We start from the raw sequence: 56589 nt of genomic DNA on the forward strand, positions 1-56589 counted from the left end.
AGGCACTCATCAGTCCGACCCAAGCGAGAGGCGGTTATCCTCGCTCGGCTTCGACTCGACGACGTGCGTCCGCACGTTTTTCCCCATGACGAGACCAGCCACGGTGTTGCGCGATCCGAGTATCTTCAGGCCCAGATCTGCAGATCCGTCTATTGTTCCACCGTCCACCGAGCTGTCATCGTTCAGCTCGATTCCGGTGCCGCTGGCGAGGGTGACCGTCGGCTCGACGATGGCCGCAGGCCCCTTGCAAAGGATTCCGACTTGCCCCTTGTGCAGTCCTTTAACCTTCACCTGGTCGATCGAGGTCGCGACTCGAACCACTGAGCTGACGAACACGCCGGGTCCGTCGCAGCCCTGGATCGACCCGCCGACCACTCTCGCGTTGTCGGAGCGGACCTGCACACCGCCTCCGCCTCCCGTGACCCGAGGGACGATTGTGATGCCCCAACCCAGACGATGCGTGTCGACCGACTTGTTGCTGCAGTCATGAGCGTCCGGGGAGAAATAGCAGTTCTCCGGCTCGCCGGCATAGCCGACACCGACGATCAGCCCTCCGGCGTTGGTCGTGACCGCATGCCTGACGCGCGAGATCGTGCCCTGCACTCGTGCGTCACGGGTCGACCCGGTCACGTTGACCCCGTAGCCGAAGTGGCTGGTGCCGTCGTCGAGCAGATCGGACACAGTGCAGTCCACGACTCCGCCGAGACAGTGGCTGAGAGTGATGCCGGCAGCTCCGCTGTCGCTGACCGTGATGCCCGTGATGCTCGGATGCTCGGCCGCGAAGTAGTGAATCAGTGGCGAGAACATTCCGCTCGGGTCCTCGCTCAGTATCTGGCCGGTGCCGGAAATCTCCAGAACTGGGGCAAGCTCGATAAGCGAAGTGCGCGGCGAACGGGTGATGGATCGCGGGAGGGGCGAGTCCACCTCGATCTCCGATTCGCCGAGATCCACCGCCATCACCTGGCGGAGGTACCCGTAGCGGTCTGGCGAACCGGCGACCACGTCGGCGCCGGAGACCAGGAGATACTCGCCCACGGTGTAGGCGCTGGCCGCGCGCACCGGCAGGCGTGTCGTTCCGCTGGGCATCGTCTTGCCGGTCATCTCGCGAAACGTGATGGTACCGGCTCGGGTCAATGCCGGATGGTTTCCCCGGACGCGCAGGACGCTGCCGGGCGCGAGGATCAGTTGCCCCACGTTAGGCGGGACGATGATCTCGCTACCCAGCACGTAGGTACCGCGGAGGACGACCTGGGCGCCGGCGGACGCGAGCAGAGCCTGAATCGCGGAGGACGCATCCGTGTCGGTGCCGTCAAGGTCGGAAAAGGAGAGCGCCTTGCCGAGCGGACGGGTGTGCTCCCGAAAATCACGGTGCAGGCCGAGTGCCAGACCGACAGCCGCCGAGGCTACGCCCGCGACGCCCACTGCGGTGGCAGCGAGGAACGACCTCCGGGTGGTCGGGCGTTCTTCGTGCGGTGCGCCGCCAGGCGAGGCCGGCTCCGACGTCGGACCGGAAGTCAAGTCGTTGAGGCCGCCTCTGCCCGCCGAGGGCCCGTCCCCGTGGTCAGCAGCCCCCGTAAGGTCTCGAGGGCGGCGCGCTCCTCGCCCGCCTTCTCGGCCTTGAGGGCAACCGTCCTATCAGCAAGACCGCTGCTGTCGTCGATCGCGCATCGTGCAGCTGAGCGGATGCTATCCACAGTGCCGTCCATGTACACCACCGCGTCGCCGAAGTAACCGCTGAGGGTGCGGGTGGAGGCGGTGATTAGCGGCCGCCCGGCACCGAGCGCCTCGTAACCCGCCCGCTGCATCGTGTATTCGCGGTCAGTGAGCGCGGCCACGGCTGTGCTGTAGCGGAGGAGCCGCTGGAAGTCGTCGTTCGTCACGTAGCCCGTGAATCGGATATTCGGCGAGGCCCCCTGACGCACTGCTTCCGGCGCTTTCCCGGTGAGCACCCAGGTGATGCCGGGTTCGGCCGCGGCTGCTTCGAGCAGGGCTTCAACCGGCTCGTCGTTGGCGTACGCGAGGGGCACCAGGATGTAACCCTGCCCGAGCACGGGTGCCAGCGTCGGATCATCGGGAGCGTCCCCTAGTCCTTCGGGCAGGCTCGGTAGGAGGTCGTGCATGACTACGACACGCGTGCCGCGCGCCTCGACCTGCTCGGCCAGAGCCTCGTTCGTGACAATTGCGAATCCCCGTTTCCGCAGCATCCGGAGCATCGGGCCGCTCGCCCAGCGCCATTTCGGGTTCTCCAGCGCGCCCGTGTGTAGATCGCCGACGAGCTGGGCCCGCCGCCCCTGGCGCACCGAGAGCACGGCGAGGAGCGCGACGATCGGTGGCTGCATGACGATGATGCTGGACGGTGCGCGGGTGCGCACCAGGGACCGGGTCTCGTTCCACTGCCGCAGGTAGCGCCGGAGTACGTTGCCGCTGCCGCCATCGAGGAACACTGCTTCGATGCCGAGCGCCTCGGCGAGATCGGCGCTGCGGCCGTGGTGGCGGATCCAGCTGATGAACATCGTTGCCTTCCGGATAAAAGGTCAAAGAACTCTGATCGCGGCGGCGCGCGTCAGCGTATCGGAGTCAATCTCGTCGACCTCGGCAGACACCGCCAGCCCTCGGCTCGCCACCTCTCGGGTGATCTGCAGCTGGTGGTCGTCGACGTGCTCTTTATGGCTCTTACGACGAGGCACCACGAGGGTCGGCCGCCGCAGGTCGAGGAGTCCCATGATCGTGCCCACCCCCGCATGGGTGACCACCAGATCGCTCTCGTTCGCCTCGCGCACGAACTCAGCCGAGGACATCTCGGTGTGCACCTCGCCCGGCAGATCGTCGCGCGGGGTCGAGCCGAGCTGCCAGACGAACTCCGTGCTGGCCGGCGCGACGGCGACCAATCGGTCCACCAGCCGGTCGAAACGGTAGGGATGGATCGTGCCGAGGGTCACGAACACCTTCCTCGGAAAGTTCGACGGGGCCCAGGAATCGTCGCGTGCGTAGGTGTCGAGCACCGAGAACTCCTGCTTCCAGCGCCTGGAATCGTACCCCGGATGTTGGGCGTAGCGCTCGATCCGAGGGAAGCGCTGAAGGATGCGACCGGTGAGCGACGGGCCGTCGAAGCGGGACACGCTTTCGATGTACACCGTACGAAGACCCCGTCGCTGCGCCGGAAGGTGCGACGCCAGTGCGATGGCCGCGCCCGTGCTCACGACAGCGTCGAACCGCTCCTCCGCCATGATCGACCGGAAGGTGCGCATCCCCTTCGCAACGCCGGCGTAGTCACGCGGGGAGATATAGGGGATGAAGCGGTGGCGCTCGTCGCTCAGGAGCGACGTGCTCTGTGGCTTTTCAAAAGTCACCCAGAGCGAGTCCGAGGCCGGTTCGATCCGCTGAGACAGTCGATGCAGCTGCGACAGATGGCCGCCCGTGGACGCCACGAGGAGGAGTTTCTGCCCCTTCAGGCTCTCCAGAATCAAAGACAAGCGTTCTCCTCGACTGCATGCACCACGTGCACGGGGGCGGAAATCGGGTCGGGTCCCATTGTGGCGCAGAATCGCCAGGCTGCTCGACAACTGCTAGAAATGGTTCTGGCAGCACAGCGCGGTGGTCAGACGACATCCCATCAGTAGGAGTAACACTCATGAAGATCTCTGTTGTCGGCTGCGGCTACCTGGGCGCGGTCCACGCGGCTGCCATGGCCGAGCTCGGTCACGACGTCATCGGCATCGATGTGGACCAGGCCAAGATCGATGCGCTCGCCGCGGGCAAGGCGCCGTTCTTCGAGCCGGGGCTGCCCGAAATCCTGACGTCGGCCAGCGCGTCTGGACGCCTCGCATTCTCGATCGACACGTCGGCGGCGAAAGACGCGACAGTGCACTTCATCGCGGTGGGAACCCCGCAGAAGCCGGGCTCGCACAGCGCTGACATGACGTACGTCGATGCCGCTGTCGATGCCCTGTTGCCGTTCCTCAAGCCTGGCGACCTCGTCGTGGGCAAGTCGACCGTGCCTGTGGGCACGGCCGCTCGTCTGGCCGAGAAGGTGCGCACCGCCGAGCCCAAGGCCGACCTCGCGTGGAATCCCGAGTTCCTGCGCGAGGGCTTCGCCGTGAAGGACACGATCTCCCCCGACCGACTGGTCTACGGGGTGTCGCCCGATCCGGAAGCGGGTGCTGCCGCCAAGGCTGTGCTCGACGAGGTCTACGCCAAGGCCCTCAGCGAGGACACCCCTCTCGTCGTCACCGATTACGCGACCGCCGAACTGGTCAAGATCTCGGCCAACGCGTTTCTCGCGACCAAGATCTCTTTCATCAACGCAATCGCCGAGATCGCTGATGTCACCGGCGCAAACGTCACCGAGCTGGCGGATGCGATCGGCTACGACGCCCGCATCGGCCGGCGCTTCCTGAACGCCGGCATCGGCTTCGGCGGCGGATGCCTCCCGAAGGACATCCGTGCGTTCGGTGCTCGGGCTGAGGAGCTCGGCCGCGGTGAGTCGCTGGCTTTCCTGAAGGAGGTCGACGCCATCAACCTGCGCCGCCGCCAGTACGTCGTCGATCTCGTGGTCGACATGCTCGGAGGACAGGCCTTCGAGAAGAAGGTCGCCGTGCTGGGACTGGCGTTCAAGCCCGACTCGGACGACATCCGCGACTCGCCCGCGCTCGACATCGCCGTGCAGCTGAATGGGCTCGGTGCCGTCGTGTCGGCCACGGATCCGCATGCAATCTCCAATGCGAGGGCTAAGCATCCGCAGCTTCACTACGTCGAGGACGCGCGCGAGGCGGTCAAGGACGCCGAGATCGTGCTGCTCCTGACGGAGTGGAACGAGTACCGCGAGCTGGTTCCTGCGGACCTCGAGGGCCTCGTCGCGGGCAAGAAGATCGTCGACGGACGCAACGTGCTGACCTCGGCCACCTGGGCCGACGCCGGCTGGGAGTACCGCGCGATGGGCCGCCCGTAAAGTTCACCCGTTCTTGATTCGCCCGAGTGTGCTCGGGTTGTATACAAGGAGCGTAAACTCGATCAGGTGAGCACAAAGAACGTGGATGTCGTCCTGATCGGTGGTGGCATCATGAGTGCCACCCTCGGAGTCATGCTGAAGCGCCTTCAGCCCGATTGGTCGATCCTCGTGTTCGAACGGCTCAGCGATGTCGCGCTCGAGAGCTCGAACCCATGGAACAATGCGGGAACCGGTCACGCGGCCTTGGCAGAGTTGAACTACATGCCCGAGGGGCCTGACGGGTCGCTCGAGACCTCGCGCGCCGTGAACATCAATGAGCAGTTCCAGGTGAGTCGGCAGTTCTGGTCCTCCCTCGTGGCGGACGGTGTGCTCGACGAGCCGAACAGCTTCATCAACCCGACTCCGCACATGACCTTCGTGCGCGGCGCCGACAACGTCGACTACCTCCGCCGACGGTGGGAGCTGCTGAAGGACGAGCCGCTGTTCGCCGGCATCGAGTTCAGCGACGACCCTGCGGTCATCTACGGCTGGGCGCCCTTGCTCCTTCGCGACCGCGAGAAGGGCGAGAAGATCGCCGCTACCCGCGTCGTCGGCGGAACGGATGTCGATTTCGGTTCGCTCACCCACCAGCTCTTCGACTACCTGCAGCGCAACGGCGCTGAGCTCCGGCTCGAGACCGAGGTCAAAAAGCTCAAGAAGCAGAAGAACGGCTCCTGGGACATCTCGGTGCGCGAACTCGTCGGGACGACTCCGTACACCGTGAACGCGAAGTTCGTCTTCGTGGGGGCGGGCGGGCACGCGCTTCCATTGCTGCAGAAGTCGGGCATACCGGAGATCAAGGGCTTCGGTGGGTTCCCGATCAGCGGGATGTTCTTCCGCACCGACAACCAGGCCATCGTCTCCCAGCACGACGCCAAGGTCTACGGAAAGGCTGCGGTGGGCGCCCCGCCGATGTCGGTGCCCCACCTCGACACCAGAGTGGTCGACGGCCAGTCGTCGCTCCTGTTCGGCCCTTACGCCGGCTTCAGCCCGAAGTTCCTCAAGACCGGTTCGTGGCTCGACCTTCCGGCCTCGATCCGGCTGCACAACCTGGGCCCGATGCTCGCCGTCGCTCGTGACAACTTCGACCTCATGAAGTACTTGATCGGCGAGCTGCTTGCCAGCAAGAAGAAGCGCCTTGCCGCGCTGCGCGAGTTCATGCCAACCGCCGCCGAGAAGGACTGGTATCTCATCACGGCCGGCCAGCGAGTGCAGGTGATGAAGAAGGACGCAAAGCGCGGGGGAGTATTGCAGTTCGGCACCGAAGTGATCACCGCCGCCGACGGTTCCATCTCCGGTCTCCTCGGCGCCTCGCCCGGAGCTTCGACCGCCGTGCCGATCATGATCGATCTCGTCAAGAAGTGCTTCCCCGAGCAGTACCCGACCTGGGAGAAGAGCTTGGCGAAGATGATCCCGTCCTTCGGCACGAAGCTCAACGCGAACCGCAAGGCGACCGAGAAGGAACTCGCGGCGACGGGCGAGGCGCTCGAGCTCTCCCGCTGACATTCGTCGTTCACTCAGGTCTACAGACGTGGTCGCCGGTATCCTGTCTCAGTGACCGACGAGACCCCTGCACGCCGATCCTCCCGAACTGTCGCTGAGCGACCCCGTCGGCGACGCCGCCGTCACCGCCGCTGGCCTTGGGTCGTCGGCGGGATCTTCCTCCTCCTCGTAATTGTCGCCGGTGGCGCGGTCTGGGTCGGCATGAGCGCGTTCACCGTGAAGAACGAGCTCGAGGCCGCTCGGCCGCTGCTGTCATCGGTCAAGGACAAGGTGCTTGACGGGAAGGCCTCCACCGCCCAGGCAGACGTCGACGAGTTGGCTGAGCACGCCACCAAGGCGCGCGAAGCGTCCTCCGGTCCCGCTTGGTGGATCGCCGAGCAGCTGCCGACCGTCGGAGCGAACCTCGTCGCCGTGCGCACCATCGCCGACAGTGTCTCCGACGTCGTCGACAACGCCGTAGTACCCGCGGTCGCCCTCGGAGACACCCTCTCCCCCGCAGTGTTCAAGCCGGTCGATGGAGCGGTCAACCTCGCCGCGATCAACTCCGTCGCACCCGTGCTGGACTCGGCCGGCACGGCGTTGACCGGCGCCAGCCAGAAGATCTCCGCACTCGACACCTCCTCTCTCATCGGTCCCGTGAAGAACGCAGTGACGGAAATCGACGAGCTGGTAGGCGAGGTGGAGCCGGCAATCGCCACGGCCAAGTCGCTCGCTCCTGTACTGCCCGATTTGCTCGGCGCGAACGGCCCCCGCAACTACCTGCTGGTCTTCGAGAACTCCGCCGAGGTGCGACCGCTGGGCGGCATTGCCGGAGCGCAGATCCTCGTGACAGCCGACCAGGGCAAAGTCGGCATCACACGCCAGACCACCGGGCGCGACTTCAAGTTCGAGTCGGAGCAGTTCGCCAACAGCCACGTCTCCGCCGAGGCGCGAGAACTCTATCTGCCACCGTTTGGTGTGCAGAGCCAGAACAACACTCTGACTCCGCGCGTGGAGGTCGCGGCCGATCTGACCCGCTCGATGTGGGCGAGCCAACTCGGAGTGACGCCCGATACCGTGATCTTCGTCGACCCGATCGCTCTGAGCTACGTCCTCGGGGCCACAGGCCCGATCGACCTGCCCGACGGCACGCAGCTGACCGCGGAGAACTCCAACGACGTGCTACTGAATCAGGTGTATCAGACCTACTCCGAGGACGCGGATGCCCAAGACGCTTACTTCGCGGCAGCCGCCTCAATGACGTTCGGCTCGATCATGAATGGGAACGTCGACATCGCGAAGTTCGTGGACGCGGTGCAGAAGTCGGGCGCCGAGCAGCGGATGCTCGCATCGAGTATCGATGAGACGGTGCAGAAGCTCGTGACCGACGCGGGGCTTCAGGGCCGCATGCCCGAGCAGAGCGACGACGCACACGAGCTCGGTGTCTACTACAGCGATTACCTCGGCTCGAAGATGGACTACTACCTCCGCTCGACGATCCAGGTCGGGCAGCAGACGTGCGCCGCCGGCAACAGGGTAGTGCGCGTGCAGATCGCGGCCACGAACATCCTCGACCCAGCGTCAGTACCCGGCTTGTCGACATTTATCACCGGCGCAGGCGGCAACGGCTTCCGCATCCCGCTCGGCGACCTGCGCGTCTTCACCTACGTCTACGCCCCGCCCGGGTCGACGATCGCGTCGATCACCGGCAGCACCGACCAGACGCCGGCCCTCACCGGGGCCGACGAAGACTACCCGGTCGCGCGCGGCGTGATCCAGGCTGCCCCGGGGGAGACCCAGACCGCGACGATCGACATCGACGTGACCGACCTGCCGGAGAAGCGAATCGACACCCTGGTAGGCCCGATGCTCGCCCAGCCTGAGGTCTCGGAGCTTGCCTTCACTTGCTGAGACCGGGCTCCGAGCCCAGATAAATCCGTCCCCGCCCGCGGCATTACGTCGCCTATCGACGGTCGTCAGCATGCCATGATCAACATGCCGATGTGTATCGTGCCGCGGCAGGGGTAAGACGGTGGGGGCCACGATGCATGATCAACGGATGGTATCTGGGCGGGGCAAGGGTGCTATCGGTCGTCTCGTGATGGCCTTGGTTGTAGCCCTGGCACTAGTTTGTGTGATTCCCGGCGCGTCCGCGTCGGCGTCACCGGCAGGGGTCTCGGAGACCGAGGCCGCCGGCGCTGCGACTCCGGTGAGCGGCACGATCACCAGAGCCCTCCCGCTGGAGGGAGATCTCGCGCAATTCCAAGTAGGTTTCATCGCCCTCGATGAGCGGAACCCAGAGACGAATACGGTACTAGCCCGCGTCACGAACCCCGACGACAACGGCCGCTACTCGTTGCAGCTGCCGCCTGGGCGCTACCAGGTCTACGTCAGCCCGCCCTCTGAGAACAACCTCACCACCTATGACACACAGGTGTGGCAGGGGCTGCGCGACCGGTTCTTCGACCCCGAGTACCCGCTCGACGCCGTTCTGTCCGGCGCGCGCATCCTGATCGTGCAGCCGGACGCCCCGGTGTCGCTCGATTTGAGTATTGACCACGCGTCGGCCTTCACCTTCACCCCGAGTCCGACGGTGAGCGGGTCGCCCGCCGTCGGCGCGACCTTGACGGCGACGGTTCCAACCTGGACACCAGCCGCGACCGGCCGCGCTCTGGAGTGGCGCCGGGAAGGGGTGCCGATCACCGGCGCGACGGCGAGCACCTACACGCTCACGGCCGAGGACGAGGGCCAGCGCGTCACCGCCGTCGCACTGGGCGTAGACCCCGCCGGGCAGGTGACCGCAGCGACGTCGCCGCCCGTGACGGTCGAGAAGACGCTGTTCGGGCCTGTCCCTGAGATCCAGGGCACCCCAGCTGTTGGCGGTGTGCTGACGTCGGTGGTCGGGTCGTGGTCCCCCGAACCAGTTGAGCTGACGTATCGGTGGACACGCAGCGGTGCCCCGATCCAGGGCGCAACGGGTTCGTCGTACACAGTGGCGGCGGCCGACGCTTCGACGAGCGTGACCGTGGTGGTCACAGGGCGTAAGTCGGGTTATCCCGACAAGGTGTTGGAAGCGGCGGCTGTGGAGATCGCTCCGCTCGGCCCTGATGTGCAGCGGGTTGCGGGGCCGGATCGGTTTGCGGGTTCGGCTTTGGTGTCTCAGAAGGTTGCGCCGATGACGGCGCCGCTTGTGTATTTGGCGAGTGGTGAGGGTTTCGCGGATGCGTTGAGTGGGTCGGCGATCGCGGCTCAGCGGTCGGCGCCCTTGCTGTTGTCGACGGCGGCGTCGATTCCGCAAGTGGTGGCGGATGAGATCGTGCGTTTGAGGCCGTCGAACATTGTGGTGCTTGGTGGTGAGGCGGCGTTGCGACCGTCGGTGGTGGCGCAGCTGAAGGCACTCCGGCCGGGTGCGACGATCACGCGGATCGGGGGAGCGGATCGGTATGAGATGTCGCGGAACCTGATCGCGCATCCGCAGTTCGGCGCGAAGACGTCGACGGCGGTGTATGTGGCGACGGGCCGGAACTTCGCCGACGCGTTGAGCGCGAGCCCGGCGGCTGCGGCGCGGAACGTGCCGTTGCTGCTTGTGGACGGGTCGAAGCAGAAGCTCACGGTGGCGGAGACGCAGTTGCTGACGTCGCGGGGTGTGAAGTCGGTGACGATCTTCGGCGGCTATGCGGCCGTAACGAGGGAGCTTGGGCTGGAACTGCGCGCGCGCGCCGACGGCTACACCCGGGTGACGGGTGCTGACCGGTTCGAGGTCTCGCTTGCGATCGCGCAGGAATTCTTCACCAAGCACGGAGACACTGTCTATGTCGCGACGGGTGCGAACTATCCGGACGCGCTCTCGGGTGGTGTGCTGGCGGGGATCACGAATGGTCCGGTGTTCCTGGCGCAGCAGAACTGCATCGACGCGGGGTTCCTGACCGCGGTGCGGGACTTGAAGCCTAAGCACATCGTGATCCTCGGCGGCCCCGCGGTCATCGGCTTCGACGAGTACCCCTTCCCCACCTGCCCTGAGGGCTGACCAGGCCGCTGACGGCTATTGCGGGTCATCGCCCATCGCGACTGCCAGGCGCTGGGCAATGATCGGAGCCGCCGTGGTGACGTAAGTGTTGGTGAGATGGTGCCGATCGCGGTAGACGGTGACGTTCCCGATCACCATGGGACACATCTGATCGCGGCAGTAGAGGTCGCCGACGTCGATAAGCCCCGCTCGTGGCTCCATCTCCGCGGCAGCTGTGGTGGTGTCGAACTGCCTCATCGCCTGATCGAAGCCGACGAGGCAGTCGGTCCCCTCGACGGCCTCACGAGGATGCTCGATCACGCAATCCGTCATGTTCTCGGGAAGGAGGGGATTGTCGATGATACCGATTACGCGGGTGCCCTGGTCCACGGCGCGAGTCCAGGCTGCGGCGCGGGCTGAGGAGAGGGCCAAGTTCTCGGCCTCGGTGAACTCATCGGGCCGGCTTCTCCCGGTCGTGATGATGGTGTCGTATCCACCGGCTTCGAGAGCATCCTGAAGTGCCGTTCGACAGGCGACGTACTCTGGCTCGAACTCGGGAGTTGCCCAGATGCAGTTGCGGCCCACGTAGGTGTCGATCGTCCAGTTGTGTTGATCGGCGACCGAGGCGAGGCCGGCGACCAGCATGGCGGCGTGGGAGTCACCCGTGATGGCCACACGGGTCGCATCCGGGCGGGTCGAGCCATACGTGCAAGTCTCGACGATCTCGCTGCCTGGCACGTCGTTGTAGCAGTCGTAGGCGATGCCGTTGTCGGTCTTCAACGCGGCGATGCTCGGGTAGAGATTCTCCCCGAGAGCCTGGCGCCCGCAAGTCGGGTCGACCATCGCGGCAGCGCCCAGACACGGGGGAACGTCGTGCAGCACCTGCTCGACCGCCTGCTTTCCGTCGGCCGTCTGCGCGCGTGCCGAGAGGAACCCGCCAGCGGGGACCACCAACGCTATCGCCATGGCGCCCACAGTGATCAGTGCGGTGAATCGAGGGCGTCTCGAGGTCAGCATCGGCAGCGAGCGTCCCGGCTCCTCGACATAGCGCTTCGTCACCGCTGCGAGCACGATCGAGATGACGAGGAGCAGCCACAGGCCCGGCTGGGAGACCTGTTCTCGGAGCACGTACGGTGCTAAAACGATCAAAGGCCAGTGCCACAGATAGAGGGAGTAGGAGATGTCGCCGGTGTATTGGATGGGCCGGAACCGGGCTATCTGGGCGAGAGACCACCTCTCGGGCGTGACGCCGGCCCAGATCACCGCCGCGGTCGAGAGCACGGGGAGTAGAGCCGTGTAGCCCGGGAAGGGAGTCGACGCCGTGTAGGTCAGCGACGTGGCGACGATTCCGGCCATCCCCGCCCAGCCGAGCACCGCTCGGAGGCGGACCGGTGGCGCCACGGCGATTAGGGCCAGGAGCCCGCCGAGTCCGAACTCCCACGCGCGAGTGGGCGTAACGAAGTAGGCCTGTGCGGGATCGGAGATTGTCAGGACGATGGAGTAGCCGAGGGAGGCCAGGGTGATCCCACCGAGCAGCACCGCGATCACGGATTTCCGGTCAAGCCGCTTCCTTGCGATCCAGATCCCGAGGAGGATCACGAGCGGCCAGAGAACGTAGAACTGCTCCTCGACCGACAGCGACCAGTAGTGCTGAACCGGCGAGGCGTTGTTCTCTGCCGCGAGGTAGTCGATCGAGTCGCCGGCGAGCTGCCAGTTCAGAACGTAGAGCACGGCCCCGGCCATCTGACTGAACCAGTCCCGCCAGAAGGTCACGGGCACGACCGCCCACGTCGCGACGGCCGATACGAGTACAACGAGCAGCGAGGCCGGTAGCAGACGCCGCGCCCGGCGTGCCCAAAACCGTCCCAGGTCCACCCGGCCGGTCCGAATCGCGTCCTTCAGGAGATGTGAAGTGATCAAGAAGCCGGAGATTACGAAGAAGACGTCGACGCCCGCATATCCGCCGGGCAGTGCCTCGGGCCACAGGTGGTACACGACGACCATCGACACAGCGGCAGCCCGGAGCGCCTGGATCTCCGGGCGCACACCGATCCTCTGTTCTGCGAGTACTCGCATCCGACCCCCTTCGGTAGGCGGAGTCTATAGGGCGAGGCTTTCGGCGACGGTCGTTGACGTGTGATGATCGACCTGCCTGGTGTGCACCAGCCGCGGGCGTGAGCACGACGGCGGGGGCCACGATGCGCGAACGACGGACGGTCTTCGGTCGGGTGACGACGGCATTGGTGGGCATACTGGCCCTAGCGTTGTTGACGCCGGCTGCACCTGTATCCGCGGCCGCGGCGGCCGAGACGGTGACCATCACCGGCACGGTGACCGGGGAAACTCCCGACGGCCCCGGCCTTGCCGGGATCGAGGTGCGCTTCTACCTTCCGAGCGGCCCCGAGACCACGGTCACCGATGCGGAGGGCGATTACACCTTCACCGATGTGCCGCTCGATGACGCCGGTTACGTGATCGGCTTCGAACCTCCCTCCGACAGCGAGTACCTTCGAGACGCGCTGAGTCCCGTCGTACCGGTTGCCGGAGGCCCGAACGTTTTCGACATCGCGCTGGCCAGGGGAGGAACCGTCTCGGGCACGATCTCGTTGTCCAACGGCCAGCCGATCACGGGAGGTAAGGCCGTCATCACCGGGGACGGTAGTTTCAGGAAGGACGTCACGCTCGATGCGTCGGGTGAGTATCGATTCGTGGGGCTCCGCGCTGGCACCTATTGGATCAACGGATACAAGGAGGGCGCGGAGAGCGCCTCTAACAGCGTCCGGGTCGAGCTCGGCCAGGACTACACACTGGACCTGACGCTCTCCGCGCCCCGCTTGCCGGGATCCGTGAGTGGGCGCGTGACATCGGAATCGGGGACGCCCCTCAAGGGGATCGAGGCCTCCCGGAACGGCAGAACCGTCGTCACCGACGCCGATGGGCGTTACACAATTTCTCCGGCCTCTGCTGACACACAGCTGGTCTCGTTCCGGGACCCCGGCGACATCTATCTCGATGCGTCGACCCCGCAAGGAGTCTCCGTCGGCCAGGGCGAAGCGGTGACTGGCGTCGACGTCGTGCTCCAGGAAGGCGCCACGATCTCCGGCACCGTGCTCGGCTCCGATGGAGTCGGCTTGCCGTTCTGCACGGTCGGAGACGGGCAGGTGCCCTGGGCCGGCACGGACAGCCGAGGCGACTACAGGCTGACGGGGTTGGCCAGTGGAACCTACTACCTGTGGGCCGGACCGTACCAGGACGACGTCGAGTACAGCGGCGCCGAGGGGCCCACGATCACCGTCCAGGCCGGTCAGCACCTCACCGGTGTGAATTTCGTGCTCGAGCGCTGGCCACTGGTGACCGGAACCATCACCCGAGCTCCTCCCGTCGAGGGCGACATCACGACGTTCACGGTGGCTTTCGCCTCGTTCGACCCCTCACCCGAAGAGCCGCCACTGGTAAGGATCACGCATCCTGACGCGGAAGGCCGGTACTCTCTTCGGATGCCGCCGGAGGACTTCCAGGCGCTGGTCATGGCACCGAGCGGCCCTGGTACCATCGCCACCTCGTACGTCCCCGTGCAGGTCTGGGACGGCTTCCGTCCCGCCTACTTCGACTTCGATTCGCCCAAGGACCCGGTGCTTTCGGGCGCGCGAGTCATCCGGGTCGATCAGGATTCGCCGCCGACCGTCGACATGACAATCGACCGAGGGGTGACCTTCGCCTCGGCTCCCCGTCCGACCGTCAGCGGGACGCCCACAGTGGGCTCGACGCTCACTGCAACGGTCGCGAAGTGGACGCCGGCGACGACGGACGTCAGGCTCGAATGGCGGCGTGAGGGCGTTCCGATCCCCGGCGCGACATCGTCCACCTACACGCTCACTGAGCAGGATCTGTTCAACCGGGTAACTCTGGTCGTGCTGGGGAACGACCCGAAGGGGTTCGTGAAAGCGGCGTCGTCGGCTCCTGTGCCGGTGACGCAAGGAATCGCCGGCCCCACCCCCACGATCCAGGGCACCGCGGCCGTGGGCAGCACCCTGACGGCGGTGGCGGGCTCATGGAGCCCGTCATCGGTCGAGCTGTCGTACCAGTGGAAGCGCGACGGAGCGCCGATCGACGGCGCGACCGCCTCGACCTACCTGGTTCAGACTCCGGATGCCGGTCACAGCCTCTCGGTGGCCGTGACCGGGCGTAAGTCGGGTTATCCCGACAAGGTGTTGGAAGCGGCGGCTGTGGAGATCGCTCCGCTCGGCCCTGATGTGCAGCGGGTTGCGGGGCCGGATCGGTTTGCGGGTTCGGCTTTGGTGTCTCAGAAGGTTGCGCCGATGACGGCGCCGCTTGTGTATTTGGCGAGTGGTGAGGGTTTCGCGGATGCGTTGAGTGGGTCGGCGATCGCGGCTCAGCGGTCGGCGCCCTTGCTGTTGTCGACGGCGGCGTCGATTCCGCAAGTGGTGGCGGATGAGATCGTGCGTTTGAGGCCGTCGAACATTGTGGTGCTTGGTGGTGAGGCGGCGTTGCGACCGTCGGTGGTGGCGCAGCTGAAGGCACTCCGGCCGGGTGCGACGATCACGCGGATCGGGGGAGCGGATCGGTATGAGATGTCGCGGAACCTGATCGCGCATCCGCAGTTCGGCGCGAAGACGTCGACGGCGGTGTATGTGGCGACGGGCCGGAACTTCGCCGACGCGTTGAGCGCGAGCCCGGCGGCTGCGGCGCGGAACGTGCCGTTGCTGCTTGTGGACGGGTCGAAGCAGAAGCTCACGGTGGCGGAGACGCAGTTGCTGACGTCGCGGGGTGTGAAGTCGGTGACGATCTTCGGCGGCTATGCGGCCGTAACGAGGGAGCTTGGGCTGGAACTGCGCGCGCGCGCCGACGGCTACACCCGGGTGACGGGTGCTGACCGGTTCGAGGTCTCGCTTGCGATCGCGCAGGAATTCTTCACCAAGCACGGAGACACTGTCTATGTCGCGACGGGTGCGAACTATCCGGACGCGCTCTCGGGTGGTGTGCTGGCGGGGATCACGAATGGTCCGGTGTTCCTGGCGCAGCAGAACTGCATCGACGCGGGGTTCCTGACCGCGGTGCGGGACTTGAAGCCTAAGCACATCGTGATCCTCGGCGGCCCCGCGGTCATCGGCTTCGACGAGTACCCCTTCCCCACCTGCCCGCGGCGTTGACGGTGGAGACGGGGTCCATGGCGGCAGGACAATCAGCCGACCTCGCTGATCTTTGGACCCCTGGTCGAAGGATCAGAAATCCGGACGGACTGGCCAGAACGTCCGCGTTCAGAGTCTGTCTAGTTGATCGTGATCGGTGGTGAGACGTACGTCTAGAGGTTCTCTTTCCTCGTTGTCGCCGGCCACGGCGTAGTACGTGGCGGCGCCAGTATCGCGTGCGTCGAACTGGATCGGGAAGACACTGACCTCGTTTTGCAGGCCATCTACAGTGCGCCAGTAAAGACGTTCTCCGGTGATCGCAAGCTCCATCTCCCACCCTCGCGCGTAATTGGACGAGGTCAGGGTGCGAGCGGGGCTCCCGCTCACCAGGCGCAGGACGCTCAGCGTGTGGGTCTACCGAGGTGCTCGTAGTCGCTTGGCACGCTGAACGTGAGCAGCGCTTGTCCACCGGTCGCAATCGACGTCGATGACCAGAACAGTGACAAGACCGTACTTGCCGCAGCTGCTGGAGCGGTCGCCGCAGCGGCGATGACCGGCGCTGTCCACGCCGCCCCAAGCACAGTGCGTCGTTCGACGTCCACCATGAGTCCCCACTCAGCCGTGATCGCTGCACCGAGGCTACCCGGGAAGCCCTCACCACGCGAAAGTGCCCCCGGCCGACCCGCGGGCCGAGCCGGGGGCTCAGTGATCTGTGCAGATCGGTTCGATGCTAGCTCAGGCGATGACGGAAGCGAATCCGACCCTGCCTCAGTATCCCTACAGGGTGAAATTGAGCACTTGATCAGTCGCCGCGATGGTCACCACGAACCTGCCCGCCAAGTCATCATCCGCGGGAACGACGATCGCTACGCTCCCCGTCGCGACACCGTTCGGAAACAGACGGGGAAAGTCGAAGAGGGAGTCGGAACGAGCCGGATCGGCCGTCGCGGAGTGATTGACACCTGCAGAGTCAACGTACGAAAACTGCAGGTCGTCGGAAATCACCGACGTCTCCGTTCCGACATAGCGAGCTTCGACCGGCAGGACCATGTAGCTCCGGTCGGCATCGGACGAGTCGTCGGTCAGGGCGCCGATCTCGGGCTGACCGAGCGCGATAGTCCACGCGACGCCGCCCTCGGTGCACACGACCGTGGAGCCGAGAGGGTAGGGATGCGCCGCTGACCCGTCGGCGTCGCCTCTGTTTGGATATGGGTCTCCCGTCCCTGGGTCCCCCATCGTGAATCCGAGAGCGCACCCGCCCGGGTTGTCGGTGCCGTGTGCGCGTGCTGCTTCGGATGTGACGAACACGATCCCTCCCGTTATCAGGCAGATAGCAAGGATTCCGGCTGTCACGAAAAGCGCGGTCGTGGACTGATTTTTGAATTTGGGCATACTCGGGTCATCTCGTATCTGGTCCGCACATCGGTTGGGTGACCGACGGATGCCTGGGTGGGGCGCGGAATGAACGGAGTCAATGCTAGGACGCTAGAAGCAGCATGGAGCATGTTCCCAGACGCCGCGGAGGTCGACGAGCAGGCAGCAGAGAATCGGAGACCCGTCGGTTGTTCATGTGACCGTAACTCGACGCGGGTACGATCAGCCGAAATCAGGGAGGTGGCCGATGATCGCAATAGCGCGCGGATGCGAAGAGCATGGAATTGTCATGGTCAATCGCTACGAGGGTGTTCAGCGTCAATGGTGTCCCCTGTGCGAGCGAGATTCACCGTCGGGGTGTCGGAACGGGATCTGAGCGGTCGGAGCGTCGGCGAGGGTTTCTGGCAGCTCGACGCACCGCGAACCCGGTGGTCGTTCGGTGAGCGGGAGTACTTACCGACCACAGGCAGTGACTCCCGCTCATCAGGATGCTATCCCGGACTGGCATAGTGGGCGGTCACCTGATAGCGGCCTGGTTCGCGGTAGCCTGTCGCGAGTGAGCGGCAGGGGCGGCAGGGGCGACAAGCGGCAGATCGGGCTGTTCGCCCTGGTCAACCTCGTGCTGCTGGGGTCGCTGACGGCGCCCGTCATCACGGGGCTGCCGCTGCGCATCGCGGGGCTCGTGGGGGAGGATCAGCGCACCGAGACTCTCGCGTTCGTGACCGTGTGCGGGGCGATCGCGTCGGTGGTCGCGAATCCGCTGTTCGGCATCCTGTCTGACCGCACGCCGGGGCGGTGGGGGCGACGGCGGCCGTGGCTGCTGGCGGGGGTGGTCGGCGGGTGGGGTGCGTCGCTGCTCGTCGTCAACGCCGACTCGGTGGCCGCGCTCGCGATCGCGTGGGTGCTCGCGCAGACGGCCTACAACGCCTCGCTCGCCGCGGTGGCCGCCCTGCTCGGAGATCAGGTGAGCGAGCGCAGCCGGGCCCTCGCATCCGGGATCTTCGGCGCCGCCGCCTTCCTCGGAACGCTGCCTCCGCTCGTGCTGGCCGCGGTGCTGCCCGGGCGCATCGACATCGTCGTCATGGCCATGCCGACCGTCGCCGTGGTGGTCGTGCTGGTGGCGTGCCTGCTGCTGCAGGATCCGCCGCTGGGTGCTCAGGCCATGACGAGAAGAGTGGGCAGGCCGGCCCTGCCCGATCGCGACGAGCTGCGGCGGGCCCGGCCGTTTGCCCTGGTCTGGCTGCAGCGGTGCCTGATGCATCTCGCGTTCGGGCTCGTCACCTCGTTCACCCTCTTCTTCGTCAGCGACCGGATGAGCCTCAGCCCCGAAGCGGCCGGCCCCGTCGTGGCACTCGTCACGCTCGCGGGCGGGGCATCCATCGTCGTGTCGGCGCTGGTCACCGGCGCGATCGCCGGCCGGCGCGGCGACTACCGCCGGTACATCGTGCTCGCCGCCGTGGGACTCGCGCTCGCTGCGGTGCTGCGCGGGTGCAGCACCGAGATCGCCCTGCTGGTGGCCGGAGCGGCGCTCGGCGGGCTCGCCCTCGGCGCCTTCTACGCCGTCGACCTGGCGCTGGCGCTCCGCACCATCCCTGCGGCCAAGCACGGCGCCTACCTTGGCGTCTTCAACATCGCCGAGACGCTGCCCGCGACCGTCTCGCCCGCCATCGCGACCGTGCTGCTGCTGATCGGCGGCGCCGACCCCCTCTCGGGCCGGCCCGACGACTACCTGGCCCTGTGCCTGACGGCCGCCGTCGTGGCGCTCGTCGCACTGCTGCCGCTGCCGGCCCTCCGCGGCGTGCTCACGCGCGAACCCGCGGCCGAACTGGTGACCGACTCCGAGCTCAGCGGCCCGCCCATTCGCTCGCCGAGGTGATGCCGAGCACCGTCAGCCGCGACACCGCCTCGGCCCGGCTCGTGACCCCCAGCTTGCGGTAGAGCGAGCGCACCTGCGACTTCACGGTGTTCGGCGACACCGAGAGCGCGGCCGCGATGTCGGGCAGCGCGGCGCCGGTGCTCAGGTGCCGCGCCACCTCGAGCTCACGGGGTGTCAGACGGATGCCCGACAGCTCACCCGCGATGAACGCCCGCTCCCGTGCCCGCTCGACCCTCGCGGCCTGCTCGGTCGCGCCCGAGCGCTGCAGCACGGCGACCAGCTCGGTCAGCGCCGGCCGCGGCACGAACGCGAGCGCCAGCTGCTGGCGGCGCTCGGCGGTGAACGCCAGCGCGGACGCCGCCGCGCGCAGCGTCTGCTCGTCGTCGCCGAGCTGCGCGAGGGCGGCGGTCGCGAGCACGAGCGCCTCGCCGCGGCTGCGGCTGGAGGCCGCCGGGGCCGACTCGGGCGGCAGCAGCATCAGCGCCTCGTCGGGCAGCCCGCGGGCCAGCGCGATGCGGGCGCGGCTGACGGCCAGGCGCGGGTCGAGCGAAGCGGGTGCGCCGGACTTGGCGCGGCTGGGCGACGGCACGGGTCCGAGCGCGCGGATCGCCGCCGGCACGTCGCCGTCGGCCAGGTGCGCCAGCACGAAGGTGTGCCGCAACCGGTCGGTCGAGAACGCCGAGGCGTTGCGGCGGCGGTGCTGCGCGCGCACGGTGCTCTGCAGCCGGTGCAGCGTCTCGCCCGAGTCGCCCCGCATCAGGCCGATCACCGTGTCGAGGTGGGCCAGCAGGCTCCAGTGCTCGATCGTCTCGCGGTGCGGGTCGAGGATGCGCACCCGCCGGTCGGCCTCGTCGAGGTCGAAGGCCTCGAGAGCGAGGAAGGCGCGCGCGATCTGGTAGAAGCTGCCCGAGTAGCCGTCGAGCCAGCCCTCCGGCCAGTCCCGCTGCGACGCCTCGTCGACCGTGGCGGCCGACTCGGGCAGGTCGCCCGCGATGGCGTGCACGCCGGCCGTCATGCCCAGGGCCAGGATGCCCGCCGTGAGACCCCGGGCGTCGCTCACCGCCGTCGAGCGGGCGAAGGAGTCGAGGGCGAGTTCGGTGCGTCCGTTGTAGAAGAAGGTGGTGCCGGCCTGGTTCCAGAGCGAGGGCTCGTTCGGCCCGAGCAGCTCGTGGTCGGCGGGCGACATCGAGCGGAGGGTGTCATGGCAGCGGTCGGCCGCGACGAGGGCCTGGGGCATCCGGCCACTGACACGGAGGGCGGCCGCCTGCACGCCGGCCAGCAGCGCACGGTCGGGCGGGCTGGCGCTCGAGGCCTGGCGGTTCGCGCCGTAGCTCGCCAGGGCGAAGAACTCGAGTGCGCGCAGACGGTTCGAGCGGCGGGCGTTGTAGATGATGGCCAGCATCATCGTGACGAGCGGCAGCTTGCGCAGGGTGAGCACCGAGACGTGCGTGAAGAGCTCGCGCACCTGGCTGCCGTGGTTGCGCAGGAGCACGTGCCAGCCCTCGCGCACGACGGCGGTGGCGAGCGCCCAGTCTTCCTGCTGGCGGGCCCGGGCGAGGGCGCGGTAGACGTAGCCGTGCTCGGCCTCCCAGCGGGCGGTCGCGAGCTCGAGCGCGCGCACCTCGCGCGGGTGCTCGGCGCGCAGCAGCCGTTCGAACGCCTCGCGCATCAGGGGCGCGTAACGGAAGCGCGCACCGGTGGCGGGGGAACCGGTGCGAAGGCCGAGGCCCTCGCGCTCGGCTCGGGCGAGCATCCGTTCGCTGTCGTCGTCGCCCGAGAGGGTCGTGGCCAGCTCGAGGGTGAGCTCGTCGGCGACCGAGGTGCGGGCGAGGAAGTTGACGAAGCGCGACTCCCACTGCTCGGTCGCGATGCGGCGGGCCAGCAGGTCGGCGAGGGCGTCGGATGCGCGGGGGTGCGGGCGGGCGGGGGCGTGCGCTGCTTCGGCCGCCGTCTGGCCGGGTGACTCGCGGTGGGACGGGGCCTGGGCCTGGGCCAGGGCTCGGGCGATCAGGGGGGAGCCGCCGGACGCGAGGACCTCGTCGAGGGTGCCGTCGGCCGCCTGCGCGCCGAGGATCGCGCGGGCCTCGTCGGGAGTCAGGGCCAGCTGCTCGGGGCCGAGCACCAGGGCGTCGAGCGTCAGGGCGAGACCCGGGTCGGTGAGCGCCGAGCCGCTGCGCGCGGTCGTCCTCAGTCGCAGGGTCGGCAGCTCGTGCGCCTGGGCGATCAGGCCCTCGACGGCCGGCGCCGTCAGTCGGTCGGCGTCGTCGACCACGAGCACGAGCTCGCCGAGGTCGCGGAGCGCTCGCCGCAGGAGCTGCCAGGGGTCGGTTCCGGCGCTGACCGCCTCGCCGAGGTGCCGGAGCGGGCCGTCGGCCGGGGACAGGCCCGAGGCGATCAGCTCGTCGGCCAGCTGCTGCACGAAGGCGCGCGTGTCGACGTCGCGGTCACGCACCCGCAGCCAGAGCCCGTCGGCAGCAGTGTCGCGGGCCCACTGGGCGAGGGCGACCGTCTTGCCGAAGCCCGCGGGGGCGTGCAGGGCGACCACCGGGGTCGGGCCCTCGAGCTGCTCGCTCAGCCGCAGACGGCGGAGGGAGTCGACGGGTGTGCGCGGCACTCCCCACAACGCCATACGAGCTCCCCGGTCGGTCAGGAGAAGTCTAGGGGCGGGGCGCCACTGCGTTCTTCGCGCCCGGGGCTCGTGTTCTCACGGGGCTTGTCCCAGGATGGAGGGCATGTTCTCGAACGTCGACGGCGGTCATGCGCTGATCCTGCTCCTCGGCCTCGCGGCCTTCATCCTCTTCATCGCCGCGCTGGTGAGCATCATCAAGGCGCCGCGGGCGTCGACCGCCGAGAAGGTGATCTGGGTGCTGGTGGTGCTGATCCTGCCGCTGCTGGGGTCGATCGTGTGGTTCGTCGTGGGCAAGCGGTTCGCGACGGCGGGTGACCCGCCGCGGGCCTGAGGTCGGGCTGATGGACAGGGACTTCCCTCCGGCGCCGGCGCGGGCGCCCGATGTCGAGGACCGGTTCGTCGGTGGGCGGGTGTGCGACGAGCTGTGGGTGGCCGAGTACCTGCCGCAGTGGACGGCGCCCTCTCGGTCGGGGGCGCGGGTGGCTCCGGCGGGAGCATCCGGAGTTCGCCTGCTGATCGAGGAGGATCAGCTCGACTGGCGCGAGGAGGATGCGCCGCTGCGGGTGTCGAACCTGCAGACGGCGGTGTTCTCGGGGCCGGTGGGGTCGGAGCGCGGGACGCATCGGCATCGGCCCGGGCTGCGGGTTCGCACGGCGGTGCCGACGCGGCTGCTGTGGACGCCGTCGTCGGGGCGGGTCGACGTGACCGTCAGCGCGAGCGTCGACGAGGGGTGCATGCTCGCGGTGTGGCTCGTGGGGGTCGAGGAGGGGTCGGCGCGCGACTGCGGGGAGATCTGCGTGGTCGAGATCGATGCGGCGGCGGTGGGGCCTTCTTCGGTTCGGGCGCGGTGCGGGCTCAAGGCGCACGGGGATGATCGGCTCGAGACCGACATGCGGTCGGTGACGGTGCCGGTGGGTGCGGCCCGGGCCCACACGTGGTCGGTGGTGTGGGGGCCGGCGGGCACGGTGATCGGGTGCGAGGGGCGGGTGGTGTTCTCATCGTCGGCGGCGCCGGGGTATCCACTGCAGCTGATGGTCGATGTGTTCGAGATCGGGCCGCGGTCGGGGGCGTCGGCGTACCCGAAGTCGGCGGTGGTGCACGCGGTGCGAGGGTGGAGCGGGCCGCTCTGAGCGGCTTGTCCTCGGCGCCTGGGGGGATATGCGGGGGAGCCGTGAAATGGGGATCACCCGGCGCCCCCGCACCCGTTCATGATCGCTCCCCTGGGGTGCGGTTCGTGTGGCGGCCGGCACTTTTCACCCGACTCTTCATCCTCCTGGAAAAGCGATGAAAGCTCGCTTCTTCCGCGTCGCAACCCAAAGTGGAAGCTAGTAGTACCCCCGAATAGGGGGCAGACTTCTGGTGGGTGGGGTAGGAGAGGAGAGAGTCATGTTCACCCTGCCCAATGGGAAGACGGTTGCCGCGCTGTCGGTGGCTGCCGGTCTCATCATGACGCTGGTAGGTGCTCCGGCGGTGTCGATGGCGGCGCCCACCGGGCCGTCGGCGTCCCCTGTCGACATCGACGCGATGGAGGAGCTGTTCGAGAAGTTCGGGGTGCCCGAGGCGCAGCAGCACGTCCTGCTGCAGGAGGCGCGAAGCGGGATCCCGTGGGACGTGTATGCGCCCGCCCCCTCGGTTCGTGAGGCGTGGAATGCCGATGGCTTCACGTACACCGTCGACCGGTTCGCGGACGGATCGTTCCGAGCGGTCGGCATCGAGGATCCGCGTCCGGCGAGCCCGGGGGCGGTGACGCAGTGCTCCATCTCGACGGGTTCGGGCTACTCGAACGCCGACAACTGCCAGATCGACGGTGTCTGGGGCAGCGTGCTGCTCGGCGCCGTGAACGTCGACTACACGATCGTCGACGGGCTGCCCGATCGGATCACGGATACCGGTTACGGCTATCAGAAGTGCTACGCGCCGACCACCTGTTCGTCTCCCGGGCTCGTGGAGTCCGACGACGTCGAGGATGACGGCCCGGCATTCGCTCGGTGGCAGTCGGATGTGACGGCGGCCTGGGGCAGTTGGAACGTGTGGTTCCAGCTCAACGTCGGTGGCGACCGCGCCTATCAGTCGAACTCATGAGCACCGGATCGGTGGTCCTCGACGAGTCCGTCGAGCCGGTGGTGCCCTTCGGCTTCGAGATCGGAGGTGCACTCGTCGCCGTCGTCTGGTTGGCGCTGCTCATCGGTGCACTGATCGGAGTGGTGCGCTCGCAGACCCTTTCCGGTGCGCAGCGGGTGCTGTGGGCGGCTGCGGTTCTGCTGCTGCCGCTCGTCGGTGCGCTCGCGTGGTGGGTGCTGTGGCTGGTGGTGCGGAGTGCGGCGCAGCGTCGCGGCTAGGCGTCGCCCGCGATGGAGCGGAGGGCGTCGAGGTGGGTGCGCCAGGCCGCTCGGCCCGCGCGGGTGAGGGTGAGGGAGGTGCGGGGCATCTTGCCCGCGAAGGACTTGCCGATGGTGAGGTAGCCGGCCGCCTCGAGGGCGGAGGCCTGCTTGCTGAGGGCGGAGTCGGTGATCTCGACGGCATCCCTCACCTCTTTGAAGCTCAGGGTGCCGGCGCGGTCGAGGGCGGCCACGATCGAGAAGCGCACCGGGTTGGTGAAGACGTCGTCGAGTCGGTGGCGGGGGTGCGGCTCGGTGGCCGTCACGAGCGGGCCTCGCGGGCGGCGCAGACGATGCTCACGACGAGCACGAGGCCCGAGGCGGCGGCCGCGAGCGGCACCGAGCCGTGGGCCCAGATGACCACCGCGAGGGCGGCGGCGTAGCTGACGAACCAGGCGGCGATGTAGGCGGTCCAGCGGCGTCCGCGGGAGAAGGCCGAGCGGCCGCGGATGGAGAACATGAAGAACACCAGCAGTGCGAAGACGACCGTGAGGGTGGCGAAGTAGGCCAGGCCGAAGGTGTCGCCGGTGGTGACGGCCATGGCGAAGGTGCCCAGCGACGTCGCCACGCCGAGGGCGAGGATGAACGTGATGTACGGCCAGCGCGTGGCGTTGTGGGCGTCACGGCTGAGGGTCTCGGCGCGATGCAGGAGCTCGCGGGCCTCGTGCGGGGTGACGGTGGGGGTGGTCTCCATGGGGATCTCCTTGTCTCGTGAGATCAGTATGGCAAGTAGTTTCCAACTTGGCAAGTAGTCAGTCGCCGCCTCCGCCACCTCCCCCGTCGCCGCCCCCTCCGTCGCCGCCGCCACCGCTGTCGCCCCCGCCGCCGTCGGACCAGCCGTCACCGCCGGTGCTGTGGTCGTGGTCGTGGCCGTGGCCGTCGGTGCTGCCCGAGTCGCCGTAGACGACCGTGGAGCCTCCGCCGTCGCCACCGCGCCCTCGACCGCGGGCCGTCTGCACCACGACCAGCACGACGACGATGAGGATGGCGACGGCGACGAGCGCCCCGACGACGATGTTGTCCATGCTCCGACGGTACGCCCTGGCACGGGCGGGCGCGGGGGCGCTACCCTGGGGCGACGCGGCGGGGTGACTGTCGGGGGCTCGGGGGAGTGCGGCATGGTGGGTTCGGCGACGGCAGCGGCGACGACGGCGACGGGGGCGGATGCGCGGGCCCGCGCGGCCCGGATCTGGTACGGCGCCATCGCGGTGGTGGTCGGGGTCGCCCTGGTCATCCAGATCGTGCTGATCTTCACCGGCGGGCAGGACGTGAACTCGAGCGAGAACACCGCCGACGAGTCGCTCGCGACGCGGTTCGTGCGGCTGTTCAGCTTCTTCACGATCCAGAGCAACCTGTTCGTGCTCGGAACGTCCGTGGTTCTCGCGCTGAACGTGCACAAGGACGGGCGCCTCTGGCGCGTGCTGCGTTTCGACGCGCTGATCGGGATCATCATCACGGGGCTGGTGTACGAGACGGTGCTGGCCCGGCTCGTGCATCCTGAAGGCTGGGCCCTGGCGGCGACGATCGGGTTCCACTACATCTCGCCGTGGGCGACCGTGCTGGGCTGGCTCGTGTTCGGGCCCCGGCCGCGGATGTCGTGGGCGACCGCGGCGCTCGCCTTCGTGTGGCCGCTGGGGTGGCTCGTGTACACCTTCGTGCACGGGGCGGTGACGGGGTGGTACCCGTATCCGTTCCTCGACGTCGACACGATCGGGTTCGGCGACTCGGTGCGGAACTCGGCGGTGGTGCTGGCGATCGCGGTGGTGGTGGCGGTGGTGCTGAGGCTGCTCGACGGGCGGCTGCCGTCGCTCGTGCGGGACGCGCCGGGGCGGGTGCCGGGCCGCGTGAGCCGCGACGCACTCGGCGGAACCCCGGATCCGGGCCGGCGCGACACGGCGTAACCCGGCACCCGGCGCACCGACCGCCCGTGATTCCGGGCGCGGAGGCCCCTCGCCCACGGCGTAACGTGCGGTGACCGACCGCGCAACACCCCCGCTGTGCGCCGCGGATAGCGTCCTCTCCATCGACATGACCCCCTGAACCGGGCGGTCATCCACGGAGGAACGGGGCAATCATGAGTGGTCTCTCGACAGGTCTGAGGGCGGGCATCGCGGCGGTGGGCGCGATGGCCGCCGCGGTCGCACTGGCCGGATGCGCGAACGGGGCGAGCGCGTCGGACGACGCCGTGGCGGCCGGCGCCGACTGCACGGAGACGACTCCCGCGCACCTCGTCATCGGCACCGCCGACCTCGACGTCTCGTACATCCCGTACGGCATCCTGGCCGACGAGCTCGGCTACTTCGCCGAGGAGTGCATCGACATGACCATCGACGCGGCGGCGGACGGTCTGCTCCAGTCGCTGACGAGCGGACAGGCCGACTTCGTGATGTCCTCGCCCTCGGAGTCGCTGTTCGCCGGCAACGGGGCACCGATGGGCGCCGAGATGATCTACAACCTCATCCCCGACCTCAACATCAGCCTCGCGGTGCTGGATGACTCGCCTCTGACCTCGGTCGGCGACCTGAAGGGCGCCGTCATCGGCACCTGGGGTCTCGGCCCCTATGCCGACGCCTACGTCTCGCGATCGCTCGAGCCCTACGGCCTGACCCTCGACGACGTCACCCTGATCGAGACCGGCTACGGCACGACACCGATGCAGGCTCTCGACACGGGGGAGGTGGATGCGGTGCTGTACTGGCCCGGCCTCTACACATCGTGGGAGCTCGCCGGCTACCCGACGCGGGTTCTCGAGGGCACCGAGTGGTCGTCCACCATGGACGGGATCGGCATCCTGACCACCGACGAGATCGTCGCCGACGACCCGGAGTTGGTCGAGGGCGTGTCGCGAGCGATCGCCAAGTCGACCGTCTACCTCAAGCGCTTCCCCGAGAGCGCCGTGCGCGCCTTCTGGGCCGGCTACCCCGAGCGGGCACCGCTCCCCGGTGAGGACGAGACCGCCGCGATGGCGGCCGACCTCGCCATCCTGGACTCCACGCTCGTCTCCATGGGGGTCGACGACCGCCCCGACGACACGCTCTGGGGCGACCAGAGCGCCGAGCGGTGGCAGAACCAGATCGACTACTTCGTCGAGACCGGGATGATCGCGCCGACCGGCGAGGTGCTCCCGGACACGTTCTTCAGCGCCGACCACATCGCCGCCGCGAACGACTTCGACCACGACGCGATCGTGGAGCAGAAGTGACGCTCGCCCAGTCGGAGCCCCGCGTCGACACCTTCGAGGGATCCATCACCCTCCGCGACGTGACCATGGAGTTCACCACGCGGGACCGGGCCTCGATCCGGGCCGTCGACACGACGTCGCTCACGATCCCGAGCGGCCAGTTCGTCTCGGTGCTCGGCCCGTCGGGCTGCGGCAAGTCGACACTCCTCCGGATGATCGCCGGCCTGATGCCGCCGACGTCGGGGTCGGTCTCGATCGGCGGCGAGCCCGTCAGCGGACCGAGCCGCAAGGTCGGCATCGCCTTCCAGACGCCGTCGCTGCTGGAGTGGTACACGGTGGCCGAGAACATCGCGCTGCCCGCCCGGATGGGCCGTCGTCCGGCCGACAAGCGGTCGGTCGAGCGCCGGGTCGAGGAGCTGCTGGCCACGGTCAAGCTCGCCTCGCTCGGCGGGAAGTACCCGAGCGAGCTGTCGGGCGGGATGCGACAGCGGGTCGCGATCGCCCGCTCGCTCATCACCGACCCCGCGGTCATCCTGATGGACGAACCCTTCGGGGCGCTCGACGCGATCACCCGCGAGCACATGCACGACGAGCTGCTGTCGATCTGGCGCGAGTCGGGGGCGACCGTGCTGTTCATCACCCACGACATCGCCGAGGCCGTCTACCTCTCCGACCGCATCGTCGTGATGTCGCCGAGGCCCGGCAGGATCGTCGCCGACATCGCCAACGAGCTGCCGCGCCCGCGGAGCTCGGCCACCCGCGCCCTTCCCGAGTTCACGCGCCTCGCCAGCGAGCTCCGCGTGCACATCAACCACTGACCCATCACCCCCTGACGTCGAAAGGCTCCGCCATGACCGAGGTCCTCCAGCCCGCCGCCACGACGGCGCCGCGTCGCCTGCCCGCCCCGTCGCGATCGACCGCGCGCACCTCCACGTTCGTGCTCCGCCGGATCCTGACGGTGCTGGCGTACATCCTGGTCGCCCTGCTGCTCTGGCAGGTGTTCATCAGCGTCTTCGACGTCGACCCGCTCCTCGTGCCCGGACCGATCCCGGTGCTGCAGGCTCTCGGCACCCAGCTCACCTCCCCGGTGATCTGGTCGGCCGCCTGGGTGACCTTCCAGGAGGCGATCTTCGGATTCGGTATCGGCGCGACCGTCGGCATGGTCATCGCGATCGCCCTCGCGGAGAGCCGTACCCTCTACCGGCTCGTCAACCCCTACATCGTCGCCTTCCAGGCGATCCCGAAGGTCGCCCTGACGCCGCTGTTCATCGTCTGGTTCGGCTTCGGCATCTGGTCGAAGGTCGTGCTGATCGCCACCTTCACCTTCTTCCCGGTGATGGTGAACATGTACCAGGGCCTCCGCAGCACGACGAGCGAGGAGGAGGAGCTGATGCGGGTGTCGCACGCCACCCGGTGGCAGCGCTTCCGGCACCTCCGCCTGTACCGCTCGCTGCCGTACCTGTTCGCGGCCTTCGAGGCGAGCTTCGTGCTCTGCCTGACGGGGGCGGTGCTGGCCGAGCTGCTCGGCTCGGGCACGAGCGTCGGGCTAGGCACCCTCGTGCAGATGTACACCTCGACCTACAACATGGCCGGCCTGTTCGGCATCATCACCCTGCTCTCCCTCTTCGGTGTGGTCTTCGACCTCATCGTGAAGGGCACCGCCCGGGTCGTCCTGCGGTGGAACCGCAGCTCCGGCCACTGATCCGGCACCGACCACCGATCCAGCACGACCACTGATCCAGCCCAGAACGGACCCCCTCGTGGCCTCGAACCAGCAGCACATCAAGCTCATCTGCGACCTCTCGCTCATCCACTCGAACGCGAAGTGGCTCTACCCCGGGTCGTGGGAGAACTACCCGAAGTACGGCGACCCGGCGCTCTACCTCGACATCGCGCGGATGCTCGAGCGGGGCAAGTTCGACGGCGCCTTCTTCGCCGACGTGGCGGGCACGCCGATGGTCAACGGCTCGATGAAGGACACCGTCGAACTCGGGGTCGCCTGGCCCCGGCACGACCCGATCCCGATGGTGTCGGCCATGTCGGTCGTCACCGAGCGACTCGGCTTCGTCACCACGATGTCGATGACCTACAACCACCCCTTCCACGCGGCCCGCATGATGGCTAGCCTCGACCACGTCACCCGCGGCCGGGTCGCCTTCAACGCCGTCGTCAGCGGGTTCCCGCAGGAGGGCCAGAACTACGGCTACGACACCATCCCCGACCACGAGTGGCGCTACGACCGGGCGGCCGAGTTCCAGCAGGTGCTGACGAAGCTGTTCGAGTCGATCGAGCCCGACGCCATGCTCTGGGACCAGGAGACCGGCATCGTCGCGGACGCCTCGAAGGTGCACCGCATCGACCACGAGGGCGAGCACTTCAAGGTCATGGGGCCGCTGCCCGTCGCCCCCTCGCCGCAGGGACGACCGATGCAGGTGATGGCGGGTCAGTCGGACTCGGGCATGCGCCTCGCCGCGACCTACGCCGACCTGCAATTCGCGGGCGCGAACGGCCACGCGGGCAAGGGCAAGCACCGCGCGCGCCTGGACGAGATGTGCCGGTCGGTCGGCCGCGACCCCGACGACGTCGGCATCGTCTGGGCGGGCTCCTTCGACGTGGTGTCGGGGCCGGCCGAGGAGGACGAGATCCGCCGGAAGCTGCGCGAGCAGTACTCCGACCGGCTGCTGCACGTGTTCCTCAGCCAGTGGTGGGGACTCGACGGGTACGAGATCGACCCCGACGCGTACGTGCACGACGTGATCGCCGAGGTGCGCGGCGCCGGGATCGCGCCGAACTGGGGCTACCTCGACATGGCGATGACCGCCACGACGCCGACCACGAGCATCCGCGAGTACGCCCGCGAGTGGCTCGTCTACGGGGCCGAGTACATCGGCACGCCCGAGCAGATCGCGGACTACATGGAGGAGGCCTTCCACGCGAGCGGGGCGAACGGCGGCTTCATGATCGCTCCGCGATCGGGCGTGCCCGCGGGTATCGAGCGCTTCGTCGACGAGGTCGTGCCGGTGCTGCAGCGGAGAGGGCTGTTCCGCACCGAGTACTCCGGGGCCACGCTGCGCGAGAACTTCAAGGGCCGGTGAGCCCGCGCCGGCGCGCACCCGCCCTGGCGGCGCTGTTCATCGCGCTCTTCTTCGCCGTCGCCTCGAACACCATGGTGCTCACGGGGCTGCCGCAGATCATCGGCGACCTCGACGGCAGCCCGCTGCAGTACACCTGGATCGTCACCACCTCGCTGCTCGTGCTCGCCGTGACGACGCCCGTCTGGGGGCGGCTGTCGGAGCGCATCTCGGGCACCCGGCTGCTGATGCTCTCGCTCGGCCTCTACCTCGTGGGCTCGGTCGGCGCCGGAGCGGCGCTCGACCCGTGGACGATCGTCGCGTGCCGCGTGCTGATCGGCGCGGGAGCGGGAGGGATCGTCACCCTGGTGCAGCTGATCGTGACCGACCTCACGACGCCGAAGGAGCGACCGGCCTACTTCGGTGCGCTCGGCTCGATCACCTCGGTCGCCGCCATCCTCGCCCCGGCCCTCGGGGGCATCATCGTCGACCTGGGCGGCTGGCGCTGGGTGTTCTGGTCGACGGCGCCGGTCGCGCTCATCGCGCTCGTCATGGTCTGGCGGTTCGCCCCGTCGGTCGCGCCGCAGCATTCGGCACGGGGCCGCTTCGACGTGGCCGGCACCGTCATCATCGCGGCGACGGTGACGGTGGCCATGGTCGCGCTCTCCCTGCTGCAGCGGATGCCCGTGCTCGCGATCGCCGTCGGGGTGCTGTCGCTCGTGCTGCTCGGCCTGGCCGTCCACATCGAGCACCGCGCGGCTCAGCCTCTGGTGCCCGGAGCGCTGGTGCGGAACCGGCACCTTCTCCTCGTGCTCATCGCGTCGGGTGTGGGCGGCGTCGCCGCGTTCGGCACCTCGGTGTACCTCGCGATGTACTTCCAGACGGTCCGCGGGGCGACCGCCGGAGAATCCGGGCTCCTGCTCATCCCGCTGTCCGTCGCCACGCTCGTTGCGTCGCTGCTCGCCGGCTACGTCGTCACCCGCACCGGCCGTGACCGAGCGGTGCTCATCGCGGGCATGGTCAGCATCGTCGCCGGGTACGGGATGCTCGCCTTCCTCGGTCGCGACACCCCGCTGCCGTTCGTGGTCGTCGCCGGCGCGGCCGTGAGCCTCGGGGTGGGGGCCGTCGGCCAGCAGCTGGTGGCGACCGGGCAGCGGTTCCTGCGGCGGGACCAGCTCGCCGTCGGGTCGGCGCTGATCCTGTTCCTGCGGAGCCTCGCGACCGTGCTCTGCCTGTCGGGCTTCGGAGCCCTGCTGGCCTTCGTGGCTTCGCAGTCCCCGGAGTCGTCCGCTGTGCTCGACGGGGTGCGCCTCGTGTTCATCGCCTGCCTGGGCGTGGGGGCCGTGGGCTTCACCGTCGTGCTGGCGCTGCCGTCGAGGCATCGGGACGAGCGGACCTCGGCAGGAAATGTCCCGATCACATCCCGTAATGAGCCCGAAACGGCGGTGTGGTCAACTACTCCCGAGTGATGACTCGGTTCTCACGACGAGGGATTCGATGACACGAGCGAATGCAGGGCGACTGAGGGCGGTCGACGACGAGGCGGTGGCGGCGCTGCTCAGCGAACGGCTGCGCAAGGGCCACGCCCTGCAGCAGTCACCGCGACGTGTCTACTCCCTGCTCCGCTCGGCCATCCGCACCGGAGAGCTGCCGGCGCACACCCGACTGGACGAAGCCGATCTCGTCGTCGAGCTGAAGACCAGTCGCAACGCCGTCCGCCTCGCCCTGCAGCAGCTTGACGCCGACGGCCTCGTCGACCGCCGGCCGGGCCTCGGCACGGTCGTCGTCTCGCAGATCCAGTCGTTCCCCGTGTTCGAGTGCGTCGGTCCGGCGATCGGGGTGACCGGTGCACTGCTCCTGCTCGAGAACCAGCGCATCCCGCCGACGCCCTATCTCTCCTCGCGCATCGGCGGTGGCTCGGAGCCGCTGCACATGTCGGAGTTCCTCGTGCGGGTCGGGGGGCAGACCGTCGGGGTGTTCTCCCGCTACGGGCATGAGCGCGCCGAGGCGCTCGAGCAGGACCGCCCCTTCCTGAAGCCCGGCGACCTGAGCTGGTACCGGCGCATCCACGGGTCGGCGCCGGGCGACATCCGGGTCGTCATCGAGGCGACGGGGGCGGATGCCCGCACGGCACGGCTCCTCGGCGTCGAGGAGGGCTCGCCGCTCCTCGTGCGCGAGACGCTCTACTTCGACCAGAACCACGACCCCGTCGAGCTGCACTCGACCTATCTCGACAGCCGCCGGGCATCCCTGCTCGCCGTCGTGACCGACGGGGAGCTCCAGCACGACGCCGTAGCGCAGGTGATTCCGCCTCGCTGAGGCGCCGGTGGCGCGGCACGGCGTAACCGCGTGCCGCGGCGAGCAGAAGTGCTGGTGAGATGGCTGTTATCTCGGCATGCCAGGCGTCGGCGCATCGGCGCAACGGTGCGGAAACGACGACCTAACGCCGTCGAAACCGCCGCCGTGTTCACTGATGACGTGTCCCCGACCGTCGGCGGCACGGAGGAGGATCTCGTGCGAACCATCACCCTGGGCGACCGGCTCGACATCGAAACGGCATTCGCGGACTTCCCGTCGGGCGTCGCGGCGCTGACCGCGGTGGTCGACGGCGCCCCGACGGGCATGGTCTCGACCTCCTTCACCGTCGGCATCTCGTTCGAACCCCCGCAGGTGCTGTTCTCGGTGCAGAAGAGCTCGCGCACGTGGCCGGTGCTGCGGCGGGCCGAGCGCATCGGCGTCTCGGTGCTCGCCCGAGGCCACGAGGCGGCCTGCCTGCAGCTGGCCTCGCGGTCGCGCGACCGCTTCGCCGGGCTCGACGTGACCGAGGGCGAGGGCGGCGCCCTCTTCGTCGGCGGGTCGGCGCTGCGGCTCGAGTGCAGCATCCATGCCGAGCACGACAGCGGCGATCACGTCCTGGTCGTGCTCGACGTCGAGCGCCTCGACGCGACGGCCGACACGGAGCCCCTCGTCTACCACCGCCGCGGCTTCCGCGAGCTGCTCGTCGCCACGCCCCACCGCGACATCGCCTGAACGTCCGAGAGCCCCGACCGCGCGGGGAGCGCGACCGGGGCCGGGGGAGGGACGGACGGGCGTCAGCCGATCGGGGTGGGGTTCGTCGGGTCGGGCGGCACGGGCAGCGAGCCCTTGATCTGGTTCTGCGCCTGGCACTGGCTGGTGCAGTTGGTGGCGCCCTGCGAGAGCTCGACGGCGTCCTCGCCGAGCACTCCGCCGAGGCGGCCGCCCGAGGTGACGAGCCACTTGGTGACTGTGCCGCTCTGGAAGGTCTTCGTGGCGACCTGGGGGCTGTCCTTGCCGAGCAGCATCTGGTGGAAGCCGGTCGCGCTCTGGGCGGCGGTGACGGCGTCGACGCCGTTGCCGAAGTTGATCTTGCCCGTGTACTGGTTCACGAAGTAGAACAGGCCAGGGCCGAGGGTGTGCACGAGCTCGACCGGCTGGGCGAACTCGGGCTCCATCTGGAAGATGCCGCCCTGGGCGCCGTCCTTCGCCTGGATCTTGAACTTGCCGGCCGCGGCCGTGAAGATCACGACGAGGGTGTCGTCCTTCACCTCGAGCTGCTTGATCTTCACGGTGCCGATCTGGGTGGGCGTGAGGGTCGGCACCTTGGAGGCGAAGACGACGGTGGGCTGGGTGACCATTCGCAGAGCATCCGGAGCACCTGTCAGCGTGTAGTCGTAGACGCCGAGGGTCTTCGTGTCGATGCGGAAGGTGTTGTTCAGGCCGCGCACGGTGACGCTGCCGGATGCCGCCAGGTCCTGCAGCTTGACGTCCTTGCCGGGCGCCGGGTTGTAGGTGGTGCCGTTGACGGTGACGGCGTAGTCGCCGCCGCCCGCCGAGGGCTTGGCCGATGCCGGAGCGGCTGCGGCGAACGCGCCGGTGAGCGCGGCGGCGGCGATGGCGGTGGCGGCGAGGGCCGCCCGGGAGGCTCGGCGGATGCGGTGCGTGTTCATCGCTGGTCCTTCGGTCGTGAGCGAGAGGGGTGACGGCGGGTGCCGTCTGCCATCAGCCTCGGTGACGGCCGCGTCCCCGTCGATACGACGTAGGTACTAGTACCCGTTCTCGCGCGCCCAGAGCGCCGCGCTGACGCGGTCGCCGACGCCCAGGCGCCGGAAGATGCTTCCGACGTGCACCTTCACCGTGCGCTCGGCGATGCCCAGCTCGTGCGCGATCTGCTTGTTCGCGAGGCCCCTGGCGAGCAGGGTCAGCACGTCGGCCTCCCGGCCGCGGATGGGCTGCGGGTCGCCGGGGTCGCTCGAGCGTGCGGCTGCGACGCCGGCCCCGGGCAGCAGCGCGTGCGTCACGCGCGGGTCGATCGGCCGCCGGCCCTGCGCCGCGGCGTGCACGGCGGCGGCGATCTCGGCCGGCTCCGCATCCTTCACCACGTACCCGGTGGCGCCCGCGACGAGGGCGGCCCGCAGGTCGTCGCCCGTGTGCGACGACGTCAGAATCACGACGGCGAGTTCCGGATGCTCGCGCCGCACGATCCCCGTGGCCTCGATGCCGCCCGTGCCGGGCATCGACAGGTCCATCAGCAGCACGTCGGGGCGGGTGCGCTCGATCAGCGCGAGGGCGTCGCCGCCGTCGGAGGCTTCGCCCACCACCTCGATGCCGACCTCGGCCAGCAGGGCGGCGAGACCCGCGCGGACGAGCGGGTGGTCGTCGATCAGGGCGACGGTCACCGGGCTCATTCGGTGCCTCCGCGGGCCGCCGGCGCGCCGGGCAGCTCGAGGCGCCAGCTCGTGCCCGCGTCGGGCGCGGTGGCGACCGCGAGGCCGGCCCCGGCGCTCTGCACCGCATCCACCAGCAGCGGGACGCCCACATGGCCCGAGGCGGGCGAGCGGAGGAGCTGCGGGTCGAAGCCGCGCCCGTCGTCGTGGATCTCGACCACCACCGACTCCGCACGGGAGCGCCCCCGGGACGCGGACAGCTCGACCGTCACCTCGGTCACCCGCGCGTGCTTCACCACGTTCGCGAGCACCTCGCGGACGACCCGGAAGACCAGCCGCGCCTCGTCGGGGGCGAGCGGGCGGTGCGGGCCCTCGACGATCCGCACCTCGACGCCCCGCCCGCGCACGGCGGTTGCCAGGTCGTCCAGCGCCGGCCGGATGCCCGCGGCGGTGAGGCTCGGCGGGTAGAGGTCGACGAGCAGGGTGCGGAGGCCGCCGAGGTTGGCGTGCAGGGTCGCGGTGGCGTCGTCGAGCCGCCCGGCGAGGGCGGGGTCGCCGGCCGTGCGCGCCGAGGAGGCGGCCGAGCGGAGGGCCAGGATGCTCGCGGTGAGGTCCTGGATGGCGCCGTCGTGCAGGCGGCCGGCGATGCGCATCCGCTCGGTCGAGGAGGCGTCGACGGCCTGCAGCAGCATCGTCTCCCGCTCGGCCTGCGCCCGGCGCACCAGCACGAACAGGCGGCGGCCGACGGGCGCGAGCAGCACGATGAGGGCGATCACGCTGCCGGCGGAGAGCAGCGAGAAGGCGGTCCAGAGCTCGCTCGTGCGGGCGGAGACACGGTCGTAGGGGAAGTACGCCTCGAACAGCAGCTGCTCGCCGTCGGCGGCGGTGACCGAGTGGTAGGCCTCGAGCAGGGTGCCGCGGCCGCGTTCGAAGCGGTTCTCGGGCGCGCTCAGGTCGGAGACCTCCGAGTCGACGCCGCCGTCGGTGAGCACCTCGAGCTCCTCCTCGTCGAGGCCGAAGGTCTCGCCGATCAGGCGGGGCTCGTCGGAGTAGAGGATCGTGCCGTCGGCGTTCCAGATCTTCACCCGCACGACGTCGTCGCCGATCACCTGGGCGCGGATGAGCTCGTCGAACGCGAGGCGCTCGGTCTCGTCGCTGAGGAGGCCCGCGCCAAGTGCCGGCTCCACCACCACGTCGGCGAGCAGCTCGGCCGAGCGGGCGGCGTCGTTGATCGCCTCGTCCTCGGCGAGCCGCCGGGCGACGAGCACGCCGACCGCGACGACGACCAGCACCACGAGCGCCGCGGCCGCCACGAGCCGCACGACGAGCGCCCGCCGCGTCGTGCCGCCGCCGGGGCCCGTGCCGCCGCCCGTCCGCCCTCGCCCCGTCCGCCCTCCGGCGGCCGGCTCGGCGAGCGTCACCCACGGCGCCGCCGTCCGCTCCGCCCCCATCGTCCCAGTATGCGCGGGTGTCCCCGATATCGGCGCAGCCGCCTGACGCGATACCGTCACAGAACCGGGTGCTGCGCAGTCGTAGCTGGTGGGCGGTGTCTCGGTGACGCTGCCGCAGGGAGGATGCGCGATGCCCGAGACGACGAGCGACGATGCGTGGGGGCCCGCCCTCGAGGTGTTCGGCGCCACTCGCGGGCGGCTGTTCGGCATCGCCTACCGGATGCTCGGCAGCGCCTCCGAGGCCGAGGACATCGTGCAGGAGACGTGGCTGCGCTGGCAGGCGACCGATCGAGACTCGGTGCTGAACCCGGCCGCGTTCCTCGCCACGACGACCACCCGGCTCGCCATCACCGCGGCCACGAGCGCCCGGGCGCGGCACGAGTCCTACGTCGGACCGTGGCTGCCGGAGCCGGTCGACACGAGCGACGATCCGACGCTCGGGGCCGAGCGGGCGGAGGCCCTGAGCTTCGCGGTGCTGCTGCTGCTCGAGAAGCTGACGCCCACCGAGCGGGCGGCCTACGTGCTGCGCGAGGCGTTCGACTACTCCTACGGGCAGATCGCCGAGGTGGTGCAGCTGTCCGAGCCGGCCTGCCGTCAGCTGGTCAGCCGCGCGAAGAAGCATCTGCAGGCCGCCTCCGCCCGGGCGGTGTCGGGCCGGGAGCAGGAGCGGCTGCTGTCCGCGTTCGTCAGCGCCGCGCAGCGCGGTGACCTCGAGGCGCTCGAGCGGGTGCTCGCGGCCGACGTCGTCTCGTACTCCGACGGCGGTGGCGCGGTGCGGGCGTCGCGCATCCCGGTGCTCGGCAGGCTGCGGGTGGCGAAGTTCGTGCGCGCCTTCCACGAGCGGTTCTGGCAGGGCGTCTCGGTGTCGACGCGGCAGATGAACGGCCAGGCGACGGTGGTGCTCCGGCAGGGAGGGGCCGAGCATCCGTTCGCCCTGGTCACGGTGGTCGCCTCGACGGAGGGCATCGAGCAGGTGCTCTGGATGATGAACCCCGCGAAGCTCGCCGCGGCCGTGCCCGGTGACCGCTGAGCCGGAGTCGCTGCGGGAGCTGCGGCTCGCCCTGACGCTCGGCGACCGGATCGCGGTCGAGACCGTGCTCGACGACGCGGTCGTGCTCGTGGCGGATCGCGGTCGTGACTCGTCGCCGGTGCGCGGGCGCGCGGCGGTCGGCCGGGCGCTGCTCGCCGAGCTGGGAGGCCTCCCGGGCCGAGTCGTGCTCGGTGCGCACGACGTGAACGGCGAAACGGGCATCGTGGCACGCGCCGACGGGCGGGTCGTCGCCGTGCTGCTGGCCGAGCTGCGGAACGACGGGGTGGCCGCCGTCTGGCTCGTCACGAGCCCGGCGAAGCTCTCCCGCTGGTGGTGAGGGCGACGGATGCGCGGCAGCCCGTCACAGAACGGCCGGCCGTGCGGTCGTAGCTGTCAGACGGGCGGGGACTGGCCCCGGGCCGCAGAACGAAGGGCTTCACCATGAGCAGGATCGTCGTCATCGGAGGCACCGGCCTCATCGGCTCCCAGGTCATCGAGCGTCTCACCGCGCACGGCCACACCGCGATCGCCGCCTCGCCCCGGTCGGGCGTCGACACGCTCACGGGCGCCGGGCTGGCCGAGGTGCTCACCGGCGCCGACACCGTGCTCGACGTCTCGAACTCACCGTCGTTCGCCGACGACGACGTGATGCACTTCTTCACCACCGCGACGAGGAACATCGTCGAGGCGGCCCGGGCTGCGGGCGTCGGGCACTACGTGGCCCTCTCGGTGGTCGGCGCCGAGCGGATGCCCGACAGCGGATACCAGCGGGCGAAGGTCGCGCAGGAGGCGCTCATCACAGGCAGCGGGCTGCCCTACTCGATCGTGCACGCGACCCAGTTCTTCGAGTTCGTGCGCAGCATCGCCGACACGGCGACCGTGGGCGACGAGGTGCGGCTGCCGTCGGCGCTGATCCAGCCGCTCGCCGCGGAGGACGTCGCGACGGCCGTCGCCCGCGTGACGGCCGGGGCGCCGCTGAACGGCACGATCGAGATCGCGGGGCCCGAGGAGCTGGGGCTCGACGAGCTCGTGCGGCGGGGGCTGGTGGCGGCGGGTGACCCGCGCACGGTCGTGAGCGACCCCGAGGCGCCGTACTTCGGCCAGCGGCTCGGCGAGCGGATGCTGCTGCCGGGCGAGGGCGCCACCCTGTTCGAGACGACGTTCGCCGAGTGGCTCGCGGCGCGGAAGTAGCGCGACATGACCATCGTCGTCATCGGAGGCACCGGCCTCATCGGCACCCGCGTGGTCGCGCTCCTCGAGGCGGCCGGCCACGCGGTCGTCGCCGCGTCGAGGGAGACCGGCGTCAACTCGTTCACCGGCGACGGCCTCGCCGCAGCCCTCGACGGCGCCGAGGTGCTGATCGACGTCTCCAACTCCAGCTACACCGACGAGGCGGGTGCGGCCGAGTTCTTCGAGACCTCGACGCTCAACCTCCTCACCTTCGGGGCGGCGGCCGGGGTGGGGCACCACGTCGCCCTCTCGGTCGTCGGCATCGACCGGCTCGCCACGACGCAGCGGGGCTACTTCCGGGCGAAGGCCGTGCAGGAGATGCTGCTGCGCGACTCGGGCCGCCCCTACTCGATCGTGCACGCGACGCAGTTCTTCGAGTTCCTGCGCTCGATCGCCGATGCGGCCGGCACCGTGCCGGCGGGCCGCGGCCGGCGTCGGTACGAGGTGCGGGTGGCGGATGCACTCGTGCAGCCGATGGCGGCCGACGACGTCGCCCGGGCCGTCGTCTCGGTGTCGCTCGGGCGGCCGCTCGGGGCGATCGACGAGTTCGCCGGCCCCGAGCGGGCGCCGCTCGGCGACTTCGTGCGGAGAGCGCTCGCCGCGGCCGATGATCCGCGGGAGGTCGCGGCCGACCCGCTCGCCCGCTACTTCGGTGACCTGCTCGAGCCCGGGGAGCTCCTTCCCGGGCCCGCCGCGACGCTCGCGCCGACCCGCTTCGCGGACTGGTTGGGCGCCGATCGGGACTGAACCCTTGACAGGAGCGCCTTGTTAGTGTTCAGTCAGTCACATGAGTGAGACGAGATCGAGGGGGGCGGGCATCCGCTCGACCGCCGAGGATCAGCGGGTGCGCATCGTCGCCCGCGCCGTCGACGTGTTCGCCGTGTCGGGCTACAAGGCGACCCCGGTCGCCGAGGTCGCCGCGGCGGCGAAGGTGTCGCCGGCGTACGTGTTCCGGCTGTTCGAGGGCAAGCTCGGGCTGTTCGTGGCCGCCGTCGACGACTGCTACGCGCAGGTCGCCGCGGCGCTGGTCGCGGCGGGCGGCGAGGAGGGGACTCCGGCCGCGCGTCTCGAGCTGATGACGCAGGCCTACATCGAGCTCATCCGCGACCGCAGCCTGATCGCCCTGCAGGTGCACGCGCAGAGCGCCTGCGACGTGCCCGAGATCCAGGACGCGGTGCGCCGCGGCCTCGCCACCGTCGTGCGCGCGGTCGCCGGCGCCTCGGGGGCCGGCGACGACTCGGTGCAGCGCTTCATCGCCTACGGGCAGCTCTGCCACCTCGTGGTGCAGGCGGGCCTCGCCGAGGTCGACACGGCGTGGGCGCGGGTCGTCGACCACGGCATCCGGCACGACTGACCGGGTGACCGCCGCGTCCGCCACAAGAACCATCAGCTTTACCCGCAATTGTGACTGTCCAGTCACACACAACCAGGAAGAAGACATCATGACCACCGAACAGATCACCCGCATCGTCCTCCCCGGCCTCGTCGAGCCCTCGGGCCTCGAGGTCACCACTGTCCCGCAGCCCACGCCCGGCCCGGGGCAGCTGCTCGTCGAGGTCGAGGCCACCGGCATCAGCTTCGCCGAGCAGTCCATGCGCAAGGGCCGCTACTTCGGCCAGCCCGCCTTCCCCTTCACGCCGGGCTACGACCTCGTCGGCACCGTCGTCGAGGTCGGCGCGGGCGGCGACGAGCGGATGCTCGGCCGCCGCGTCGCGAGCATGACCAAGACCGGCGCGTGGGCGACCCGCGCGGTCGTCGAGGCGCGTGACACGGTACCCGTTCCGGCCGCCGTCTCCGCGGAGGACGCCGAGACCGTCGTGGTCAACGGCGTGACGGCCTGGCAGATGCTGAACCGCTCGGCGCGGGTGCGCCGGGGTGGCACGGTGCTGCTGTTCGGGGCGAACGGCGGGGTCGGGGGCATCCTGAGCCAGCTGGCGCTGCACCAGGGCATCAGGGTGATCGGGGCCGCGTCGCCGCGGCACCACGAGGCGCTGCGGGCGGCGGGGGTCGAGCCGGTCGACTACGCCGACCCCGAACTCGAGGCGCGCGTGCGCGAGCTGGCGCCCGGGGGAGTGGACGCCGTGTTCGACAACGTCGGCGGCGAGACGGCACGGATGTCCTTCCGGCTGCTCGCGCGGGGAGGTGCGCTGGTGTCGTACGCGATCGTGGGGGTGCTCGACGACGCCGCCCTGCGCGGATCGCTCGGGCTCTGGAAGGCGTTCCTGGCGGCGATCGGGCAGGCGGTGCTCTGGAGTGCCCTGCCGAACGGGAAGCGCGCGACGTTCTACGACCTGTGGGCCGGTCACCGGCTGCGCCCGGCCCGCTTCCGCCGGCACCTGGAGGCCGATCTGGGGCGGATCTTCGCGCTCGTCGAGCAGGGCGTGCTGACCGCCAACATCGCGGCGCGCTTCCCGCTCACCGAGGCGGCGGCGGCGCTCGCGCTGGCCGAGTCGCGCACGCTGAACGGCAAGGTGATCCTCCTGCCGTGAGCCGGGCGGGTCTTGTGCACCGCGGTGATCCGTGTTTTATTAACGGTGTCAAATAATTACGGACATCGCGGTCCGCCGGGCGTTCCCGTGCCGTCGGTCGCGGAGAGGAACGCATGAGATCGCAGTCCCGGCTCACCCGATCGGCGGTCGCCACGGCGGCGCTCGCCGTCGCGGGTGCCCTCGCCCTGGGCGGCACCACCGCCGCCTCGGCCACCCCGACGCCCGCCCCGACCCCGACCCCCGCCGCGACGGCCGCCCCGACGGCCACACCCACGGTGACCCCCACGGCCACCCCGACCCCCGCCCCCACCGAGCAGCCGAGCGGCGCGAAGCCCCCGCAGACCGCCCCCGCCCCGGCGCCCGCCCTCCCCGAGGGCGACCTCGCCGCCAAGCCGTACCTCGGCTGGAGCAGCTACAGCATGCAGGTCTACTCCGACGACGGCCAGTGGATCACCGCCGACCAGATCATCGCCCAGTCCGACGCGATGCACGAGAAGCTGCAGCCCTTCGGCTACGACCACATCAACGTCGACGCCGGCTGGAACGGCGGCGTCGACGACCACGGCCGCCCCGTGCCGAGCACGAGCCTCTACCCCGACGGCCTGCAGAGCGTCATCGACCACGTGCACGGCAACGGCCAGAAGTTCGGCCTCTACTTCATCCCCGGCATCTCGGCCGAGGTCTCCGACGCCGCCTACCCGATCGCCGGGGCGCCCGGATGCACGACCGCCGACGTGGTGAAGCAACCCCTGCAGCAGGCCGACTACTGGGGAATCGGCAACCGCATCGACTTCTCCAACCCCTGCTCGCAGGCCTACATCGACTCGATCGCCGAGCAGCTGAAGACGTGGGGCGTCGACTTCGTCAAGTTCGACAGCGTCACCCCCGGCTCGGGCATCAGCGACCTCTCGGTCGACGCCCGCGACGACGTCGATGCCTGGTCGAAGGCCTTGCACGAGCGCGGCATCTGGTTCGAGCTCTCCTGGGCGCTCGACATCCAGTACGCCGACCTCTGGAAGGAGAAGGCCGACGGCTGGCGGGTCGACTGGGACGTGGAGTGCTACTGCGCCCACGAGGCCCTGGTCAGCTGGGACACCATCAGCCGTCTCTTCCCGCGGATGGCCGACTGGTGGCGCCACGGCGGCCCCGGCGGCTGGAACGACCTCGACTCGCTGAACGTCGGCAACGGCGCGATGGACGGCCTGACCAAGGACGAGCGCCGCACCGCCGCCACCCTCTGGGCGATCTCGGCCGCGCCGATGTACGTCGGCAACGACCTCACCCAGCTCGACGACTACGGTCTCGACCTGCTGACGAACCGCGACGTGCTCGCGGTGCAGCAGAACGGCGTGCCGGCCCAGCCGGTGTCGATGTCGACGAACAAGCAGGTCTGGTACGCCCTGAACGCCGACGGCACCTACACCGTCGCCCTGTTCAACCTCGGCCGCACCGACTCCGACGTCACCGTCGACTTCGCCGACATCGGGCTGACCGGCGGCGGCGAGGTGCGCGACCTCTGGGCGGGCAAGAAGCTCGGCTCGTTCGACACCTCGTTCACCGGCTCGGCGATCCCGATCCACGGCGTGCAGCTGCTGAAGGTCACCCCGGCGAAGAACGCGGGCGTCACCGTCAACGACGACGCCCTCCGCGTCTCGTACGACGTTCCCGACGGCACGGCCGCCGACGGCGAATGGATGCGCAACGGCGGCCGCGAGGTCGCCCCCGTCTCCCAGCCCTTCACCGTCTCGGTCATCGACTCGTCCACGGGCGAGGGCGAACCGGCCGTGCCCTCCGACGGACGCTCGGTGACGCTCAACGACGACGCCCAGGGCATCGTCTACAGCGGAACCTGGAGCCGCAGCTCGGGTCGCGGCCTCGGTGACCACGGCGACGACGTGCACTACACCGAGGCGAACGGCGACGCGTTCCAGTACACCTTCCAGGGAACCGGCATCTCGTTCGTCAGTGAGACGCACGAGTCGCAGGGCGAGGCCGAGGTCTACCTCGACGGCCAGCTGGTGCAGACCGTCGACGCCCACCTCGACCCGAGCGAGGGCCGCGGGATCCAGCAGGTGCTGTACAGCGCATCCGATCTGCCGAACGGCAGCCACACCCTGCGGGTCGTGAAGAAGTCGGGCTCGTACCTGCTGCTCGACAAGCTCGACGTGGCCGTCGAGAGCCTGCTCGGCCAGAGCACGGCCACGTTCGACAAGGCGGCGGCGACGGATGCGACGGTCGAGCTCCTGCGCGACCCCGGTGAGCTGGCGGGCATCTCGCACGCCGGCACCGCGCTCGAGGAGGGCACCGACTACACCGTCGAGGGCAGCACGGTCACGATCTCCGCGGCCTACCTCGGGACGCTGCCGATCGGCGCCGCGCCGCTCGACTTCGCCTTCCGCGGGGACCTGCACGGCGACGTGCACGCGAGCACCGTCGACGGGGCCTTCGCCACCTTCGGCTTCACCGGCACCGGGGTCTCCTGGGTCGGACCGCTCGCACCCGACCAGGGGAAGGTCGACGTCTACGTCGACGGTGCGTACGTGAAGACGGTCGACACCCACGCCGAGGTGCGCCGCACCGGGCAGACGCTGTTCGAGTCGGCCGGCCTGAAGAACGGCGACCACACGGTCGCCGTGGTCAAGGCGTCCGGCACGGTCATCCGCGTCGACGCCTTCGCCTACACGGTGAAGAAGGTGAAGTAGAGGGAGCGACGCGCACCTCGCCCGGCGTCGCCGCTCAGTAGAGCAGCGGCGCCGGTGCGAGGTTCGCGGTCTGGTCGCCGACGAGCGCGAGGTCGCGCGGGTCGAGTTTCGCGACCTCGGTGCGGCCCGTGAGCTCGTCGAGCTCGACCCAGAAGATGTTGGGGCTGCGGGTGGAGCCGAAGTAGTAGACCCGGTTCGTCAGGTCGGCGCCGGAGCGCCACCAGGTCGGGTAGACGTCGCCCGTCGTGTACGGGGCGCCGTAGGGCACCGACACGTTCGAGATCAGCTGGAAGACGCCGGCGACGGCCTCCTCGGCGCTCTCGGGCTCGGGCAGGTAGTGCAGGAAGTAGGCCGAGCGCACGAAGCGGTCGGTCGAGCTGATGTCGCCGGGCGGCGGCAGCTCACCGCCGAAGGGGCGGTAGCGGGCGAGGTTCTCGAGCTGCCGGTCGAGCGTGGGGGAGTTGGCCATCACCGTGTACTCCGGCCCGTGGTGCACCACGAGCTCGCCGCCGACGGGCTCGATCACGGCCGAGTCGCCCGTGGCGTCCTCGATCGCGATGTGCACGCCGAGCTGGATGCCGCGGAAGGTGGGCGAGGTGATGCGGATGCGGCCGATGTCGGCCACCGCCTCGGCCACCGTGGCGTAGTTGTCGAGCAGGTACTGCACCCACAGCGCGTTCGCGACGGAGGGCCGCCCGTCGGGCTCGGGGAAGGCGACGTCGTCGGGGTTCAGGTAGAGCGCGTGGGCGCCGAGGCCCTTCTCGTTCAAGCCGTCGACCGTGCCCATGCCCCACATGCTCACGGCGACGCTGGAGTACCGCGACGTCCAACGGTGGCTCTCGTGGTCGCCGTTGCCGCTGCGCTCGGTGCCGCGCGGCACGAACCAGAGCTCGGGCTCGTCGCTGACGGCCCAGTCCATGCAGCGGCTGACGGTCTTCGCGACGTCGTTCGTGTTCCAGAGGATGCGCGTGCACATAGGCGTGAGCGTAGCGCCTCCCCGGGCCGCTACCCTCGGGACATGACCGAACCCGAACTGCCGCCCGCCGTGAAGGCGTGGCAGCTGCCCGGGCAGTGGCTGCGCGAGGAGAAGTTCTGGCGCGACATCGGCACCCGCGTGCTCGCGGGCGTGATCACGGCCGCGATCGTCTACCTCGGCGCCCTGGTGCTCGGCTACCTGCACACGCCCGAGCTCGGGGCCGGCCTCGCCCTGCTGCTCGGCCTCGCGGTGGCGGCGGTGCTGCTGCTCGTGGCGGTCGTGCTCGCGAGCCGGCTGCCCGCGCGGCGCCGCTCGGGCGGCGCGATCGCGCTGAGACTCGCCGTGTCGGTGCTGCTGGCGCTCGCCGCCCTCGCCGTGGCGGCGGCGGTCGTCACCGACGCCCTGCGCCCCTGACCCAGGGCTGGGCCGCGCGTTCCAGGTCGCGCCGGTTCCGCACCCCCACCTTGCGGTAGATGCTGCGCAGCTGGGTCTTGACCGTGTTGGGCGAGACGAACAGCGTCTCCGCGATCGCCGCCGTGCCCTGCCCCTCCAGGAGCGCCGCGAGCACCGCCTTCTCGCGGGGCGTCAGCGCCGCGAAGGGATCGGGATCGGCGTCACGGGCGGCGGCGAGGAGACGGTCGGCCAGGGCATCCGGAACCGCCCCGGCCGGCGAGGCCGCGAGAAGCGCGGCCAGCTCGCCCCGGGGCAGCACGAGCAGCGACCGCAGCAGGCCGTGGGTGCGCGCGAGGTCGAGTGCCGGCGCGAACGTCGCGGCGGAGGTCGACGGGGCGGTGGCGGCATCGTTCCGCTGGGCGCCGGCGGCGAGGGCGAACGCCGAGACCAGCACGCGCGGCTCGGCCGTGGCGGCGGCGATCAGCGGAGCGATGCGCCGGCCGGACGCCGCGAAGTCGCCGGCCTCGGCCGCCGCGCTCGCCTCGATCACGAGCGCGATCCGCCCGATCGGGGAGCGGTCGTCGGCGCCGATCGCGCTGAGAGCCGCACGGGCCTCGGCGCGGTTGCCGAGCGCCGAGAACAGCAGCGCGCGGGCGAGCGCCACGAACCCCGCGGAGCCGGTGGCGCTCCGCACCGCCTCGGGCTGTCCGGCGGCGGTGGCGTCGATCTGGCTGAGCACGGCGAGGGCCGAGCCGGCGTCGCGGGCGAGCAGGGCGGCGAGCAGCTTCTGGGCGGGCCAGCGCTCGGTCACGCCCGCGAGGTCGGCGGCGGCGAGGGTGCGGGCCGCCTCGTCGAAGCGCAACTCGTCGATCAGGAGCAGGGTCTGCGCGAACACGGCCGAGATCGAGGCGCGGGTCTGCCACCACTCGCCGTCGGCGTCGGGGAGGGCGGCGAGCCGGTTGCGGGCCTGCACGTTGCGACCGGCGAGCGCGTGCAGCCAGGCGAGGCTGCCCGCGGCCCTGGCCTGCATGATGACGTGGTCGATCAGCACAGCGTGGTCGAAGCACTCGGTGTACTCGCGGGTGGCGGCGTCGAGGTCGCCGGCGTACTCCCACACCATCGCCCACTGGAACTCCAGCTCGGGCAGCGCCTGCACGAGCTGCTCGCGGGCCTCGGGGGTGGCCTCGTCGACGGCCGCGCGAGCCTCGCGCACGGCGGCGACGGCGTCGGCGAGCCGCCCGTTGGCACGCCCGGCTGCGGCGCGGCCGGTCAGCTGCGCGAGCAGGTCGAGCAGCGTGCGCGGCGGGGGCGAGGCCGCCGTGCCGCGGAACCGGGTGGACTTCGGGGCGTCGTTCTCGACGAAGCGGTTGACGTACTCGACGGCGTGCGCCCAGCGCGGACTGGCCGCCAGCACCTCGGGCGGCAGCGCGGTGACGGTGCGGCGCAGCAGCTGCGGCTCGTTCGCCAGCAGGGTCGACCAGCGGGTGTCGAGCGCGGCGACCACACCGACCCAGTCCTCGGCCGCCACGAGCCGGTCGAGGTCGTGCTCGAGGTCGTCGTGGTAGTCCGTCACTGCTGTTCCCCTGTCCGCGACAACCCTAGCGAAGCCGGGGGACGGGTCAGAGCTGCAGGGTGCCCGGGGCCCAGGCGTCGCGGGGCGGGGGCGGCGGGAGCGCCACGGCCCGGCGGCGCAGGCGCTGCTCGCGGCGGCGGCGCCAGCGCGCGAGCAGGGCGCCGGCCACGAGAGCGCCGGCCAGGCCGCCGAGGGTGTTGGCGATCACGTCGTCGACCGTCGCGAACCGCGCGGGCAGGAAGACGAACTGCGTCAGCTCGATCGCGACCGAGCCGGCGAAGCAGAACAGCACGGCGAGACCCCAGATGCGGCGTCCGAGCAGCAGCCCGAGCAGCAGCCCGAGGGGGACGAAGAGCGCGATGTTCGACAGGAACTCGACCTGGGGGTAGCCGAGGAACTCCAGCAGGTGACGGTCGTGCAGGCCCTTCAGGATGCGCGCGAGCATCCCTCTCGCCTTCTCGTCGACGGGCGAGGGCCACATCACGACGACCAGCACGGCCGCGGCGTACAGGAGCAGCAGCACGGCCGCGATCGGCCGCGCTCTCGACGGCCTGGATGCGGACGGGCGGGCTCTGGTCGGACTGGTCAGGACGCCTCCCCGGTAGCGAGTGACCATCGTATCCGGCGGCGGCTGGGCGAGCTGTGGGATCATGCTCTCGGGGGGACGATGACCGCATTCGAACGGCCCGCCGCGGGCGCGGTCTCGGCGGCCACGCTGGCGTTCGGCGTCAGCGCGCTCGGCGTCGCGGTGGTGCTCGTGCTGCTGCGCGCCGTCTACCTCCCGGCCGACTCGGTCTGGCCCGCGCTCGGCTTCCTCGTGCCGATCGCGTTGCTGATGCTCGTCGCCCGGCGCCGACTCGGCTGGTGGGCGACCGTGCTGCACCTGGTGGTGGCCGCCGTCTGCATCGGCGGCTACTCGGCGGTCATCCTGACCGAGTCGGGGGAGGCGGTGGCGGAGTCGCCGTTCATCCTCGCGCTGCCGCAGCTCGCGGTGATCTACACCGTGGCGCCCGCCGTGATGGGCGCCGGCAACCTCGTCGCCATCGCGGCGGCCTATCTGCTCGGCCAGGGCGCGGTGCTGGCGGCGGCCGCGGCGAGCGGGCGCTTCCCCGACTTCGACGGCTTCACCGCGGTGCTGACCGCCGTCGTGCTCGCCGTGGGCGTGGCCGACCTGATCACCCGCCGCGGGGCCGACCGCGACGCCCGCTCGGTGGAGCGCGCCCGCCGCGAGGCCGACGCGCTGGCCTACCAGCGCGAGGTGGAGGCGCAGGTGATCGCGCTGTTCCACGACACGGTGCTCGGCGAGCTCACCCTGCTCTCGCACCTGACCCCCGGGCCGCTCCCGCCGGGGCTGGCCGACGCCCTGCGCCGCGACCTCGCCCTGATCGAGACCGGACGGCTCTGGCCCGAGGAGCACCCCTCCGCCGCCGGCCGGGCCGTCGAGGACGTGCCGCTGCCCGCCGCCGTGGCGCGTGCCGTCGCGGGCGGTCAGGAGCGCGGGCTGAGGATCGACCTGGCGGGCGACCTCGCCTCGCTGCAGCGGCTCGCCCCCGCCGTCGCTGAGGCCGTGGGGCTCGCCCTCGAGCAGGTGCTCGTCAACGTGCACCGGCACGCCGGCACCGAGACGGTCGAGGTCGTCGTCGACGGCGCCGCCCGCGAGGTGGTGCTGATGGTCAGCGATGCCGGCGTCGGCTTCGCGCCCGACGAGGTGGGCGCCGACCGCCTCGGCGTGCAGCACTCCATCCTCGGCCGCATCGAGGCGGCGGGCGGCCGGGCCCAGCTGTTCACCGCTCCGGGCAGCGGCACCGCCTACCTGTTCAGCCTGCCCCCGGCCCCCGAGAACGTCTGGCCCGAACCCGAGCGGGCGAGCGGATGATCGGCTTCCTGTCCTGGCGGATCGCCCCCCGCCGCGCCGCCCCCATCGTGGCCGGTGCACTGCATCCGCTGCTCGCCGTCACCGCGATCGCGCTCGTGGCGGTGGCCGTGGTGCGCACGGTGACCGATGCGGAGCGGATCGGGCATCCGGTGCTCGCCGTCGGTGCGATCGTGGCCGTGGTCGTGACGGGTCTGTCGCTCGTGGTGTCGACCGACCCGGTGCGGCCGCCGACCGGCACCGTCGCCTTCGCCCTGACGGTGGCGGCGGCGCTCGCCGCCGACGTGCTGTCGTCCGCGGCCGCGTGGGGGGCGTCGAACGTGCTGTGGGACGACTGGGGGCCCGTGGTGGTGGGCGTCGTCATCCTCTCGTTCAGCATGTTCCGGCCCGGGCGCGAGCTCGCGGCGGCGACCGTGCTGGCGCTCGCGGTCGTGGGCACGATCAGCGCGGTGGAAGCCGGCGACCTCCCCGAGACCGTGTCGCCGCTCACCTCGGCCGTGATCGCCTGCACGCCGGTGCTGCTGCTCGGCGTGGCGTCGTCGGTGTTCTCGTACCGGATGAGCCTCACGCTGGCGCGCCAGCAGGAGCTGGCCGCGCGGGCGCAGCGGGGCCTCGCGCGGCGGGTGCGCATCCGGCTGCGCGAGCTGATGCGCGACTCGGGCCGCGCCGAGCTCTCGGCCGAGGTGGTGCCGTTCTTCGAGGAGGTGCTGGCCCGCGGCGAGCTCGCCCCCGGCGACCCGGCGCGGGCGCGGCGGCTCTCGGCGGTGCTGCGCTCCGAGATCCTGGCCGGGTTCGGACTGCCCTGGCTCGAGCGGCTGAAGCGGGCGCGGCCCGGGCGGCTCGTGGTGCACGATCCCGCGGCGGTGGCCGAGAGCATGCCGGTGGAGCAGAAGGTGGCGCTGCGGGCGCTGCTCACGGCGCTGCTCGCGCATCCGGAGACCGAGGCCTCGGCGCTGCACGTGCGGGTGACCGAGGTGGGGGAGCATCGCAGCGTGTTCGTGCGGGCGCCGTGGACCGCGGGGGAGCAGACCGCCCGGCGGGCCCTCGGCGGCTTCGTCGCCGTGATGGGCACCGCGTTCGGCCGCTCGCAGGTCACGATCGGCGAGGGGGAGCTGCGGCTGCTGTTCGCTCAGAACCCGCGCGTCACCGACGCCGGGCCGTGGCATGACTGAGGTGGGAGGCGCCTAGTCGTCGATGCTGCGGCTGCGCGGCTGCACCATCGGGATCTCGTCGATGCCGCCCGAGAGGCGGGCGATGGCGGCCTCGGCGTCGTAGTTCGGGTCGGGCACGATGAACGACGAGGTGATGGCGTGGTAGGAGATGGCCGCGAGCGACACCTCGGCCGAGCGGCCCTCGTTCTCGATGTTGTAGCGCGCCTCGACGAGGTCGGGGATGATCGCCCGCGAGATGCCGAGGCCCTCGATGACGGCCGAGGAGGCGACGACCAGGGGGCGGTAGTCGTCGTTCAGGTCGGGGCGGAGGCGGTAGCCGACCGCGGGGATGATGTTGCGGTAGAACACCTCCATCTGGTCGAGGAAGGCGAGCTCGCTGTTGCGCAGCGACTCGATCACCCGGTCGCGCACGGCGGAGGGGTAGGAGAGGGCGGTCGCGGCCAGGGCCACGTAGGTGCGCCACTGCACCGAGGAGGTGACGGCCTCGAAGTTCTGCTCGGCGGCGAGGCTGACGACGTCGAGGTAGATGCGACGGCGGCCCTCGGAGGTGCGCAGCTCGTCGGCGCGGAAGCCGAGGTACTCCCAGGTGGCGACGAGCGACTCCTCGTCGGCACGGCCGGGGGAGACCTGGTTGGCGACCTCGCTGAGCAGGTCTTCGAAGAAGGCCTCCTTGGTCTCCCAGAGCTTGTAGACCGCGCTGCGGGGCACGCCGGCCTCTTTGATCAGGTCGTCCATCAGGAGGTGCTCGAAGCCGACCGTGAGGCCGTTGGTCTGCACGAGACCCATCGCCGTCTGCAGCAGGGCGGTGCGCACCTCGTCCTTGGGCACCTTGCCGCGGCCTGCCGCGGACTTCCCCCAGCTGTTCTCTGACATCGATCAGCCCCTCTCGGAATCATTTTGGGACATAACGTCCCAAGTTGCAAACGAACACGACCCGCTCTTATGCTCGATTTCACGGCACCCAGCGCGCGCGGACCAGCCGGTCGATCCCCACCCAGGTGAACAATCGGAGGAACCCGCAGTGCTCCGTGTGGCTCTCACCTCCGAATTCTGCCAGAGGACCGCCGGTGTCGCGCATTGATCGCACCATCTCCAACGCGGCCGTCATCCCACTCATCGACGGGTCGCCCGCCTTCGTCGTCGAGCCGGAAGCCCGCCTCGCCTCGGGGGTGATCGCCGTGAACGGCGTCGCCCTCCCCGGCTTCGAGGAGGCGTACCGGCAGCACTTCGAGTTCCGCCGCCGCGTCTACGTGGAGCAGACCGGCCAGCTCGACCCCTCCGACCTCTCCGACGACGGGCTCGACCGCGACGAGGACGACGCCCGCTCGGTGACGTTCGCGATCTTCGAGAACGCGCCGGAGGGCGTGCGCATCGTCGGCGTGGCCCGCGCCATCATCAAGGGGGCCGTCGGCGTCGACCGGCCGCTGCCGGTGGAGGACTTCTGCCCCGAGGTGTTCGCCGAGCATCCGCTGCCCGAAGGGAGCGCCGAGGTGTCGCGCGTGATCGCCCGGCACGAGCGGGTGGCGATGCAGGAGCTCATCCAGTGGCACCTGTTCGCGATCATCTCCTCCTACTTCACCACCCACGGCCTCGGGCGGGCCTTCGCGATCATCGAGCCCTGGCTCGAGCGGCACCTCGCGGGGATGCTCTCCATCTGGAGCATCGGCGAGCCGCGCTACATCGAGCACTACCTCGACTACAACCAGCCGGTCGAGTTCGACCAGCCGGGCTCGGCCGACCGCATCAACGAGCGCAACGCCACCATCCTCGGCCAGCTCGCGGCGGCCGACGGAGAGCTGCAGTACTTCGGGCGCATCTCGCGGGCGCAGCGGGCGCTCGCGGTCGAGTCGGGGGTGGCGCCGGATGTTCGGGCCGGGGCTGGTGCGGGTGCCTCTGCGGGTGCGGGTGCCTCTGCTGGTGTCGACGCCGCTGCCGGCGAGGTCGCCGAGAGCCTGTGAGCGAATCGCTGCGCCGATGAGATCGCTGAGCGACCCCGAGTTCTCGCGCAACTACGGCTTCTGGAGCGAGGCGGAGCAGCGGGCGCTCACCGAGTCGCGCGTCGCGATCGCCGGGGTGGGCGGCGTCGGCTTCCAGGTCGGCACGAAGCTCGCGCGGATGGGTGTCGGGAGCTTCAGCATCGCCGACCCCGAGGTGTTCGAGCGGGCCAATGCGAACCGCGTGCCCGGAGCGAGCGCGCTGAGCTACGGCCGTTCGAAGGCGACGGTGTTCCGCGAGGAGGTGCTGGCCATCAATCCGTCGGCGGTGGTCGACGTCCACGGCGACGGCGTCACGCCCTCGAACGCGGCCGAGTTCCTCGCGGGCGCCGACCTCGTCTTCGACGAGTCGGAGACGACTCAGCCCGAGATCGGCACGGCCATCGCCCGTCAGGCGCGCGCCCAGGGCATCGCCGACCTGCTCGTGGTGAACGTCGGCTTCTCGTCGATGGCGACGGCGTTCGGGCCCTCCGGGCGGTTCACCTTCGAGCGCTACATGGGCCTGCCCGAGGGTGCGCCGCTCGACGAGATCGCGCAGCTGTCGGTCGACTTCTCACGCGTCCTGCCGTACGTGCCGCCGTACAGCGACCTGCGCGGACTCGCGGCGGTCGCCACCGCGGGCCCTGACGGCACGCATCCGTCCCTGCCGTCCATCGCTCCCGGCGTCGACCTCGCCAGCGCGCTCGGCAGCACGCAGGCGTTCCTGCACCTGATGCACCGCAAGGGGCTGGGGCAACGCCGCCGCCGGCCCGTCTGGGCGCCGCGGGTGGCCGTGCTCGACGCATACACGGTGACCGGCCGCATCATCCGCGCGTCGAAGGCGACGCACCTGCGGCACCTGCTCGTCGCCGCCGCGCGCGACCGCGCCGGGCGCAACCCGCGGGGCTCGTACACGCACGAGGACATCGCCCGGCGGGCCCGTCTCGACGACGCCGATCGATGACTTCGATGTCATCGGCGGAACTGCCCTAGCACACCCCGACATGCGGCTTCTGCCCCGTGTATTGGGGGCGCGTGACCGTGTAATGTGAGGCTGACGGTGACGTCATTAGCGCCCCTGTTTCATGGTCGTAAGGGTAACGGCTGAACATGGCAGGCGGTGTCGACGTCTCCTTGCGGGATGAGAGTATCGGGTCCTCTCATCCCGCTAAATCTATTGAGGGGCGCGTCTCAGGCCACCCGCGCTACGGTCGGTGACGTGAAACTGAACCGCGTGCACCACATCGCCGTCATCGCCACCGACTACGAGCGCTCGAAGGCCTTCTATCTCGACGTGCTCGGCTGCACCCTGCTGACCGAGGTCTACCGGGGCGAGCGCGACTCGTGGATGGGCGACCTCGCCCTGAACGGCGAGTACCTGATCGAGCTGTTCTCGTTCCCGAACCCGCCGGCGCGCCCCTCGGGCCCCGAGGCCACCGGGCTCCGTCACCTGGCCTTCGAGGTCGACTCGGTTCCGGATGCGCGGGCCGAGCTCGTGGCCAAGGGCGTGCGCTGCGAGGAGCTGCGGGTCGACCCGCACACCGGGCGGGAGATGCTGTTCTTCTTCGACCCCGACGGGCAGCCGCTGGAGCTGTACGCCGCCGCGTGACCTTTCGTCGCACTCTGCGCTCCGTCTGAGTTCGGATGCGCTTGCCCTTGGTTCGAAGATGTGTTCGAATGTCGGCATGCGCTGGACAGGACAGACCCTCTCATCGGAAGCGCCGGCCGCCCTGCCCGGGCTGGCGCGGCTCAGCAATCTCGTGCGCACGGTGCAGACCCCGGAGTTCGCGGGCATCACCTTCCACGAGGTGCTCGCCAAGAGTGCGCTGAACCACGTGCCCGGAGCGAGCTCGTCGCTGCCGTTCGCCTGGACGGTGAACCCGTACCGCGGCTGCTCGCACGCCTGCGTCTACTGCTTCGCGCGCCCCACCCACGGCTACCTCGACCTCGACGCCGGCGACGACTTCGACCGGCAGATCATCGTCAAGGTCAACGTGGGCGAGGTGCTCCGCAAGGAGCTGTCCAAGAAGTCGTGGGGGCATCACCCGGTGGCCCTCGGCACCAACACCGACCCGTATCAGCGCGCCGAGGGCCGCTACGCGCTGATGCCCTCGATCATCCGGGCCCTCGCCGAGTCGGGCACCCCGCTGTCCATCCTCACCAAGGGGTCCCTGCTGCGGCGCGACCTCGACCTCATCGCCGACGCCTCGCGCGTGGTGCCGGTCAGCCTGGCGATGTCGATCGCGATCTACGACGACGAGCTGCAGCAGTCCATCGAGCCGGGCACGCCGAGCACGAAGGCGCGGCTCGCCACGGTCACCGCCGTACGGGAGAAGGGGCTGGACTGCCAGGTCTTCCTGATGCCGGTGCTGCCGTTCCTCACCGACTCCGTCGAGCACCTGGAGCACGCCGTGTCGCTGGCCGCCGAGGCGGGCGCCTCGAGCGTCGTCTGGTCGGCGCTGTACCTGAAGCCGGGCGTGCGGGAGTGGTACACCGGATGGCTGCAGCGCGAGCATCCGGAGCTCGTCGCCCCGTACGCGAAGCTGTTCGCGCGGGGCAGCTACGCGCCGAAGGAGTACCGGGAGTGGCTGGCGGCGCGCATCCGGCCGATCCTGCGGCGGCACGGGGTCGGGAGCGGGCGGCTGTCGCCGGTCACCGGCGGGGTGCTGCCGGCGGGCGCGGGCGACGGGGTGCTGCAGTGGGGGAGCTTCGGGGCGGGTGGTGCGGATGTGTCCGGCGCCGGGGCGGCTGGCGCAGGGGTGTCCGGTGCTGGGGTGTCCGGTGCTGGCGCTGACGGGCAGATCGACGGGGCGGCGGTGCCGGCTCTGCTGCCGGCGGGGCAGCCGACGCTGTTCTGACGGGGCGGTGGTGGCGGGGCATAGGGTGTTCGGGTGGCGAAACTGTATTTCCGGTTCGGGGCGATGAACAGCGGCAAGAGCACCGCGATGCTCCAGGCCGCCTACAACTACGAGGAGCGCGGCCAGCAGGTGCTGATCGCGAAGCCCGCGGTCGACACCAAGGGCGACATGCAGATCGTCTCGCGCCTCGGGGTCACCCGTGACGCCGACTTCCTGATCGCACCCGACACCGAGGTGCGCGCCGAGTTCCAGAGCCGGCGCGACGAGGTCGTGCGCGAGACCGGGGTCGACGTCAGCTGCCTGCTGGTCGACGAGGCGCAGTTCCTCACACCCGGGCAGGTCGACGACCTGCTGCGCATCGCCATCCTCGACGGGGTGCCCGTGCTGGCGTACGGCATCCGCAGCGACTTCCAGACGGAAGGGTTCCCGGGGAGCATCCGTCTGCTGGAGGTCGCGCACAGCCTCGAGGAGCTGAAGACGATCTGCCGTTGCGGCCGCAAGGCCATCTTCAACGCGCGCACGATCGGCGGGCGCTACGTGTTCGACGGGGCGCAGGTCGCGATCGACGGAGAGGACGTCACCTACGAGTCGCTCTGCGGGGCGTGCTATCTCGAGGAATCGCACGGCCGCCTCGGCCATCACTGACGGGTCGAAGACGACCCGGGTGCGGCTGAGCCGGCCGTGCGGTGGGAACAGACGGCTAGCGGCCGGCGGCTAGCGGCGGCGGCTGAGGGCGGGCCTGGCCGCGAACGTCCAGTCCGACTGGTCGCGGAGCTTGATGGAGCGGCCGACGGCGAGTGCGATGCCAGTGGCACCCACCACCCAAGCGGTGGCCACGAGTGCGGCGATAGCGATGAAATCCACGGTGATTCCCTTCGAGCACGGGTCGGGGTGCCCGGTTGAGAAGAGGATACGCACAAAACCGGCCAGAGCGTGGTAACTCTGGCCGGTTTCTGATGTGTCGGGGTAGCGGGATTCGAACCCACGACCTCCTCGTCCCGAACGAGGCGCGCTACCAAGCTGCGCCACACCCCGAATTCACCACCACGCGAGCGCGGTTGGAACTCAACAAGAATACCCGATATTCCAGCGCCGCGAGACCACTCGCGTGGAACTGGGCCCGCGCGCGGCTCCCGGTCGGGTGGGAACGGGGCCGTTGGGGGTCGGCGCGTCGCCGCCGTCCGGTCGGTGCCGAACCGCCGCCGGGGTCAGCCGGCGGGGTCAGCTCGCGCGGGCCGTGAGCGTCAGCAGCGTGGCCTCGGGCGGGCAGGCGAACCGCACCGGCGCGTAGATCGACGTGCCGAGCCCGGCCGACACGTTCAGGTGCGCCGAGTGGAAGCCGTGCCGCCACAGGCTCAGCCCCTTCACCTGGTCGCGCGGGATGTCGCAGTTCGTCACGAGTGCCCCGAACCCGGGCACGCAGACCTGTCCGCCGTGCGTGTGTCCGGCGAACATCACCTGGGCGCCATGGGTCACGAACGAGTTCAGCACGTACTGGTACGGCGCGTGCGCCACGCCGATCGAGACCCGCGGGCCGCGATCGGCGTTCTCACGCAGCTCGTCGAGGGCGCCGGGGATGCGCTCGAGCTTGTCGAAGCGGCGATGCGGGTCGTCGACGCCGAAGAAGTCGATGATCGTGCCGTTCACCTCGGTGGTGACGGCCCGGTTGTTCAGGTTCTTCCAGCCGAGCGAGTCGAAGAAGCCCTCGAGCGCCGCCGTGTCGAGCCGCTCCGACGAGTGCGCGTGCTTCGACGGGCCCAGGAAGTACCGCAGCGGGTTCTTCGGCGACGGCCCGAAGTAGTCGTTCGAGCCGTTCACGTAGACGCCGGGCACCCCCGCGAACACGTCGAGGGCCGAGCGGATGCCCGACAGCCCGTCCCGGTGGCCGAGGTTGTCGCCCGTGTCGACCACGAGGTCGGGCTTCAAACGAGCGAGCTCCCGCACCCACTCCTGCTTGTGCGTCTGCCACGGCGCCATGTGCAGGTCGGACAGGTGCAGTACCCGGATGTCGTCGGCACCCGGAGGCAGCACCTCGACGGTCGCCGTGCGC

The 56589-nt window shown here is 70.0% G+C and carries 51 protein-coding genes, 1 tRNA gene and 1 pseudogene (1 of these 53 running past the window's edge); 33 read left to right on the forward strand and 20 right to left on the reverse strand.

What is annotated here, in order from left to right; all coding sequences use genetic code 11:
- Positions 1–9: 9 nt before the first annotated feature.
- Genes ITJ64_RS10475 through ITJ64_RS10485 form a run of 3 tightly spaced genes read right to left on the reverse strand, consistent with a single transcriptional unit; the run spans position 10 to position 3473 of the window.
- On the reverse strand, positions 10–1518 hold the full coding sequence (locus ITJ64_RS10475) for a hypothetical protein (protein ID WP_194680552.1): 1509 nt from the start codon (positions 1516–1518) through the stop codon (positions 10–12).
- A complete protein-coding gene (locus ITJ64_RS10480; RefSeq protein WP_194680553.1) occupies positions 1515–2513 on the reverse strand; it encodes a glycosyltransferase in 999 nt (332 codons plus the stop codon). Before ITJ64_RS10480 ends, ITJ64_RS10475 begins: the two co-directional genes overlap by 4 nt.
- A gap of 21 nt (positions 2514–2534) precedes the next feature.
- Positions 2535–3473 carry a glycosyltransferase gene (locus ITJ64_RS10485; RefSeq protein ID WP_194680554.1) on the reverse strand — a complete coding sequence of 313 codons (939 nt, stop codon included), beginning with the start codon at positions 3471–3473 and terminating at the stop codon, positions 2535–2537.
- 158 nt (positions 3474–3631) lie between these two features.
- On the opposite strand from ITJ64_RS10485, the gene ITJ64_RS10490 reads away from it, so the two are divergent.
- The 4 genes and pseudogenes from ITJ64_RS10490 (at position 3632) to ITJ64_RS10505 (ending at position 10496) form a co-directional block, all read left to right on the forward strand.
- Positions 3632–4948, forward strand: a complete 1317-nt coding sequence (locus ITJ64_RS10490; RefSeq protein WP_194680555.1) for a UDP-glucose/GDP-mannose dehydrogenase family protein — start codon at positions 3632–3634, stop codon at positions 4946–4948.
- A gap of 45 nt (positions 4949–4993) precedes the next feature.
- Positions 4994–6490: pseudogene (locus ITJ64_RS10495) on the forward strand (malate:quinone oxidoreductase); the annotation flags it as partial.
- Between the two features lie 201 nt (positions 6491–6691).
- Positions 6692–8380: a DUF4012 domain-containing protein gene (locus ITJ64_RS10500; RefSeq protein WP_194680557.1), complete on the forward strand. Its 1689-nt coding sequence runs from the start codon at positions 6692–6694 to the stop codon at positions 8378–8380.
- Between the two features lie 298 nt (positions 8381–8678).
- Positions 8679–10496, forward strand: a complete 1818-nt coding sequence (locus ITJ64_RS10505) for a cell wall-binding repeat-containing protein (RefSeq protein WP_194680558.1) — start codon at positions 8679–8681, stop codon at positions 10494–10496.
- A 15-nt stretch (positions 10497–10511) separates the two neighbouring features.
- Here ITJ64_RS10505 and ITJ64_RS10510 read toward each other — a convergent pair whose 3' ends face one another.
- The gene (locus tag ITJ64_RS10510; protein WP_194680559.1) at positions 10512–12521 is read right to left on the reverse strand and encodes an acyltransferase family protein; all 2010 of its coding nucleotides are present in this window, start codon (positions 12519–12521) and stop codon (positions 10512–10514) included.
- Positions 12522–12649: 128 nt separating this feature from the next.
- Here ITJ64_RS10510 and ITJ64_RS10515 point away from each other — a divergent pair, with 128 nt between their 5' ends.
- Positions 12650–15646 carry a cell wall-binding repeat-containing protein gene (locus ITJ64_RS10515; protein WP_194680560.1) on the forward strand — a complete coding sequence of 999 codons (2997 nt, stop codon included), beginning with the start codon at positions 12650–12652 and terminating at the stop codon, positions 15644–15646.
- Positions 15647–15754: 108 nt separating this feature from the next.
- Here ITJ64_RS10515 and ITJ64_RS10520 read toward each other — a convergent pair whose 3' ends face one another.
- Both ITJ64_RS10520 and ITJ64_RS10525 read right to left on the reverse strand, forming a co-directional pair.
- Positions 15755–15955, reverse strand: a complete 201-nt coding sequence (locus ITJ64_RS10520; protein WP_194680561.1) for a hypothetical protein — start codon at positions 15953–15955, stop codon at positions 15755–15757.
- A 447-nt stretch (positions 15956–16402) separates the two neighbouring features.
- The gene (locus ITJ64_RS10525) at positions 16403–17017 is read right to left on the reverse strand and encodes a hypothetical protein (protein ID WP_194680562.1); all 615 of its coding nucleotides are present in this window, start codon (positions 17015–17017) and stop codon (positions 16403–16405) included.
- Positions 17018–17555: 538 nt separating this feature from the next.
- Between ITJ64_RS10525 and ITJ64_RS10530 the strand changes: the two genes are divergently transcribed.
- On the forward strand, positions 17556–18875 hold the full coding sequence (locus ITJ64_RS10530) for an MFS transporter (protein ID WP_194680563.1): 1320 nt from the start codon (positions 17556–17558) through the stop codon (positions 18873–18875).
- Here ITJ64_RS10530 and ITJ64_RS19355 read toward each other — a convergent pair.
- Positions 18844–21489, reverse strand: coding sequence for a LuxR C-terminal-related transcriptional regulator (locus ITJ64_RS19355; RefSeq protein ID WP_194680564.1), 2646 nt, complete (start codon positions 21487–21489; stop codon positions 18844–18846). The two genes, ITJ64_RS10530 and ITJ64_RS19355, sit on opposite strands and share 32 nt — an antisense overlap.
- A gap of 118 nt (positions 21490–21607) precedes the next feature.
- Between ITJ64_RS19355 and ITJ64_RS10540 the strand changes: the two genes are divergently transcribed.
- The 4 genes from ITJ64_RS10540 to ITJ64_RS10555 all read left to right on the forward strand — a co-directional run bounded on the left by ITJ64_RS10540 (position 21608) and on the right by ITJ64_RS10555 (position 23843).
- Positions 21608–21835, forward strand: coding sequence for a PLDc N-terminal domain-containing protein (locus ITJ64_RS10540; RefSeq protein ID WP_228507784.1), 228 nt, complete (start codon positions 21608–21610; stop codon positions 21833–21835).
- Positions 21836–21845: 10 nt separating this feature from the next.
- The gene (locus ITJ64_RS10545) at positions 21846–22634 is read left to right on the forward strand and encodes a hypothetical protein (protein ID WP_194680566.1); all 789 of its coding nucleotides are present in this window, start codon (positions 21846–21848) and stop codon (positions 22632–22634) included.
- 256 nt (positions 22635–22890) lie between these two features.
- A complete protein-coding gene (locus ITJ64_RS10550) occupies positions 22891–23586 on the forward strand; it encodes a hypothetical protein (RefSeq protein WP_194680567.1) in 696 nt (231 codons plus the stop codon).
- Positions 23583–23843 carry a PLDc N-terminal domain-containing protein gene (locus ITJ64_RS10555; RefSeq protein WP_194680568.1) on the forward strand — a complete coding sequence of 87 codons (261 nt, stop codon included), beginning with the start codon at positions 23583–23585 and terminating at the stop codon, positions 23841–23843. The genes ITJ64_RS10550 and ITJ64_RS10555 overlap by 4 nt, the downstream gene beginning before the upstream one ends.
- On the opposite strand, the gene ITJ64_RS10560 is transcribed toward ITJ64_RS10555, so the two are convergent.
- The 3 genes from ITJ64_RS10560 to ITJ64_RS10570 are packed head-to-tail and all read right to left on the reverse strand — an operon-like array spanning position 23840 to position 24907.
- Positions 23840–24148 (reverse strand): transcriptional regulator, encoded by a 309-nt coding sequence (locus tag ITJ64_RS10560; RefSeq protein WP_194680569.1) that lies wholly within the window; start codon positions 24146–24148, stop codon positions 23840–23842. The genes ITJ64_RS10555 and ITJ64_RS10560 overlap by 4 nt on opposite strands.
- A complete protein-coding gene (locus ITJ64_RS10565) occupies positions 24145–24576 on the reverse strand; it encodes a chemotaxis protein CheY (protein WP_194680570.1) in 432 nt (143 codons plus the stop codon). The genes ITJ64_RS10560 and ITJ64_RS10565 overlap by 4 nt, the downstream gene beginning before the upstream one ends.
- 58 nt (positions 24577–24634) lie before the next feature.
- Positions 24635–24907: a hypothetical protein gene (locus tag ITJ64_RS10570; protein WP_194680571.1), complete on the reverse strand. Its 273-nt coding sequence runs from the start codon at positions 24905–24907 to the stop codon at positions 24635–24637.
- Between the two features lie 93 nt (positions 24908–25000).
- Here ITJ64_RS10570 and ITJ64_RS10575 point away from each other — a divergent pair, with 93 nt between their 5' ends.
- The 8 genes from ITJ64_RS10575 to ITJ64_RS10610 all read left to right on the forward strand — a co-directional run bounded on the left by ITJ64_RS10575 (position 25001) and on the right by ITJ64_RS10610 (position 33164).
- Positions 25001–25783, forward strand: a complete 783-nt coding sequence (locus ITJ64_RS10575; RefSeq protein ID WP_194680572.1) for a Pr6Pr family membrane protein — start codon at positions 25001–25003, stop codon at positions 25781–25783.
- A 173-nt stretch (positions 25784–25956) separates the two neighbouring features.
- Positions 25957–27084 (forward strand): ABC transporter substrate-binding protein, encoded by a 1128-nt coding sequence (locus ITJ64_RS10580; protein WP_194680573.1) that lies wholly within the window; start codon positions 25957–25959, stop codon positions 27082–27084.
- Positions 27081–27881, forward strand: coding sequence for an ABC transporter ATP-binding protein (locus ITJ64_RS10585; protein WP_370545132.1), 801 nt, complete (start codon positions 27081–27083; stop codon positions 27879–27881). The genes ITJ64_RS10580 and ITJ64_RS10585 overlap by 4 nt, the downstream gene beginning before the upstream one ends.
- A gap of 32 nt (positions 27882–27913) precedes the next feature.
- Positions 27914–28765 (forward strand): ABC transporter permease, encoded by an 852-nt coding sequence (locus tag ITJ64_RS10590; protein ID WP_194680574.1) that lies wholly within the window; start codon positions 27914–27916, stop codon positions 28763–28765.
- Between the two features lie 58 nt (positions 28766–28823).
- The gene (locus ITJ64_RS10595; protein WP_194680575.1) at positions 28824–30158 is read left to right on the forward strand and encodes an NtaA/DmoA family FMN-dependent monooxygenase; all 1335 of its coding nucleotides are present in this window, start codon (positions 28824–28826) and stop codon (positions 30156–30158) included.
- On the forward strand, positions 30155–31603 hold the full coding sequence (locus ITJ64_RS10600; protein WP_194680576.1) for an MFS transporter: 1449 nt from the start codon (positions 30155–30157) through the stop codon (positions 31601–31603). The genes ITJ64_RS10595 and ITJ64_RS10600 overlap by 4 nt, the downstream gene beginning before the upstream one ends.
- A gap of 28 nt (positions 31604–31631) precedes the next feature.
- Complete coding sequence (locus tag ITJ64_RS10605) at positions 31632–32453, forward strand: GntR family transcriptional regulator (protein ID WP_179546287.1); 822 nt, start codon at positions 31632–31634, stop codon at positions 32451–32453.
- Positions 32454–32648: 195 nt separating this feature from the next.
- Entirely contained in the window at positions 32649–33164 is a 516-nt protein-coding gene (locus tag ITJ64_RS10610; RefSeq protein WP_370545133.1) for a flavin reductase family protein, read from the forward strand.
- A 62-nt stretch (positions 33165–33226) separates the two neighbouring features.
- Here the strand turns inward: ITJ64_RS10610 and ITJ64_RS10615 are convergent, their stop codons facing one another.
- The 3 genes from ITJ64_RS10615 to ITJ64_RS10625 all read right to left on the reverse strand — a co-directional run bounded on the left by ITJ64_RS10615 (position 33227) and on the right by ITJ64_RS10625 (position 36270).
- The gene (locus tag ITJ64_RS10615; protein ID WP_194680577.1) at positions 33227–34102 is read right to left on the reverse strand and encodes a hypothetical protein; all 876 of its coding nucleotides are present in this window, start codon (positions 34100–34102) and stop codon (positions 33227–33229) included.
- Positions 34103–34198: 96 nt separating this feature from the next.
- Positions 34199–34840: a response regulator transcription factor gene (locus ITJ64_RS10620; RefSeq protein WP_194680578.1), complete on the reverse strand. Its 642-nt coding sequence runs from the start codon at positions 34838–34840 to the stop codon at positions 34199–34201.
- Positions 34837–36270: a sensor histidine kinase gene (locus ITJ64_RS10625; protein WP_194680579.1), complete on the reverse strand. Its 1434-nt coding sequence runs from the start codon at positions 36268–36270 to the stop codon at positions 34837–34839. Before ITJ64_RS10625 ends, ITJ64_RS10620 begins: the two co-directional genes overlap by 4 nt.
- Positions 36271–36400: 130 nt before the next feature.
- On the opposite strand from ITJ64_RS10625, the gene ITJ64_RS10630 reads away from it, so the two are divergent.
- The 7 genes from ITJ64_RS10630 (at position 36401) to ITJ64_RS10660 (ending at position 43721) form a co-directional block, all read left to right on the forward strand.
- The gene (locus tag ITJ64_RS10630; RefSeq protein WP_194680580.1) at positions 36401–37300 is read left to right on the forward strand and encodes an RNA polymerase sigma-70 factor; all 900 of its coding nucleotides are present in this window, start codon (positions 36401–36403) and stop codon (positions 37298–37300) included.
- Complete coding sequence (locus ITJ64_RS10635) at positions 37290–37637, forward strand: siderophore-interacting protein (RefSeq protein ID WP_194680581.1); 348 nt, start codon at positions 37290–37292, stop codon at positions 37635–37637. Before ITJ64_RS10630 ends, ITJ64_RS10635 begins: the two co-directional genes overlap by 11 nt.
- A gap of 104 nt (positions 37638–37741) precedes the next feature.
- Complete coding sequence (locus ITJ64_RS10640; protein ID WP_194680582.1) at positions 37742–38491, forward strand: SDR family oxidoreductase; 750 nt, start codon at positions 37742–37744, stop codon at positions 38489–38491.
- A gap of 6 nt (positions 38492–38497) precedes the next feature.
- Complete coding sequence (locus tag ITJ64_RS10645) at positions 38498–39277, forward strand: SDR family oxidoreductase (RefSeq protein WP_194680583.1); 780 nt, start codon at positions 38498–38500, stop codon at positions 39275–39277.
- Between the two features lie 40 nt (positions 39278–39317).
- Positions 39318–39884, forward strand: a complete 567-nt coding sequence (locus tag ITJ64_RS10650; protein ID WP_194680584.1) for a TetR family transcriptional regulator — start codon at positions 39318–39320, stop codon at positions 39882–39884.
- A gap of 88 nt (positions 39885–39972) precedes the next feature.
- Positions 39973–41019, forward strand: coding sequence for a zinc-binding dehydrogenase (locus ITJ64_RS10655; protein WP_194680585.1), 1047 nt, complete (start codon positions 39973–39975; stop codon positions 41017–41019).
- A 113-nt stretch (positions 41020–41132) separates the two neighbouring features.
- Positions 41133–43721 (forward strand): X2-like carbohydrate binding domain-containing protein, encoded by a 2589-nt coding sequence (locus ITJ64_RS10660; protein ID WP_194680586.1) that lies wholly within the window; start codon positions 41133–41135, stop codon positions 43719–43721.
- Between the two features lie 34 nt (positions 43722–43755).
- Here ITJ64_RS10660 and ITJ64_RS10665 read toward each other — a convergent pair whose 3' ends face one another.
- A complete protein-coding gene (locus tag ITJ64_RS10665) occupies positions 43756–44697 on the reverse strand; it encodes a linear amide C-N hydrolase (RefSeq protein WP_194680587.1) in 942 nt (313 codons plus the stop codon).
- A 42-nt stretch (positions 44698–44739) separates the two neighbouring features.
- Here ITJ64_RS10665 and ITJ64_RS10670 point away from each other — a divergent pair, with 42 nt between their 5' ends.
- Positions 44740–45111, forward strand: coding sequence for a hypothetical protein (locus tag ITJ64_RS10670; RefSeq protein WP_194680588.1), 372 nt, complete (start codon positions 44740–44742; stop codon positions 45109–45111).
- Here the strand turns inward: ITJ64_RS10670 and ITJ64_RS10675 are convergent.
- Together ITJ64_RS10675 and ITJ64_RS10680 are read right to left on the reverse strand one after the other, a co-directional pair.
- The gene (locus tag ITJ64_RS10675) at positions 45089–46663 is read right to left on the reverse strand and encodes a helix-turn-helix transcriptional regulator (RefSeq protein ID WP_194680589.1); all 1575 of its coding nucleotides are present in this window, start codon (positions 46661–46663) and stop codon (positions 45089–45091) included. The genes ITJ64_RS10670 and ITJ64_RS10675 overlap by 23 nt on opposite strands.
- Before the next feature lie 46 nt (positions 46664–46709).
- Entirely contained in the window at positions 46710–47186 is a 477-nt protein-coding gene (locus ITJ64_RS10680) for a VanZ family protein (protein WP_194680590.1), read from the reverse strand.
- Positions 47187–47330: 144 nt separating this feature from the next.
- Between ITJ64_RS10680 and ITJ64_RS10685 the strand changes: the two genes are divergently transcribed.
- Both ITJ64_RS10685 and ITJ64_RS10690 read left to right on the forward strand, forming a co-directional pair.
- A complete protein-coding gene (locus tag ITJ64_RS10685) occupies positions 47331–48539 on the forward strand; it encodes a sensor histidine kinase (RefSeq protein WP_194680591.1) in 1209 nt (402 codons plus the stop codon).
- Positions 48536–49708: a hypothetical protein gene (locus ITJ64_RS10690; RefSeq protein ID WP_194680592.1), complete on the forward strand. Its 1173-nt coding sequence runs from the start codon at positions 48536–48538 to the stop codon at positions 49706–49708. Before ITJ64_RS10685 ends, ITJ64_RS10690 begins: the two co-directional genes overlap by 4 nt.
- A gap of 12 nt (positions 49709–49720) precedes the next feature.
- Here the strand turns inward: ITJ64_RS10690 and ITJ64_RS10695 are convergent, their stop codons facing one another.
- Positions 49721–50581 (reverse strand): TetR/AcrR family transcriptional regulator, encoded by an 861-nt coding sequence (locus ITJ64_RS10695; RefSeq protein ID WP_194680593.1) that lies wholly within the window; start codon positions 50579–50581, stop codon positions 49721–49723.
- A gap of 194 nt (positions 50582–50775) precedes the next feature.
- Between ITJ64_RS10695 and ITJ64_RS10700 the strand changes: the two genes are divergently transcribed.
- The 5 genes from ITJ64_RS10700 to ITJ64_RS10720 all read left to right on the forward strand — a co-directional run bounded on the left by ITJ64_RS10700 (position 50776) and on the right by ITJ64_RS10720 (position 55184).
- Positions 50776–51666 carry a hypothetical protein gene (locus ITJ64_RS10700; RefSeq protein ID WP_194680594.1) on the forward strand — a complete coding sequence of 297 codons (891 nt, stop codon included), beginning with the start codon at positions 50776–50778 and terminating at the stop codon, positions 51664–51666.
- Between the two features lie 16 nt (positions 51667–51682).
- Positions 51683–52645 (forward strand): ThiF family adenylyltransferase, encoded by a 963-nt coding sequence (locus ITJ64_RS10705; RefSeq protein WP_194680595.1) that lies wholly within the window; start codon positions 51683–51685, stop codon positions 52643–52645.
- A 255-nt stretch (positions 52646–52900) separates the two neighbouring features.
- Positions 52901–53290: a VOC family protein gene (locus ITJ64_RS10710; protein ID WP_370545134.1), complete on the forward strand. Its 390-nt coding sequence runs from the start codon at positions 52901–52903 to the stop codon at positions 53288–53290.
- Positions 53291–53366: 76 nt separating this feature from the next.
- The gene (locus tag ITJ64_RS10715; protein WP_194680597.1) at positions 53367–54539 is read left to right on the forward strand and encodes an Rv2578c family radical SAM protein; all 1173 of its coding nucleotides are present in this window, start codon (positions 53367–53369) and stop codon (positions 54537–54539) included.
- 33 nt (positions 54540–54572) lie between these two features.
- Positions 54573–55184: a thymidine kinase gene (locus ITJ64_RS10720; RefSeq protein WP_194680598.1), complete on the forward strand. Its 612-nt coding sequence runs from the start codon at positions 54573–54575 to the stop codon at positions 55182–55184.
- Positions 55185–55253: 69 nt separating this feature from the next.
- Here ITJ64_RS10720 and ITJ64_RS10725 read toward each other — a convergent pair whose 3' ends face one another.
- The 3 genes from ITJ64_RS10725 to ITJ64_RS10735 form a co-directional block, all read right to left on the reverse strand.
- Positions 55254–55403: a hypothetical protein gene (locus tag ITJ64_RS10725; protein WP_194680599.1), complete on the reverse strand. Its 150-nt coding sequence runs from the start codon at positions 55401–55403 to the stop codon at positions 55254–55256.
- Positions 55404–55500: 97 nt separating this feature from the next.
- A tRNA-Pro gene (locus ITJ64_RS10730) sits at positions 55501–55574 on the reverse strand.
- Positions 55575–55760: 186 nt separating this feature from the next.
- A protein-coding gene (locus tag ITJ64_RS10735) for a metallophosphoesterase (protein ID WP_194680600.1) crosses the window boundary here: on the reverse strand, positions 55761–56589 show its 3' portion. 107 nt of this gene lie beyond the right edge of the window; only the last 829 of its 936 coding nucleotides appear in the window; its start codon lies off the right edge, out of view — the gene reads right to left on this strand; it ends in the stop codon at positions 55761–55763.

The sequence above is a fragment of the Herbiconiux sp. VKM Ac-1786 genome (assembly GCF_015350805.1).
Taxonomy (GTDB): Bacteria; Actinomycetota; Actinomycetes; order Actinomycetales; family Microbacteriaceae; genus Herbiconiux.

What these genes read in the sequence shown, in the direction of transcription:
- ITJ64_RS10570 (WP_194680571.1), bottom strand. Translation starts at nt 24,907, where the DNA reads ATGGACAACATCGTCGTCGGGGCGCTCGTCGCCGTCGCCATCCTCATC.
- ITJ64_RS10655 (WP_194680585.1), top strand. Translation starts at nt 39,973, where the DNA reads ATGACCACCGAACAGATCACCCGCATCGTCCTCCCCGGCCTCGTCGAG.
- ITJ64_RS10715 (WP_194680597.1), top strand. Translation starts at nt 53,367, where the DNA reads ATGCGCTGGACAGGACAGACCCTCTCATCGGAAGCGCCGGCCGCCCTG.
- ITJ64_RS10565 (WP_194680570.1), bottom strand. Translation starts at nt 24,576, where the DNA reads ATGGAGACCACCCCCACCGTCACCCCGCACGAGGCCCGCGAGCTCCTG.
- ITJ64_RS10490 (WP_194680555.1), top strand. Translation starts at nt 3,632, where the DNA reads ATGAAGATCTCTGTTGTCGGCTGCGGCTACCTGGGCGCGGTCCACGCG.
- ITJ64_RS10590 (WP_194680574.1), top strand. Translation starts at nt 27,914, where the DNA reads ATGACCGAGGTCCTCCAGCCCGCCGCCACGACGGCGCCGCGTCGCCTG.
- ITJ64_RS10705 (WP_194680595.1), top strand. Translation starts at nt 51,683, where the DNA reads ATGAGATCGCTGAGCGACCCCGAGTTCTCGCGCAACTACGGCTTCTGG.
- ITJ64_RS10545 (WP_194680566.1), top strand. Translation starts at nt 21,846, where the DNA reads ATGGACAGGGACTTCCCTCCGGCGCCGGCGCGGGCGCCCGATGTCGAG.
- ITJ64_RS10605 (WP_179546287.1), top strand. Translation starts at nt 31,632, where the DNA reads ATGACACGAGCGAATGCAGGGCGACTGAGGGCGGTCGACGACGAGGCG.
- ITJ64_RS10645 (WP_194680583.1), top strand. Translation starts at nt 38,498, where the DNA reads ATGACCATCGTCGTCATCGGAGGCACCGGCCTCATCGGCACCCGCGTG.
- ITJ64_RS10660 (WP_194680586.1), top strand. Translation starts at nt 41,133, where the DNA reads ATGAGATCGCAGTCCCGGCTCACCCGATCGGCGGTCGCCACGGCGGCG.
- ITJ64_RS10555 (WP_194680568.1), top strand. Translation starts at nt 23,583, where the DNA reads ATGAGCACCGGATCGGTGGTCCTCGACGAGTCCGTCGAGCCGGTGGTG.
- ITJ64_RS10630 (WP_194680580.1), top strand. Translation starts at nt 36,401, where the DNA reads ATGCCCGAGACGACGAGCGACGATGCGTGGGGGCCCGCCCTCGAGGTG.
- ITJ64_RS10665 (WP_194680587.1), bottom strand. Translation starts at nt 44,697, where the DNA reads ATGTGCACGCGCATCCTCTGGAACACGAACGACGTCGCGAAGACCGTC.
- ITJ64_RS10540 (WP_228507784.1), top strand. Translation starts at nt 21,608, where the DNA reads ATGTTCTCGAACGTCGACGGCGGTCATGCGCTGATCCTGCTCCTCGGC.
- ITJ64_RS10625 (WP_194680579.1), bottom strand. Translation starts at nt 36,270, where the DNA reads ATGGGGGCGGAGCGGACGGCGGCGCCGTGGGTGACGCTCGCCGAGCCG.
- ITJ64_RS10615 (WP_194680577.1), bottom strand. Translation starts at nt 34,102, where the DNA reads ATGAACACGCACCGCATCCGCCGAGCCTCCCGGGCGGCCCTCGCCGCC.
- ITJ64_RS10480 (WP_194680553.1), bottom strand. Translation starts at nt 2,513, where the DNA reads ATGTTCATCAGCTGGATCCGCCACCACGGCCGCAGCGCCGATCTCGCC.
- ITJ64_RS10640 (WP_194680582.1), top strand. Translation starts at nt 37,742, where the DNA reads ATGAGCAGGATCGTCGTCATCGGAGGCACCGGCCTCATCGGCTCCCAG.
- ITJ64_RS10690 (WP_194680592.1), top strand. Translation starts at nt 48,536, where the DNA reads ATGATCGGCTTCCTGTCCTGGCGGATCGCCCCCCGCCGCGCCGCCCCC.
- ITJ64_RS10500 (WP_194680557.1), top strand. Translation starts at nt 6,692, where the DNA reads ATGAGCGCGTTCACCGTGAAGAACGAGCTCGAGGCCGCTCGGCCGCTG.
- ITJ64_RS10650 (WP_194680584.1), top strand. Translation starts at nt 39,318, where the DNA reads ATGAGTGAGACGAGATCGAGGGGGGCGGGCATCCGCTCGACCGCCGAG.
- ITJ64_RS10580 (WP_194680573.1), top strand. Translation starts at nt 25,957, where the DNA reads ATGAGTGGTCTCTCGACAGGTCTGAGGGCGGGCATCGCGGCGGTGGGC.
- ITJ64_RS10525 (WP_194680562.1), bottom strand. Translation starts at nt 17,017, where the DNA reads ATGCCCAAATTCAAAAATCAGTCCACGACCGCGCTTTTCGTGACAGCC.
- ITJ64_RS10685 (WP_194680591.1), top strand. Translation starts at nt 47,331, where the DNA reads ATGACCGCATTCGAACGGCCCGCCGCGGGCGCGGTCTCGGCGGCCACG.
- ITJ64_RS10620 (WP_194680578.1), bottom strand. Translation starts at nt 34,840, where the DNA reads ATGAGCCCGGTGACCGTCGCCCTGATCGACGACCACCCGCTCGTCCGC.
- ITJ64_RS10695 (WP_194680593.1), bottom strand. Translation starts at nt 50,581, where the DNA reads ATGTCAGAGAACAGCTGGGGGAAGTCCGCGGCAGGCCGCGGCAAGGTG.
- ITJ64_RS10520 (WP_194680561.1), bottom strand. Translation starts at nt 15,955, where the DNA reads ATGGAGCTTGCGATCACCGGAGAACGTCTTTACTGGCGCACTGTAGAT.
- ITJ64_RS10550 (WP_194680567.1), top strand. Translation starts at nt 22,891, where the DNA reads ATGTTCACCCTGCCCAATGGGAAGACGGTTGCCGCGCTGTCGGTGGCT.
- ITJ64_RS10670 (WP_194680588.1), top strand. Translation starts at nt 44,740, where the DNA reads ATGACCGAACCCGAACTGCCGCCCGCCGTGAAGGCGTGGCAGCTGCCC.
- ITJ64_RS10575 (WP_194680572.1), top strand. Translation starts at nt 25,001, where the DNA reads ATGGTGGGTTCGGCGACGGCAGCGGCGACGACGGCGACGGGGGCGGAT.